Origin of the sequence: Chryseobacterium scophthalmum (assembly GCF_900143185.1) — a bacterium.
Taxonomy (GTDB): Bacteria; Bacteroidota; Bacteroidia; order Flavobacteriales; family Weeksellaceae; genus Chryseobacterium; species Chryseobacterium scophthalmum.
Genome location: NZ_FSRQ01000001.1, coordinates 346,029 through 403,699, shown reverse-complemented (window position 1 = coordinate 403,699; position 57,671 = coordinate 346,029). Strand labels below are relative to the sequence as shown.

General features: G+C 34.2%; 64 protein-coding genes and 1 tRNA gene (2 of these 65 cut by a window edge). 23 read left to right on the top strand and 42 right to left on the bottom strand.

What is annotated here, in order from left to right; translation table 11 throughout:
- The 9 genes from BUR17_RS01775 to BUR17_RS01735 all read right to left on the bottom strand — a co-directional run.
- Positions 1 to 1,498, bottom strand: partial view of a response regulator gene (locus tag BUR17_RS01775; RefSeq protein WP_074230191.1) — the beginning only. The gene continues 2,411 nt to the left of window position 1, outside the view; the window shows 1,498 of its 3,909 coding nt (coding positions 1-1,498); the start codon lies at positions 1,496 to 1,498; its stop codon lies off the left edge, out of view.
- A 425-nt stretch (positions 1,499 to 1,923) separates the two neighbouring features.
- Positions 1,924 to 2,670, bottom strand: coding sequence for a M17 family peptidase N-terminal domain-containing protein (locus BUR17_RS01770; protein WP_074228284.1), 747 nt, complete (start codon positions 2,668 to 2,670; stop codon positions 1,924 to 1,926).
- 217 nt (positions 2,671 to 2,887) lie between these two features.
- Positions 2,888 to 4,258, bottom strand: coding sequence for an alginate export family protein (locus BUR17_RS01765; protein WP_074228283.1), 1,371 nt, complete (start codon positions 4,256 to 4,258; stop codon positions 2,888 to 2,890).
- Positions 4,259 to 4,397: 139 nt separating this feature from the next.
- Entirely contained in the window at positions 4,398 to 6,170 is a 1,773-nt protein-coding gene (locus BUR17_RS01760; protein WP_074228282.1) for an amidohydrolase, read from the bottom strand.
- Between the two features lie 67 nt (positions 6,171 to 6,237).
- Positions 6,238 to 6,927 carry a hydrolase gene (locus tag BUR17_RS01755; RefSeq protein WP_074228281.1) on the bottom strand — a complete coding sequence of 230 codons (690 nt, stop codon included), beginning with the start codon at positions 6,925 to 6,927 and terminating at the stop codon, positions 6,238 to 6,240.
- Positions 6,928 to 7,281: 354 nt separating this feature from the next.
- Positions 7,282 to 8,157, bottom strand: coding sequence for a pirin family protein (locus BUR17_RS01750; protein WP_074228280.1), 876 nt, complete (start codon positions 8,155 to 8,157; stop codon positions 7,282 to 7,284).
- 194 nt (positions 8,158 to 8,351) lie between these two features.
- Positions 8,352 to 8,936, bottom strand: a complete 585-nt coding sequence (locus BUR17_RS01745) for a Crp/Fnr family transcriptional regulator (RefSeq protein WP_074228279.1) — start codon at positions 8,934 to 8,936, stop codon at positions 8,352 to 8,354.
- Between the two features lie 9 nt (positions 8,937 to 8,945).
- Positions 8,946 to 9,257 (bottom strand): hypothetical protein, encoded by a 312-nt coding sequence (locus tag BUR17_RS01740; RefSeq protein ID WP_074230190.1) that lies wholly within the window; start codon positions 9,255 to 9,257, stop codon positions 8,946 to 8,948.
- Positions 9,258 to 9,389: 132 nt separating this feature from the next.
- A complete protein-coding gene (locus BUR17_RS01735) occupies positions 9,390 to 11,060 on the bottom strand; it encodes a Na+/H+ antiporter (protein ID WP_228418577.1) in 1,671 nt (556 codons plus the stop codon).
- A 291-nt stretch (positions 11,061 to 11,351) separates the two neighbouring features.
- Between BUR17_RS01735 and BUR17_RS01730 the strand changes: the two genes are divergently transcribed.
- The 12 genes from BUR17_RS01730 to BUR17_RS01675 all read left to right on the top strand — a co-directional run bounded on the left by BUR17_RS01730 (position 11,352) and on the right by BUR17_RS01675 (position 22,500).
- A complete protein-coding gene (locus BUR17_RS01730) occupies positions 11,352 to 11,825 on the top strand; it encodes a Dps family protein (RefSeq protein ID WP_074228278.1) in 474 nt (157 codons plus the stop codon).
- Positions 11,826 to 11,992: 167 nt separating this feature from the next.
- Positions 11,993 to 12,688, top strand: coding sequence for a LytR/AlgR family response regulator transcription factor (locus BUR17_RS01725; protein ID WP_074228277.1), 696 nt, complete (start codon positions 11,993 to 11,995; stop codon positions 12,686 to 12,688).
- 330 nt (positions 12,689 to 13,018) lie between these two features.
- Positions 13,019 to 15,241 (top strand): hybrid sensor histidine kinase/response regulator, encoded by a 2,223-nt coding sequence (locus tag BUR17_RS01720; protein WP_084550352.1) that lies wholly within the window; start codon positions 13,019 to 13,021, stop codon positions 15,239 to 15,241.
- A gap of 23 nt (positions 15,242 to 15,264) precedes the next feature.
- Positions 15,265 to 15,816 (top strand): antibiotic biosynthesis monooxygenase, encoded by a 552-nt coding sequence (locus tag BUR17_RS01715; protein WP_074228276.1) that lies wholly within the window; start codon positions 15,265 to 15,267, stop codon positions 15,814 to 15,816.
- 293 nt (positions 15,817 to 16,109) lie between these two features.
- Complete coding sequence (locus BUR17_RS01710) at positions 16,110 to 16,667, top strand: hypothetical protein (RefSeq protein ID WP_074228275.1); 558 nt, start codon at positions 16,110 to 16,112, stop codon at positions 16,665 to 16,667.
- 51 nt (positions 16,668 to 16,718) lie between these two features.
- Positions 16,719 to 17,162 (top strand): lipocalin-like domain-containing protein, encoded by a 444-nt coding sequence (locus BUR17_RS01705; protein ID WP_074228274.1) that lies wholly within the window; start codon positions 16,719 to 16,721, stop codon positions 17,160 to 17,162.
- Positions 17,163 to 17,189: 27 nt separating this feature from the next.
- Positions 17,190 to 18,158 (top strand): NAD(P)H-quinone oxidoreductase, encoded by a 969-nt coding sequence (locus BUR17_RS01700; protein ID WP_074228273.1) that lies wholly within the window; start codon positions 17,190 to 17,192, stop codon positions 18,156 to 18,158.
- 401 nt (positions 18,159 to 18,559) lie between these two features.
- The gene (locus BUR17_RS01695; protein WP_074228272.1) at positions 18,560 to 19,606 is read left to right on the top strand and encodes a cupin domain-containing protein; all 1,047 of its coding nucleotides are present in this window, start codon (positions 18,560 to 18,562) and stop codon (positions 19,604 to 19,606) included.
- A gap of 25 nt (positions 19,607 to 19,631) precedes the next feature.
- Positions 19,632 to 20,333: a YoaK family protein gene (locus BUR17_RS01690; protein WP_074228271.1), complete on the top strand. Its 702-nt coding sequence runs from the start codon at positions 19,632 to 19,634 to the stop codon at positions 20,331 to 20,333.
- A 4-nt stretch (positions 20,334 to 20,337) separates the two neighbouring features.
- Positions 20,338 to 20,799, top strand: a complete 462-nt coding sequence (locus BUR17_RS01685) for a redoxin domain-containing protein (protein WP_074230187.1) — start codon at positions 20,338 to 20,340, stop codon at positions 20,797 to 20,799.
- Positions 20,800 to 20,802: 3 nt separating this feature from the next.
- Positions 20,803 to 21,321 carry a DsbA family protein gene (locus BUR17_RS01680; RefSeq protein WP_074228270.1) on the top strand — a complete coding sequence of 173 codons (519 nt, stop codon included), beginning with the start codon at positions 20,803 to 20,805 and terminating at the stop codon, positions 21,319 to 21,321.
- A gap of 357 nt (positions 21,322 to 21,678) precedes the next feature.
- Positions 21,679 to 22,500 carry an alpha/beta fold hydrolase gene (locus tag BUR17_RS01675; RefSeq protein ID WP_074228269.1) on the top strand — a complete coding sequence of 274 codons (822 nt, stop codon included), beginning with the start codon at positions 21,679 to 21,681 and terminating at the stop codon, positions 22,498 to 22,500.
- Positions 22,501 to 22,752: 252 nt separating this feature from the next.
- On the opposite strand, the gene BUR17_RS20935 is transcribed toward BUR17_RS01675, so the two are convergent.
- A complete protein-coding gene (locus tag BUR17_RS20935) occupies positions 22,753 to 22,926 on the bottom strand; it encodes a hypothetical protein (protein ID WP_228418575.1) in 174 nt (57 codons plus the stop codon).
- Positions 22,927 to 23,290: 364 nt separating this feature from the next.
- Positions 23,291 to 23,851 (bottom strand): helix-turn-helix domain-containing protein, encoded by a 561-nt coding sequence (locus BUR17_RS01670; RefSeq protein ID WP_228418573.1) that lies wholly within the window; start codon positions 23,849 to 23,851, stop codon positions 23,291 to 23,293.
- Between the two features lie 168 nt (positions 23,852 to 24,019).
- Between BUR17_RS01670 and BUR17_RS21120 the strand changes: the two genes are divergently transcribed.
- Entirely contained in the window at positions 24,020 to 24,151 is a 132-nt protein-coding gene (locus BUR17_RS21120) for a hypothetical protein (RefSeq protein WP_262484501.1), read from the top strand.
- Positions 24,152 to 24,418: a hypothetical protein gene (locus BUR17_RS01665; RefSeq protein ID WP_074228267.1), complete on the top strand. Its 267-nt coding sequence runs from the start codon at positions 24,152 to 24,154 to the stop codon at positions 24,416 to 24,418.
- 88 nt (positions 24,419 to 24,506) lie between these two features.
- Here the strand turns inward: BUR17_RS01665 and BUR17_RS01660 are convergent, their stop codons facing one another.
- Positions 24,507 to 25,106 carry a DNA alkylation repair protein gene (locus BUR17_RS01660; protein WP_143747509.1) on the bottom strand — a complete coding sequence of 200 codons (600 nt, stop codon included), beginning with the start codon at positions 25,104 to 25,106 and terminating at the stop codon, positions 24,507 to 24,509.
- A gap of 353 nt (positions 25,107 to 25,459) precedes the next feature.
- On the opposite strand from BUR17_RS01660, the gene BUR17_RS01655 reads away from it, so the two are divergent.
- Both BUR17_RS01655 and BUR17_RS01650 read left to right on the top strand, forming a co-directional pair.
- Positions 25,460 to 27,454 (top strand): PAS domain-containing sensor histidine kinase, encoded by a 1,995-nt coding sequence (locus BUR17_RS01655; RefSeq protein WP_074228265.1) that lies wholly within the window; start codon positions 25,460 to 25,462, stop codon positions 27,452 to 27,454.
- Between the two features lie 286 nt (positions 27,455 to 27,740).
- A complete protein-coding gene (locus BUR17_RS01650) occupies positions 27,741 to 28,451 on the top strand; it encodes a hypothetical protein (protein ID WP_143747508.1) in 711 nt (236 codons plus the stop codon).
- Positions 28,452 to 28,505: 54 nt separating this feature from the next.
- On the opposite strand, the gene BUR17_RS01645 is transcribed toward BUR17_RS01650, so the two are convergent.
- On the bottom strand, positions 28,506 to 29,594 hold the full coding sequence (locus BUR17_RS01645) for a fatty acid desaturase family protein (RefSeq protein WP_074230186.1): 1,089 nt from the start codon (positions 29,592 to 29,594) through the stop codon (positions 28,506 to 28,508).
- A 395-nt stretch (positions 29,595 to 29,989) separates the two neighbouring features.
- Here BUR17_RS01645 and BUR17_RS01640 point away from each other — a divergent pair, with 395 nt between their 5' ends.
- The 3 genes from BUR17_RS01640 (at position 29,990) to BUR17_RS01630 (ending at position 32,325) form a co-directional block, all read left to right on the top strand.
- On the top strand, positions 29,990 to 31,528 hold the full coding sequence (locus BUR17_RS01640; protein ID WP_228418571.1) for a PAS domain-containing sensor histidine kinase: 1,539 nt from the start codon (positions 29,990 to 29,992) through the stop codon (positions 31,526 to 31,528).
- A gap of 2 nt (positions 31,529 to 31,530) precedes the next feature.
- Positions 31,531 to 31,896 (top strand): response regulator, encoded by a 366-nt coding sequence (locus BUR17_RS01635; RefSeq protein ID WP_074228263.1) that lies wholly within the window; start codon positions 31,531 to 31,533, stop codon positions 31,894 to 31,896.
- 126 nt (positions 31,897 to 32,022) lie between these two features.
- Positions 32,023 to 32,325, top strand: coding sequence for a hypothetical protein (locus BUR17_RS01630; RefSeq protein ID WP_074228262.1), 303 nt, complete (start codon positions 32,023 to 32,025; stop codon positions 32,323 to 32,325).
- Positions 32,326 to 32,503: 178 nt separating this feature from the next.
- On the opposite strand, the gene BUR17_RS20830 is transcribed toward BUR17_RS01630, so the two are convergent.
- The 21 genes from BUR17_RS20830 to holA all read right to left on the bottom strand — a co-directional run bounded on the left by BUR17_RS20830 (position 32,504) and on the right by holA (position 48,527).
- Positions 32,504 to 32,665: a hypothetical protein gene (locus BUR17_RS20830; RefSeq protein WP_167594289.1), complete on the bottom strand. Its 162-nt coding sequence runs from the start codon at positions 32,663 to 32,665 to the stop codon at positions 32,504 to 32,506.
- Between the two features lie 261 nt (positions 32,666 to 32,926).
- On the bottom strand, positions 32,927 to 33,607 hold the full coding sequence (locus BUR17_RS01625) for a hypothetical protein (RefSeq protein ID WP_074228261.1): 681 nt from the start codon (positions 33,605 to 33,607) through the stop codon (positions 32,927 to 32,929).
- 67 nt (positions 33,608 to 33,674) lie between these two features.
- Entirely contained in the window at positions 33,675 to 34,805 is a 1,131-nt protein-coding gene (locus BUR17_RS01620; protein ID WP_074228260.1) for a hypothetical protein, read from the bottom strand.
- 201 nt (positions 34,806 to 35,006) lie between these two features.
- On the bottom strand, positions 35,007 to 35,816 hold the full coding sequence (locus BUR17_RS01615) for a hypothetical protein (protein ID WP_074228259.1): 810 nt from the start codon (positions 35,814 to 35,816) through the stop codon (positions 35,007 to 35,009).
- Positions 35,817 to 35,874: 58 nt separating this feature from the next.
- The gene (locus BUR17_RS01610; protein ID WP_074228258.1) at positions 35,875 to 36,120 is read right to left on the bottom strand and encodes a hypothetical protein; all 246 of its coding nucleotides are present in this window, start codon (positions 36,118 to 36,120) and stop codon (positions 35,875 to 35,877) included.
- 16 nt (positions 36,121 to 36,136) lie between these two features.
- Complete coding sequence (locus tag BUR17_RS01605) at positions 36,137 to 36,736, bottom strand: hypothetical protein (RefSeq protein WP_074228257.1); 600 nt, start codon at positions 36,734 to 36,736, stop codon at positions 36,137 to 36,139.
- A 36-nt stretch (positions 36,737 to 36,772) separates the two neighbouring features.
- On the bottom strand, positions 36,773 to 37,261 hold the full coding sequence (locus BUR17_RS01600) for an ankyrin repeat domain-containing protein (RefSeq protein ID WP_074228256.1): 489 nt from the start codon (positions 37,259 to 37,261) through the stop codon (positions 36,773 to 36,775).
- Between the two features lie 33 nt (positions 37,262 to 37,294).
- Positions 37,295 to 37,507: a hypothetical protein gene (locus BUR17_RS01595; RefSeq protein WP_074228255.1), complete on the bottom strand. Its 213-nt coding sequence runs from the start codon at positions 37,505 to 37,507 to the stop codon at positions 37,295 to 37,297.
- Between the two features lie 10 nt (positions 37,508 to 37,517).
- On the bottom strand, positions 37,518 to 37,856 hold the full coding sequence (locus tag BUR17_RS01590) for a hypothetical protein (RefSeq protein WP_074228254.1): 339 nt from the start codon (positions 37,854 to 37,856) through the stop codon (positions 37,518 to 37,520).
- The gene (locus BUR17_RS01585; protein ID WP_074228253.1) at positions 37,856 to 38,290 is read right to left on the bottom strand and encodes a hypothetical protein; all 435 of its coding nucleotides are present in this window, start codon (positions 38,288 to 38,290) and stop codon (positions 37,856 to 37,858) included. Before BUR17_RS01585 ends, BUR17_RS01590 begins: the two co-directional genes overlap by 1 nt.
- A 289-nt stretch (positions 38,291 to 38,579) precedes the next feature.
- On the bottom strand, positions 38,580 to 39,362 hold the full coding sequence (locus BUR17_RS01580) for a DUF4261 domain-containing protein (RefSeq protein ID WP_074228252.1): 783 nt from the start codon (positions 39,360 to 39,362) through the stop codon (positions 38,580 to 38,582).
- 40 nt (positions 39,363 to 39,402) lie between these two features.
- Complete coding sequence (locus BUR17_RS01575; protein WP_074228251.1) at positions 39,403 to 39,951, bottom strand: hypothetical protein; 549 nt, start codon at positions 39,949 to 39,951, stop codon at positions 39,403 to 39,405.
- Positions 39,952 to 39,954: 3 nt separating this feature from the next.
- Positions 39,955 to 40,464, bottom strand: coding sequence for an imm11 family protein (locus BUR17_RS01570; protein WP_143747507.1), 510 nt, complete (start codon positions 40,462 to 40,464; stop codon positions 39,955 to 39,957).
- An 18-nt stretch (positions 40,465 to 40,482) separates the two neighbouring features.
- Positions 40,483 to 41,067: a hypothetical protein gene (locus BUR17_RS01565; protein ID WP_143747506.1), complete on the bottom strand. Its 585-nt coding sequence runs from the start codon at positions 41,065 to 41,067 to the stop codon at positions 40,483 to 40,485.
- Positions 41,068 to 41,150: 83 nt separating this feature from the next.
- Positions 41,151 to 42,647, bottom strand: a complete 1,497-nt coding sequence (locus tag BUR17_RS01560; RefSeq protein ID WP_074228248.1) for a hypothetical protein — start codon at positions 42,645 to 42,647, stop codon at positions 41,151 to 41,153.
- 7 nt (positions 42,648 to 42,654) lie between these two features.
- The gene (locus BUR17_RS01555; protein WP_074228247.1) at positions 42,655 to 43,158 is read right to left on the bottom strand and encodes a hypothetical protein; all 504 of its coding nucleotides are present in this window, start codon (positions 43,156 to 43,158) and stop codon (positions 42,655 to 42,657) included.
- A 13-nt stretch (positions 43,159 to 43,171) separates the two neighbouring features.
- The gene (locus tag BUR17_RS01550; RefSeq protein WP_074228246.1) at positions 43,172 to 43,480 is read right to left on the bottom strand and encodes a hypothetical protein; all 309 of its coding nucleotides are present in this window, start codon (positions 43,478 to 43,480) and stop codon (positions 43,172 to 43,174) included.
- Between the two features lie 30 nt (positions 43,481 to 43,510).
- Positions 43,511 to 44,764, bottom strand: coding sequence for a hypothetical protein (locus BUR17_RS01545; RefSeq protein WP_074228245.1), 1,254 nt, complete (start codon positions 44,762 to 44,764; stop codon positions 43,511 to 43,513).
- A 1,299-nt stretch (positions 44,765 to 46,063) separates the two neighbouring features.
- Positions 46,064 to 46,148: transfer RNA gene (locus BUR17_RS01540), tRNA-Ser, on the bottom strand.
- A 225-nt stretch (positions 46,149 to 46,373) separates the two neighbouring features.
- On the bottom strand, positions 46,374 to 47,315 hold the full coding sequence (gene trxB, locus BUR17_RS01535; RefSeq protein WP_074228244.1) for a thioredoxin-disulfide reductase: 942 nt from the start codon (positions 47,313 to 47,315) through the stop codon (positions 46,374 to 46,376).
- A 174-nt stretch (positions 47,316 to 47,489) separates the two neighbouring features.
- The gene (gene holA, locus BUR17_RS01530) at positions 47,490 to 48,527 is read right to left on the bottom strand and encodes a DNA polymerase III subunit delta (protein ID WP_074228243.1); all 1,038 of its coding nucleotides are present in this window, start codon (positions 48,525 to 48,527) and stop codon (positions 47,490 to 47,492) included.
- 7 nt (positions 48,528 to 48,534) lie between these two features.
- On the opposite strand from holA, the gene BUR17_RS01525 reads away from it, so the two are divergent.
- From BUR17_RS01525 to BUR17_RS01515, 3 genes are all read left to right on the top strand, one after another.
- Positions 48,535 to 48,966, top strand: a complete 432-nt coding sequence (locus tag BUR17_RS01525) for a type I restriction enzyme HsdR N-terminal domain-containing protein (protein WP_066682126.1) — start codon at positions 48,535 to 48,537, stop codon at positions 48,964 to 48,966.
- A 114-nt stretch (positions 48,967 to 49,080) separates the two neighbouring features.
- On the top strand, positions 49,081 to 49,695 hold the full coding sequence (locus BUR17_RS01520; RefSeq protein ID WP_074228242.1) for an HAD family hydrolase: 615 nt from the start codon (positions 49,081 to 49,083) through the stop codon (positions 49,693 to 49,695).
- A gap of 108 nt (positions 49,696 to 49,803) precedes the next feature.
- A complete protein-coding gene (locus BUR17_RS01515) occupies positions 49,804 to 50,547 on the top strand; it encodes a dienelactone hydrolase family protein (protein ID WP_074228241.1) in 744 nt (247 codons plus the stop codon).
- A 51-nt stretch (positions 50,548 to 50,598) separates the two neighbouring features.
- On the opposite strand, the gene BUR17_RS01510 is transcribed toward BUR17_RS01515, so the two are convergent.
- The 8 genes from BUR17_RS01510 to BUR17_RS01475 all read right to left on the bottom strand — a co-directional run bounded on the left by BUR17_RS01510 (position 50,599) and on the right by BUR17_RS01475 (position 56,922).
- Positions 50,599 to 50,829, bottom strand: coding sequence for a hypothetical protein (locus tag BUR17_RS01510; protein ID WP_074228240.1), 231 nt, complete (start codon positions 50,827 to 50,829; stop codon positions 50,599 to 50,601).
- Positions 50,830 to 50,831: 2 nt separating this feature from the next.
- Entirely contained in the window at positions 50,832 to 51,200 is a 369-nt protein-coding gene (locus BUR17_RS01505) for a cupin domain-containing protein (RefSeq protein ID WP_074228239.1), read from the bottom strand.
- Between the two features lie 111 nt (positions 51,201 to 51,311).
- The gene (locus BUR17_RS01500) at positions 51,312 to 51,848 is read right to left on the bottom strand and encodes a GNAT family N-acetyltransferase (RefSeq protein WP_074228238.1); all 537 of its coding nucleotides are present in this window, start codon (positions 51,846 to 51,848) and stop codon (positions 51,312 to 51,314) included.
- 18 nt (positions 51,849 to 51,866) lie between these two features.
- The gene (locus tag BUR17_RS01495) at positions 51,867 to 52,472 is read right to left on the bottom strand and encodes a DUF2911 domain-containing protein (protein WP_074230184.1); all 606 of its coding nucleotides are present in this window, start codon (positions 52,470 to 52,472) and stop codon (positions 51,867 to 51,869) included.
- A 216-nt stretch (positions 52,473 to 52,688) separates the two neighbouring features.
- Positions 52,689 to 53,228: a DinB family protein gene (locus tag BUR17_RS01490; RefSeq protein ID WP_074228237.1), complete on the bottom strand. Its 540-nt coding sequence runs from the start codon at positions 53,226 to 53,228 to the stop codon at positions 52,689 to 52,691.
- Positions 53,229 to 53,282: 54 nt separating this feature from the next.
- Positions 53,283 to 53,807, bottom strand: coding sequence for a Crp/Fnr family transcriptional regulator (locus BUR17_RS01485; RefSeq protein ID WP_074228236.1), 525 nt, complete (start codon positions 53,805 to 53,807; stop codon positions 53,283 to 53,285).
- 64 nt (positions 53,808 to 53,871) lie between these two features.
- On the bottom strand, positions 53,872 to 55,749 hold the full coding sequence (locus BUR17_RS01480) for a hypothetical protein (RefSeq protein WP_074228235.1): 1,878 nt from the start codon (positions 55,747 to 55,749) through the stop codon (positions 53,872 to 53,874).
- Positions 55,750 to 55,770: 21 nt separating this feature from the next.
- Positions 55,771 to 56,922, bottom strand: coding sequence for an ABC transporter ATP-binding protein (locus BUR17_RS01475; protein ID WP_074228234.1), 1,152 nt, complete (start codon positions 56,920 to 56,922; stop codon positions 55,771 to 55,773).
- Positions 56,923 to 57,026: 104 nt separating this feature from the next.
- Here BUR17_RS01475 and BUR17_RS01470 point away from each other — a divergent pair, with 104 nt between their 5' ends.
- Positions 57,027 to 57,671, top strand: the 5' portion of a protein-coding gene (locus BUR17_RS01470) for a hypothetical protein (protein ID WP_074228233.1). 204 nt of this gene lie beyond the right edge of the window; the window shows 645 of its 849 coding nt (coding positions 1-645); it begins with the start codon at positions 57,027 to 57,029; its stop codon lies beyond the right edge, outside the window.

The window sequence follows — 57,671 nt, the reverse complement described above, 5'->3', positions numbered from 1 at the left end:
TTACCCAAATCGTAACCCCATCATTACGCACGAGCTGAAATTCATCATCATACGGAACTCCCTCTGTTACCGCTCTGTTGAATAAAAATTTAACTCTTTCTCTGCTATCTTCTTTATAAAAACCAATGGCATTTTCTAAATTAGGCTGAAAATCGTTGCTTATCTTATGAATTTCTTTGGTACTTTGAGACCAGAATACCGTATCTTTTTTCAAATTTACCTCCCAACCACCTACTTGAGCTACAGAACTTGTCTGCTCCAGCATTTTTTTTGTCTGAATTAGATCTTTCTCTAAAGTCATCCTTTCGGTGACGTTCAATGCCGTGCTTATTACATAAGGCTTCCCTTCTTCATCTATCTCAACAACATTGTGGTACATCCAGATCTGCTCTACCCCATTCTTTGCTTTAAGAATCATTGTTCCGAAATCCTCCTTGTTTTTATTAATCCTATCAAGATACTGGTTTAAAGATGGCCAATTATGCTCAGGAACAAGATCTCTAAGATTTAAATTTTTCACCTCATCTATAGAATAATGAAGCGTTTCTCTACCTTTTTCGTTAACAGAGATAATGTTACCCTCCATATCATGCATACTCATCAAACCGATGGCGTTTTCAAAGAAACTCCTGAAACGTCTCTCTGAGCTTTCCAACTGACGTTTTTCTTCCGTCTGTGCTGTAATGTTGATTCCGAAGCAGAAAATTTCCGAAAGTTCCTGATTGGATTTTAACAGCCACTCTACAATCACAGAACTTCCATCTTCAGTTACAGTAGAAGTAGTAAAAGATACTTCCTGGTTATTCTCCGAAAGATCTTTAAACTTTGAAAGGTTGTTATTACCTTCTCCGAAAACCTGGTTAAAACCAAGCCCAATCGCTTCTTCTTTCTTTAACGAAAATATTTTTTCGACCACCGGATTGAAATCTTTAAACTTCAATTCGTCATCCAAAACACAGATCAGATTATTGGATATATTGAAAAGTTGCTGAAAATATTCTGCATAAACGGTCTTTCTCTTTGCCGTTAGAAGTTTAGAAATTACATCTGCAAGCTTTTTGAGTGCTGTAATCTGACTCTCTATAATAGTTCTGGGCTTATAATCAATCACACAGATTGTTCCTAATGCAAAACCTTCGTCATCAATAAATGGTATGCCTACATAAAATCGTATCCCTCCTTCCAAAATGAGTGGATTATCCTTGGATCTGTCATCCAAAAGCGTATCATTAATAATCACAACCTCTCCGCTTGCTATCGAATACTGGCAAACCGTATTCTCGCGCGCTACAGAATCGATTTCAAGGCCTATACAGCTTTGGATGGTCTGCGTCTCGCTTTCCATGATTGCAATTAAAGAAGCAGGACAATCGGCTATAAGGCATGCCGTTTCTGCAAAAACATCAAATTGAGGATCTTTGCCTAAGTTCAGAAGATCAAAAAATTCTAATTTTTTCAATCTTTCTATCTCATTATCAGGAAGGATATTCTTCATCATATTAGCGGCAAAATTATTTAAAAATAAATAAATATCATTATAATATTTATACAAATAACTTTTTATTAAAGTTTATTTAAAAATACAATTATAAGCTTACAAACATAATAATCCCTACTTATTTAAAAGCATTAATAAAATGATACAAATCTTGCTCTGAAGTTTATAGATTATAAAATAACATCTGCTTTCATCGACTCATTTTGCCTCTTCAATGAAAAAACTGATAAATCATACATTTTAGAAAAACTTTACATTAAAAAAGCCAATTGATTAATATGTTTTAAGATTATCATCATCTTAAGTCACACAAAGCCAAATGACTTAATTTTATTCAAATAGAGCCATTTTTTTAATTTTTAATGTCAGAATAGTCCAGCTTAAAATTTCTGAAAGGAGCGCCATAAATTTATTTAATAAAACTATCACTTCTTAACTTCCGCAATCGCAGCCTGAATTCCGCCACCTGCAACTTCAAAGAAAGACGGACCAGCCAGCAGATATACTTTTTCCAGTTTTTTTGTTTTAGAAAGGTTATGTTCTCTCAAATAAATTTCTGAACGATTAGCCAAGACAACACCTTTTACCACATTTCCTGCAACCAGAGCAGTTGGAGAATCAATTCCTGCATCTTTCAGGTCGCTTGCAAAGGCAAAGTTTGTCACCCCTAATCTCAAAGCTTCTCTGGTAGCCACTTCTGCTACGGAAGTCATCAGTTCTGGGGTGAAATTGTTACGGTCACCCAAACCAATTAGCAACAGTTTTTTCGCTGACATAGAACCAGCGGGAGGCATAATCAATAAGGTTTCCAAAGAATGTCCTTTGAACTGTCCCGACTGTCTGATTTTGGTAAACTCACCCTTTAAAGCTTCATCCAAATGAACTAATCCGTTTAAGTTGGCGGGCAATGCCTGCGCGCTGTGGGTGTCGTTATCTGTATATTCAAAAACACAGACAACCTGCAGTTGAGCGTCGGCGGAAGATGGTCCCTGAACCAAACCAATCATAGAAATTCCGTCCACTGAACCCCAGTTTTTGGATGTTCCGATTGCTGTGGTTTTTGAAGATGCATTGGCTTTAGTTGTAGTGGTTTGCGCAAATATCAGGGTTGAAAATGCTAATCCTGCGATTAATAATGATTTGCTTACTATATTTTTAACGATGTTTTTCATAATCTTTTTTGTTTTTTAGCTTTAGCAGTTTGCTGTGGGCTGATGATAATTTTGTTAATTTATTTTTGTTTTAATGTTATTCAAAGGTAGTTTCAGAAATAGATTCTGGCATTGATGTGGGATATTAAAAATACAAATTGCTCAAATATTTTTCACTAATTTCACTAATAATATATTCGTGATTTTTGTGTAAAAGTTAGTGTCATTCATGTTTGACTTAAAACTTGAAAACAACTCTTGAATTAATAAAAAGTCCGTTTTTGTCATTTTCAATAATATCATCTACAAACTCACCGGTTTTAAAATATTGAATTCCTGTATTAAAAATGAAAAATTTATTGATCTTATAATTAAAGCTTCCTAAAAAAGCTGTCCCGATGTATCTCTTTTTAGAATTCATTGAAGTCAGATTCAAAGATCCGCTCGGTCTGTAAACGCCATCCTGTAAAGAATATCTCCAGTTGAAAACCACATCTGCCTGAACCGTCATTTTGCTGTTTAAATCCACGGTTGCATAAGGATGAATGTCAATTAAATTCACAGGTCCAATTTGCGGATTGAATCCAAAATACCCCCCTTTCGGATAAAGCGGATTGAAAGTTCCCAATTTCCCATCACCTTTATTTTTATCTCCTGAAATATAATCATTGCGAAGATTGATGGTCGGTTTTCCTTTCACATTTTCGAATAGATAACCGATGTCTGCAGAAGCTGTCCAAGCACTTATTGTACTATTATTGAAGTTTCCAAACTGATAAGCTCCTTCAAAATTGTAAATAAAACCGCTGCCATATCTGTAAAATCTTCCGCCCAAAGTATGTCTTCTCTCGTCTCCTGTTCCGTCTTCAAAACGGGTTTCTTTTCTGTGAATTCCCAGATAATAGAATTCTAAATTTCCACTTTTCGGAAGGATCAAAGTGTTATAACTTCCCCAAAGATTAATCGATTTTGAGAACTTATTGTCAAACACTCCAGTATTGATTTCACTAGTCATCATCATAAATGCATCCGATTTGAAATTCCCTCTTTGATACATCAATTTCAATCCATCAAAATAAAGTCTCAAGTTTGGACCTTCACGAACTGAAATCAATCTTCCGCTTCCGTAATCCAACTCTTGTCTTCCTGCACGAACGGTCAGCTTTTCTTTTTCATTTTTGATAGCATCCACATCTACAAAAAGATTCTGAACATTCAGATGATCTTCGTCGATCGGTCTTGGCCCATTCTTTCTTCCGTTTTCCCACGCACTTCTCAATTGTCCGAAAACTCTCACTCGTGAACCTAAATGCAAATCTGCGTGAACCGTATATCTCTGGATAAAAAACGGATTGCTTCCGATTCCCAATCTTCCCCAGTCTTCATTATTAAATTCTACAAACTCTGCTCTCGCTTCTCCGCCTAACGATAAATATTTATTGTTATCATTTTCAGAAAGCGGAATATATTTCAATGAATTATACAATGTTTTTGTTGAATCCTGATAAGATGTATAATTTTCATCAAACCTCATCAGTTTAAATTGTGCGGAGATATTTACCGAAAGAAAAATCTGTGCGATAAATAATATTAGAGTTAACTTTTTCATTGTTTAGGTTTGAGTTTTCGGTAGTGTATTGAGTTATTTTGATTGTCAGTTATAAACCACCCCGTCAAAAATTCTTTGAATTTCGCCACCCCTCCAATGGAGGGGAATTTTTTGCGAAATTATTGGGTTTAAATCTTAGTTACTTTGTCTGATATCCGCCGTAATGTTTTACAGGAGACCATTCAGGAAGTACAGGAAGTGAAGCCGGAGCAACATTTTTGTAAGTTTCGTCTCCGTAGACTACTTTTCCGTCAACGATGGTTAATTTGGAAGTAATATCTTTGATTTGTTCTTCATCAACACTGAAATAATCTTTATCCAAAATCGTAAGGTCTGCGAAATATCCTTTTTTGATTTTTCCTTTTTCATAATCCTTTATCAATTCATATCCTCCAAAAGTAGAAAGTGATAAAGCTGTTTTTCTGTCCAAAGCATTTTCTTTTGCCATTACCTGAGTTCCGCCCAAAGTTTTCCCTGAAGTGATCCAGTACAAAGCAACCCACGGATTATAACTTGCCACTCTGGTTCCGTCTGTTCCCAATCCGACAGGAATTCCCATTTCAAGCATTTTTTTAACAGGCGGAGAAGCCAAAGCTGCTTTTTTTCCGTAACGATGGATGAAACTTTCACCTTGATACGCCATTCTGTGTTGAACTGCAATACCGCCGTTTAAAGCTTTGATACGTTTCATATTGTCTTCAGAAACCGTTTCTGCGTGGTCGAAAAACCAAACCAATCCGTTCAAAGGTGTCTCTTTATTCACTTCTTCAATCACATTTAAGAATCTTGTAATGCTTTCATTATATGTTGCATGAATTCTGAAAGGCCATCTTTTTTTCACCAAAAGACTTACCACTTCTTTCATACTTTTCTCCATCGTTGCAGGCAATTCAGGTCTTGGGAAAAGGAAATTTTCAAAATCAGCACCGTCTGAAACCAGATTTTCGCCACCTCCTTCTATGTGATAATCAATTCCGTTGTGATTGTTGTGTCCGTGGTCATCGATGTCTACCATTCCTGTCCATTTTGTATAATCTGATAATTCAGAACCTTTCTTTTGAGCAAACAAATAATAAGGTAATCGAACTGTGATTTTTCCCTGCTTATTTAATTCATCAGTTGTTCCGTAATCATCAGGGAAATTCTGAAAACCACCGCCTGCATCCATGACAGCTGTTACGCCAAGACGATTCAGTTCTGTCATATATTGCAGTGTAGAATTTTCTTTTTCAGCTTCTGACAATTCAGGTAATTTTGCTAAAGTCGAATACAGTATAAACGCGTTAGGTTCTGCAACCAAAAGACCAGTCGGGTCTCCATTATTGTCTTTTTCAATTAAACCTTGAGCCGGATTTGGTGTTTCACCGTTGATATTTAATTCTTTTAAACCCGCTTTATTCAACCAGGCTTTTCCGTAGAGATACATCACGAAAGCCGGAACTTCGCCTGTCGCCTCATTGATCTCGGCCAAAGTCGGCAGTCTTTTTTCTTCAAACTGATATTCGTTCCAGCCACCAATCACTCTTACCAATTGCCCTTTTGGCGTTCTCTGAGCCTGCTCTTTCAACATTTCCAAAGCTCTTTTCAAAGTTTTCACACCATCCCAACGAAGTTCTGTATTGTAAAATCTTCCTCCTCGGATGACGTGCAAATGGCTGTCAAATAATCCAGGAATCACTCGATTTCCTTTAGCATCAATGATTTTTGTAGAGCTTCCTTTTAGTTTTAAAATCTGGGCATTTGTTCCGGTTTGGAAAATTTTATTGTCCTTAATGGCAACTGCCTGAACTTCCGGATTTTTATCATCCATTGTGGTGATTTTTCCGTTGGTTACAATTAAATCTGCTTTCTGAGCATTGAACAATCCGGCACCTAAGACGAATGAGAATAAAAATTTATGGAGTGGTTTCATAATGTACTTTTTAATGGTTTGAAGAAAAAAGGCAGGTCGGTTTCAACCTGCCATAGTTGAAATTTGATTAGTGTTTAAGCATATCCTGAGCGTACTGAATTCCTAATCCGTAAGCACCGCCATATTTTTTCATTAAATCATTCACTGGTTTATAAGTTTCTTTTCTTGACCAATCTCTCTGTAATTCAAGAACATACTGAACTGAGGTAATCGGATGTACACCCCCCTGAACCATTCTTGTAACCGCCTGGTCGTGAGCTTCTTTTGAAATATCACCTGAAGCATCCGTAATCACATACACTTCATAACCTTCGTCAATTGCAGATAAAGCCGGACCTACGATACAAACGCTCGTCCAAAGACCAGCCAAAACTAGCTTCTTTTTGTTTTTTCCTGTAATTGCTTTGTGAGCGTTCAAGTCTTCCCAAGTGTTCATCGTCGTTCTGTCTACATATCCACTTGTCGCTTCAGGATAAGCTTCTGAAATTTCCGGGAAAACGGGTCCAGCAAAAGATTTTTCTGCTACTGTTGTTACCACGGTCGGAATGTTGAAGATTTTTGAGCCGCCTGCAATCAATGCCACATTGTTTCTCAATTCTTCCATACTGATGCTTTTTGTTGCGAATGCCATTTGCCCTTCGTGGTCAATTAAAACCAAAGCGTGGTTGGTTGGGTTCAACATTGATTTTCCAGGTTTCTGAGCGAATGCTGTTACTGATAATACTACTGTTGCGAATGTTAAGATTAACTTTTTCATAATGTTTAATTTTTAAATGTTGTTGTTTATTTTTATTGATAATTAAATTCTGTCTGAAGTATTTCTTTGATTTTGATATGACAAATTTAGGGCGATGAGAAACCCTACACATTTAACTAGTTTAATAAATCACATTTCTGAAAAAATATTTTATTTTTTTATCCTTTATTGTATACAGATAATTTCAACTCGATAAAAAACTGTCCACAACAACAACCAAAACACTAATAATCAATTACTTAAATTTAAAACAAGATTTAGTTTAAAGCAAAAAAATAGACTCAGATAATAAAATCCAAGCCTATTTTTGTATAAATATTTCACACTTCTAAAAGTGACTGTTTAATTTTTTTCTTACATCGTCATCGGAACTTCCATCAACAAAATTTCTGTATTTTCTGAAGTCGATTTGATGTTCAAATCGGAAATATCCCAAACTCCAAAACCATCTCTTGTTTCTACTTTTTGTCCTTCGATTACTGCGCTTCCTTTTAAAATAAAAGCATACACGCCATTTCCTTTTTTCTTGATTTGATAGTTGGTTTCAACATTATTTTCGAAATTCCCTAAGTGAAACCAAGCATCCTGATGAATCCAAACACCTTCATCTTCAGCACTTGGAGAAAGAATTTGTTGGAATTGATTCTGACCTTTTGATTTGTCTAAAGTAATCTGGTCATATCGTGGCGTTACATTTCTTTTGTTTGGATACACCCAGATTTGAAGAAATTTTACCAAACTGTCATTATTTTTATTGAATTCGCTGTGCATAATTCCAGTTCCCGCACTCATCACCTGAATGTCTCCACTCTTGATAATCGCCGAATTTCCCATACTGTCTTTGTGCTCCAGATCACCTTCCAACGGAATGCTGATGATTTCCATATTATCGTGCGGATGCGTTCCGAAGCCTCTTCCCGCCTCTACTTTATCATCATTCAAAACTCTGAGAACACCAAAATGCATTCTTTCCGGATTATGATAATTTGCAAAACTGAAAGTATGATTGCTCACCAACCAGCCGTGGTCTGCTTTTCCTCTGGAATCCGCTTTATGAATCACAGAATTGTCTTTGATTTTTGAATCAGTGTTTGGTAAATGATTGTATCCGATGGGTTCCAAAGGTTCGATTTCGTCAATCTCATTTTTCATTGTATTTCCCAATGAAGCGGTTGCTACAAACATTCCTGTTCCAAGTAATCCTTTCTTTAAAAAATCTTTTCTGTCCATATCTGTTGGTTGTTTATTCGTTATTGATGGGACAAATTTATGGTGATGGAAATTACTGCGCATTTAACTAGTTTAATAAATTTACTTTATTTGAAACAAAAAGACGGGGTAGTTTACAAGCTATGTATAAACCACCCCGTCAAAAATTTTTCAAATTTTCGACACCCCTCCATTGGAGGGGAATTCTGTACGTTCTATTTCTCCTTAGTCGCCAAACGCTTTCTGATCGTGCTCACAAATTCTTTGGAAACGCCCAGATATGAAGCGATATAATACTGCGCAACACGCTGTGGAATTGTAGGATATACTTTTATAAATTCCAGATATCGGTCAGATGCGCTTTTTGAAATAGTATTCACCAAACGGTTTTGAAGCGTAAACAGATTTCTCTGAACCAACATTCTGAAAACTCTTTCAAATTTTGGAATTTTCTGTAAAAGCTCTTCTTTAGTTTTAGGATTCAGCATAAAGATCTCTGAATCTTCAATCGTTTCAATATACAAATTGGACGGTTTCTGGTCCTGAAACGACGCAATATCACTGATCCACCAATCTTCGATAGCAAACAGAATTGTGACCTCAAAACCATTATCATCAAGGTAATAAGCCCTCAAACAGCCTTTGTGAATGAAGCCTTCAAACTGGCAGATCTCACCTTCCCGCAATAAAATTGTTTTCTTGGGAATGGTCTCACAAACCAATAAATCGGTGAATATTTTCTCTTCTTCTCTGTTTAGACTGATAAAACGCGTGACGTTCTTGATGATATTTTCAAACATAAATTAAGTTTACGGCTGCAAATTAGGAAAAAGTGTGTAAACTTCGTTCTTCAAAAGCCCGCTTCCGCCGCCGTAATGGTCGATTACTTTCACCTCTTTATCCAAATCCCGGCAAAAAGTTTTCACTTTATTTTCAAATTTCTCATCTAAACCGGAACTCAAAAGCACAATATCTACTTGATTATCTTTGATATAATGATAGCAGACGTTTTCATCGCTCTCGATTTCTGCTTTCCACCCTTCATTATTTTCGATAATTCTTTTTAAGGTATCAAGAATTTCCTGATTTTTCCCAATGACTAAAAATTGTAAGCTTTCCATTTGATATTTGTTTGTATTGAAGTTAATTTTCAGGAGCTTAATCCCGCTATCCACTATATCTTTTTTCCCACCGCCAATGCCAACCTCAAAAAAAGGATGCCGTTCCTATCGGGGCTAGAGATTTGGTATGTATTATAAATGTTTGGTACCCGTAATTTTCAGTTCGTTAAGATCCAGTTGTGATTCCGCTTTTCTCACTTCATCCTCACTGAACAGGTTTTCACGTTTTATTTTGAACAATTCTTTTCTCTGTAATGCGAAAATATCCAGCATAATTTCGTGGTATTCATTTAAATCATTTCTTCTGTTGGTGCACATTTCCAAAGACTCCAGATGATCTTGCTGTTGCAAAATATAGTTTTCGATGGTATGTTTAAAGTTTTCCACCAGACTGTTCGTTTCCAGATTAGACTGGTATTTTTCATTCAGTCGGTTCACCGCAAGATTATCCAGTCTGATTTGAATACTCGCCTGCTGCTCGTGAGAAGGCAAAATGTTGTCAATCTCACCGATCTTGGTCAATTTAATGATCAAAGGAAGCGTCAAACCCTGAAAAACCAGCGTCACAAAAATCACTACGAATGTTATAAAGATGATCAAATTCCTGTGTGGAAATTCTGACTGCTCATTCATCATTACCGGAATTGATAAAGCCGTTGCCAGAGAAACCACGCCACGCATTCCTGCCCAACCGATTATCAAAGGATTTTTCCAACCCGGACTTGGGTCTTTACGCACTTTTTTGCTCAGCCATCTCGGAATGTGTGCCACAGGATAGATCCACAACATACGAACGACAATCACAATCAGGCTGATAATTAGACCATATTTAATTCCATCCATTACAGATGTTTCGCCCAATCCATCGACAGTATCGGGAAGTTCCAATCCAATTAAGACAAAAACCAAGGCATTCATCACAAAGATCAGGGTATTCCACACGCCCGTCATATTGATTCTAGTAGTTCCCGTTTTGAAGATCTCGTGCGAACGGAACGACATAAACAATCCGCCACTCACCACCGCCATTACTCCCGAAAAATGAAAATGCTCTGCCGAAAGAAATAAAACATATGGGGTCATCACCGTCAAAGCTGCATCAATTGCTGGTGTCGTCGGCAAAAATCTGTGTATTGCATAGAAAATATGAGCAACCGCGATCCCAACCACAACACCCATTCCTGTAACCAGGAAAAACTGTCCCGTTGCTTCCTGCATAGAAAATACGCTGGTCATCACGGCTGCCAAAGCAAATCTGAAAACAATAAGTGACGAGGCATCATTGATGAGACTTTCGCCTTCCAGCATTGCAATCGTTCGCTTTGGAACTTTCAAGCCTTTCAAAACGGTAGTCGCTGCGATCGCATCTGGTGGCGAAACAATTCCACCCAGCAAAAATCCCATTGCCAAGGTGAATCCCGGAATCAAAGCCTGCGAAGCAAATGCTACAACAATAGATGTCAGGAAGACCAATCCAAAAGCCAATAATCCAATGGTGCGTTTCCATTTCCAGAAATCGTTCCACGAGGTGTACCAAGCGGCTTCATATAACAATGGAGGTAAAAAAATGAGGAAAATAATTTCCGGGTCCAGTTTCAAAACAGGAACTCCGGGAATTAAACTGATTCCCAATCCTGCCAACACCAAAAATATAGGATACGCAATTTTGATGCGCTGCGCCAGCATAACCAGTAGCATTACGACCAATAGAAGTCCGAGTATGAGTAGTAAATCTTCGTGCATAGCTTTTTGTTTAGAAGTTAAATATGAAATATTAGATGATAGACCTATAACTTTTTTCATCCAATTGTTCTTTTATATTTTATAGATGAATAAAATAACATTCTGATATCTATTTTCGGTCTTTCATTTTAATATGACAAATGTATGGCGACAAGAGATACTGAGCATTTAACTAGATTAATAAATTACATCGCATCACATTTTTTTTCATTACAAATGTTTAAAAATTTAAAAATATGATTCAACGACTCATTTTGCCTATTCATCGAAAACTTTCGTCATTACGTAGGATTTACTATGAACTTTACATCAGAAAAAAGCAATAACGCTCAAACTTAAAATCTCAATCTTATGAAAACAAACATCGGGCTTACAGAGCAAAACACAGAAGCTGTAGCAGAACAATTGGCAAAATTATTAGCAGATGAAACTGTACTTTACATCAAAACCAGAAATGCCCACTGGAACGTGACCGGCGACAATTTTCACGCAAACCATATTTTCTTTGAAGAACAGTATAAACAGATTGACGAGTTGATTGACAGCGTTGCAGAACGTTTACGAAAAATCGGTCATTACGCACCTGCTACAATGAAAGCTTATTTAGAATTAACACATCTTACGGAATACAGCGAGAGAACCAATGATGGATTGGGCTTTATGAAGGATCTACTAAAAGACCATGAAAGCATTATCGATTTTCTAAGAGGAAACGTTACACCTTTTGCTGAAAAGTATAAAGATTACGGTTCAAGCGACTTCATCACAAGCCTTATAGAAACGCACGAAGAAATGGCCTGGATGATTCGTTCTTACTTCAGGTAATACGTGACCACGAATGCATTAATTTCTTTATAATAAAATATATTTATTCGTGCATTCGTGGCATTCAAAACTTTCACATTAGAATCAAAAAAATTTAAGCAAAAAATTCTTACTAATTTTGAGAAAAGGAATAATTATATTTGTGTCAACCATAATAAACTATCCCTATGAAAGCCCTGATTGTTGATGACAACGATATCGCAAGAACCACGCTCGCCCATTTGGCAAAACAAGTCCCGAATTTGACGATTGTCAATGAATATTCCAACGCGATCGAAGCTTACAATCATTTGCAGAACAATCAGGTAGATTTGATATTTTTGGATATCGAAATGCCGGAAATGACCGGAATTGAACTCACCAAAAACCTTTCTGGAAAAGACACCATTATCATTTTCACCACGTCGAATAAAGAATATGCACTCGAAGCTTTCGAATTAAATATTGCAGATTACATCCTGAAACCCGTGATGCCTGCAAGATTTTTACAGGCTGTAAGCAAAGCAAGATCTATTTTGGAAAGCAGAAGAGAAGATGTGGAAGTCACCAAAGATGAGTTCCTTTTCGTCAGAGATTCCAATATCACAAGGCGTTTGAGACTCGACGATATTTTTTATGCAGAGGCAATGGGCGACTATGTGAAGTTTTACACAAGAGAAAAAATGTTTGCCATCCACGGTAAGATGAAAACGGCGGAAGAACGTTTGCCAAAAGATGATTTTATCCGTGTTCATAGATCTTACATCGTTTCTGTCGGCAAGATAGACACACTTCAGGACGGCGGAATTATGATAAACGGAAAATTCATTCCCGTTGCTGATGCTTATCGAAAGGCACTCAATACAAGAATGAATGTTTTCTAATTGACTATTAATGATTTGGGCAGCTATTTCCACCTTCCGCTCCCAATCTTTTTTGCGGACGATTTCAGTTTAAATAGAACTTGAGAACAAGCAAAAAAGGATTTCCGCTCAAGTCGGGCTGCGAGAGATTCAACGCAAAAGATACGTTAACATAAAAACACAGTTTCGTCATTTCGTAGGAATCTAACCAAAGCTATCGAGATTCCTACGGAATGACAAACTTAATATTTTAGTCTTTGCTAAGTTTACGCCTTTGCGAGCTTAAAAATATTTTCAATAAGATTAAAAAAATCTTTGCAGACTTTGCGTTAAAAACAAAGAAAAACATTTATGAAAAAAATATCCTCAGTAATGGGAAACAGACGGTTCAGCTATTTTATTATTCTCACATTTATTGCGGGTTCTCTCCTATTGATAGCAGTTCAAATCAACTCAGCTAAAAATACCAAAGAACTCATTCAAAATAACAACAGACTTCTGAACGAGCTGCGTTCGAGTAATCATTTACGTGAGATCGACCGTGATATTTTGGGCGTTGAAAGCAGAATCAGAGCTTCCATAGCAACCAACGACACAACTCATCTCGAAGGAATCGACCAAAAAATCAGTCAGATAGAAAACTTCCTCGATTCCCTTTCCAAAGACAATTCAGACGACGTTGAAGAAAAGTTGATTCACAGACTGAGCGTTCTTGCAATGGAAAAGAAGACAACGAAGGATAAATTATTGCTCCGTTATCACACGCTTGGAAATATGGACGACAACACTTCCATTGCCAATCCAAGAGCCCGAAAAATTTCGAACGAAATCACTTCCATCACTGCAAAAATCTACGAAAGCCGAAAACTTCATATGGTTGACCTCAGCAAAGAAACCGAAGCGATGGGACGAAAAGCGAGATTGTATGATATTTCCTTATTGATTCTTTTGATCTTAAGCGGTTCAATTGTTGGTTATCACATTCTTCGCCAATTCAAACGTCAGAGAATGTTAATTCAGGAATTGGATGTTGCAGAGAAAAAAGCTTCGGTCGCAGCACAAACCAAAGAAAATTTCCTCGCCAATATGAGCCACGAAATCAGAACGCCTTTGAGCGGAATTTTGGGCTTTACCAACCTTTTACAGAAAAGATCTTTGGATGAAACTTCGAAAGAATTTGTTTCGTCAATTCAGCGTTCTGGAGAAAATCTGATGGCAATTATTAATGACATTCTGGATCTATCAAAAATCGAGGCAGGAATGATGCGCATTACCAAAGGAATATTCAGCATCAACGGATTGGTAAATTCTGTCGAAACTTTCTTTATTGAAAGAGCCAAAGAAAAAGGATTGACGATTTCCAGCAAAATAGACCCGTCCATTCCAGATACTTTGAATGGCGATGCAACGAGATTAACTCAGATTTTGGTTAACCTCATCGGAAATGCCATCAAATTTACACATCAAGGAACTATCAATATCGAAATTTATAATAAACAACAAACCGAAAACAAAGCTGTTATCGGTTTCAAAGTTTCTGATACAGGCATCGGAATTGATAAAGAAAAACTGAGCGAAGTGTTTGAAAGATTTAATCAGGGAGAAGATTCCACAACACGAAATTACGGAGGAACGGGACTTGGTTTATCAATTGTAAAAAGCCTGATCCAGTTACAAAACGGCGACATCGAAGTCATCAGCGAACAGGGAAAAGGCACGACTTTCCATTTTTTCATTCCTTATACGATTGCGAAAGAACAGCTTAATATAATTCCGAAAGTTGACACTAATTATTTTAAAGACAAATCGAATGCACCTTTAAAAATTTTAATTGTTGATGATAACGCCCTCAATCAAAGCCTGATGAAACATCTTCTATCACAATGGAACGTCGATTTTGAAACTGCAAATAACGGCTTGGAAGCGGTAGAATTTCTCAGAAATAACGATTGTGATTTAGTTTTAATGGATATCCAAATGCCACAAATGGATGGTTATGTCGCCACACAAACAATCCGTGAAGAACTGAAACTGAACACGCCAATCATCGCAATGACCGCACACGCTTTGGCAGGCGAACGCGAAAAATGTATGAGCCGTGGAATGAACGAATACATTTCAAAACCTATCGTAGAGGAAGAATTATTCAAACTAATTTCCAATTTCGGATTGAAAGAAAACGAAGAAAACGAAAAAACCGAAACAAAAGCTGAAGGAACATCTTCTAATTACGAGTTCATAGACCTTACTTATTTGAAGTCTATAAGTAATGATGATAAAGATTTTGAAAGAACAGTGACGCAACAGTTTTTAGATAAAGTCCCGACTCATTTGCAGGAAATGAAACTGGCTTATGAAAACAAAGATTTCAAATTACTCAAATTGAGAGCCCACGATTTGAAATCGAGTGTGGCGATAATGGGTTTGCTTCCATTATTAGAGGAAAAATTAGATATTTTAGAATTAACAATTGAAGAAAATTCGGTGTCAGCAAAGGCTTTGGAAGAACTAGAAGATATTTTACTGAAATCTTTTTCCGAAACTAAATTATTTATACAAGCTATCAATCATTAATTCATTAAAAAACCAATTTCATTATGGAAACCCAAGGTGCATCAGTGATTATTACCCATCACGTTCTCGACGGCAAACAAACCGAATATGAAAATTGGTTGGATGAAATTCTCCCTGTTTCCAAAAATGCTAAGGGTTTTATCTATTGGCAAATCGTTCGCCCGATTCCGAATCTGACTTTTGTTTACACCGTGATTATCCGATTTGATACCATTGAAAATCTCCGAAATTGGATGGAATCTGATACCAGAAAAAAATTGATTGACAAGGCTCATCCATTATTCACCAAAGCAGATAATTACGAAATCAAATCTGGGTTAGATTTTCTGTTTTATGGTGAAAAAACAGACAACAAAGTTCCGGTTCGCTGGAAACAATATTTGGCGACCTGGTCTGCCATTTATCCTTTATCATTAATAATGCAATTATTGTTATTGCCCTCTTTAAGATTAATAAATATTCCTGCCAATCGTTATTTTGATACATTGGTGAGTACGGGCTGTCTGGTCTTTCTGGTGATTTATGTGGTAATGCCGAATTATACGAAGCTGATTAGGAAATGGCTCTATAAATAATATCAACATCAATTTATTACCGAAGAATCACTGTAAAAACGCAGTGATTTTTTTAAACTAATGGGGTTTCCGATTTTGTCATTCCTTAGGAATCTAAATTATTATTTTAAATGCTTTGAGATTCCTACGGAATGACAAACTTGATGTTTATAATACATTCTATTTATTAAATAAATGATAATACTTATTTAACGACAGTTTCCGCCTATTCATCGAAGACCAATTGATTTTGCGCTAGGTTGCTTGTAGCTTTACATCATCAAATTAATACAAACAATTAAAACCAAAAAATTATGGAAATCCTACAAACACCAGAAAACGCATTGTCTCACTCTACAGTTACAGCGATTATCAATGCCCCAATCGAAAAAGTTAATATTGCAGATTGGTTACTTAATCTTCCCGATGCTGAATATCAAAGATGCTCAACGCAGCACATCGGAGCAGCTATTTCTACCACGTACGATGGTGAACCAGTTTCTTTAAACGTCGAAACAATCGGAGATGCTTTGATGGTTCAGCATTATGTTGCCGTTGAACACCGCGCAGATTACTGCAGAATGTTATCCATCTCAGATTCCATCACTAAAGGTGGACGTACCAAAGTTCAGGTTTTATGGGAACTGAAAGCCACAAAAATCGATGATAACACAACATTGTACACCAACGAAATCCACGCAACAGCCACTCCTGAAATGTTCGAATACCTAAAAGAACACAATGTGAATCTTGCTGATGCCGCAGCTTCCAGACAAGCTGCTTCCGACGATCACAACCACGAAGAAACCCCAAACTTTGCAAAAAGCATTGAAAACAAAGCGCTGACCGGAAAATACAATCAACCTTTCTAATTGAAAAAACTTAATGAACGTATTTCGGTACGCTCATTTCATTTTAAAGTTATGGAAACACTTTTTGAAAAACTTATAGGAAGCTGGACTTTGGTAGAACTTATCGAAGTCCCTGTCAACGGTGGAGAAATCACGCACCCGATGGGCGAAAATCCAAAAGGACTGATTATTTACAATCCTGACGGTTTTATGTCGGCACAAATTATGGATATGCATCGGAAAAACTCTCATCAGGAATATTGGACCAATGCCACGTCGGAAGAATATACACAGGAAGGTTCAACCTATCTTGCGTATTCAGGGCCGTTCAAAACGGACGATGAAAAACAGTTGGTGAGCCACATGATGTACATCTCGCTTTTCCCCAACTGGACGGGACAAACGCAGAATAGAATCGTTATCTTTAAAGATGGTTTTCTGCATCTTGAAAGTGAGAAACCGTTCACCAGCAATTCGAGGTTGGTGACTCACAAACTGACCTGGAAGAGAGTTTGAGATTAATCTGATATTAAAATTAAAAAAATGAAAGCAATCGTTATTACAAAATCTGGAGGTCCTGAAGTATTGAAATTACAGGATTACCTTACTCCCGAAATATCCGGAGACGAAGTTTTAATCGAAGTGAAAGCTGCCGGACTCAACCGTTCCGATGTCTTTCAGCGTGAAGGAAATTATCCTGCACCGGAAGGAGCTTCTGACGAAATTCTGGGATTGGAAGTTGCCGGAACCATTGTAAAATGCGGATCCGATGTCGTAAATTACACCATTGGCGACAGAGTTTGTGCACTTCTCGCAGGTGGCGGTTACGCAGAATATGTTGCTGTGAGAGAAGGCCAATGTTTACCAATTCCAGCAGATTTAAGTTTTGCTGAGGCGGCGAGTTTACCGGAAACTGTTTTTACAGTTTGGTCTAATGTTTTCCAAAGAGGAAATCTTCACCTGGGAGAAACCCTTTTACTTCACGGTGGAAACAGCGGAATTGGAATCACAGGAATTCAGATTGCTCACGCTTTGGGTTCAAAAGTCATTGTCACGGTCGGTTCCGATGAAAAAGGCCAAAAATGTCTTGAACTCGGTGCAGATTCCTACATTAATTATAAAACCCAAAATTTTGAAACTGAACTTCAAAATGAAGGCGTCGACGTCATTCTCGATATGATTGGCGGTGATTATTTGGCCAAAAACATCAATATTTTAAAGCCTGAAGGCAGATTGGTTCACATCAATGCGGTAAGTGGCAGTCGTGTCGATTTGGACATTTGGAAAGTAATGACCAAACGCCTGACTGTCACAGGAAGTACTTTGAGAAGCCGAGAATATGAATTTAAAAAACAATTGGCCAAAGAAATTCAGAAAAATGTCTGGCCTTTGATTGAATCTAAACAGTTCAAACCTGTCATTTACAAAACATTTCCTTTCTCGGAAGCTGCAGAAGCACACCGATTGCTTGAAGATGGTTCGCATACAGGAAAGATTATTCTTGTGAGATAAAGCAAGACATAGATTTAATAATAATCTGACCCAAATTTTAATCCTTCTCAATTCAAATTGTGAAGGATTTTCTATTACTAAAATCAACTTGACTAAGATTCTTGTAACTTAAAAAATTTGAATTAAAAATCTTTTATCACTTAATTATTTTCTTTACTCTAAAGATAAATGACAACAGCCACGAATGCAAGAATTAATTTGATGAAATTATTTAAAATTTGTTTTTAATTTAAAAAAATTCGTGCATTCGTGGCATCCATTAAACTCATCAACTACTCCTTTCAAATTCCCACCGACCCATTTTGCCCGTTCACCGAAAACCACTTCAAAACCTCATCATTCCGAAGTAGCTTTACAGTAGAAATAAAGACAAATTATCATTAATTATAAAAATCACTATTATGAATACTGCATCATTAAGTTTCAAATACGAATTAGAAAAAAAAGAACCTAGAACCAACGACGGCGGAACGACAAGAGGCGCTTCTGTAAAAGATTTTCCTGCTTCTATCGGCATTGCAGGCGTTTCTATGAGATTGCAACCTGGAAGTATGAGAGAATTACACTGGCACGCCAACGCTGCAGAATGGGCTTACATGATTTCGGGAACGGTTCGTACAACGATTATTCATCCTGACGGACACAGTTACACAGACAATTTTGAACCGGGTGATGTTTGGTATTTTCCAAAAGGTTATGGCCACTCGATTCAGGCGACTGGGACGGAAGAATGTCATTTTATTTTGATTTTTGATAACGGTAATTTTTCCGAAGACCATACGTTCAGCGTGACGGATTTTGTTTCGTCTGTACCACCTGAGATTGTCGCTCAGAATTTAGGATTGACTTTAGAAGAAGTAGCCACTTTACCTCAGAAAGAAGCGTATTTCGCAACAGGAATTGTTCCGGATGAAATGTCTTTCGTTGCTGAAGCTCGTCCAAATGAATCTGATATCGAATTAACTAGTTTTCACCGTTATCCTTTGCATTCTCAACAGCCTAGAATCGTTCCGGGCGGAGGTTTGCAGAGATTGGTAACGAGTAAAGAATTTCCTATCAGCAGCACGATGTCTGGTTCTATTTTGGAATTGCAACCTGGCGCTTTGAGAGAAATGCACTGGCATCCGAATGCTGACGAATGGCAATATTTTATTTCAGGACAAGCAGAAATGTCAGTTTTCTTAGCAGAATCTACTTGTGTTACAGAACAGTTCAGAGCAGGAGATGTTGGTTACGTTCCTATGGGAGCCGGACATTACATCAAAAATACAGGCGACACGGTTTGCAGAATTCTCATTGGTTTCAACAGCGGAAAATATGAGTCGATTGATTTGAGCGAATGGCTTTCCGGAAATCCAAAGGATGTTGTTATTACTAATTTTGGTTTAAAAGAAGGCGAAATTGAAAAATTGCCGACTGAGAAAGTCTTCATTCAGCCTAAGAAATAAGATTTGAATTAAATCTCTCTAAATAATGGATAATTCTGTCATCAAAACAAGCACTTCCGTTTCATCTGATTCTATTAAGATGCAAGAGAGATTGGCGATATTTTTAGCTTTGATTGCAGGATACATAGATGCAACAGGACTGATTCAATGGAAAACCTACATCTCTTTTATGAGTGGAAATACAACTTCACTGGGAGCGGCACTTTCAACGGATAAATTTGGAATCGTTATTACATCGGTTACAGTCATAAGTTGTTTTTTATTAGGAATTTACACCGGAAGCTGCCTTTCATTATGGAAGAGGATTAAGAACCAAATATTAACATTTTATATAGTTTCCGGAATTCTCATTTTCTACTCAATTATTGCTTATTTTTATGATATCGATAATTTATCATCCATTGCAATTGTCGGATTTTCAATGGGAATGATGAACACGATTGTGACATCTGTAGGAAAGCAAAAAGTAAATACAGATTTCGTGACAGGAACTTTGAACAGTCTGGCAAGAAATACTGCAATGCTGACGATGACAGATGATAAAATGGAAAAAAAAGAATCTACATCCAATGCCATTCATCTTTTACTCTTGTGGATCGGCTTTTTATCAGGTGCATTTATCGCTCCTTTCCTACTCGGTTATTTTGGAAAATGGACTTTGATGATTCCTGCATTATTACTAATGATTTGCGGAATATTGATTTCAAAAATTAATGCTAAAAACTAATATTATGTTACAGAAAAACGATTTTGCGCCAGATTTCACTTTGTATGCAACGCCAGACCAGAAAATTACGCTCTCAGAATTCAAAGGAAAGAATGTCATCCTCGCTTTTTATCCCGCAGACTGGAGTCCGGTTTGCAGCGACCAAATGGCTTTGTACAATGAAACTTTGAAGTTTTTCAAGAAATACGATGCAGAGATTTTCGGAATTTCTGTCGACAGCAAATGGTGTCATTTGGCATTTTCGCAATCCAGAAATTTACATTTTCCTTTGCTGGCAGACTTTGAAGCTAAAGGAGAAATTGCAAAACAATATGGTGTTTACGACGATGAAGAAGGTGAATGCAAACGCGCACTTTTCGTCATCAATAAAGATGGCATCATCAAATGGAGTTATCTGTCACCCACGGCCATCAATCCTGGAGCAGACGGAATTTTAGACGCTTTAGAAAACCTTAACACAAAATAAATTATGTCACTAAAACCAAACGTCAGCCAAGCTGACCACGCACAAGGCAACTTAGAAGCCGACCTTGTGATTGTAGAATATGGAGATTATCAATGTCCATACTGTGGCGCTGCTTATCCGGTTCTGAAGGAATTGATGAAAGAATTTGGAAGTCAAATTAAATTTGTTTTCAGAAACTTTCCTTTGTCTGAGATGCATCAATATGCAAGACCAGCAGCAATTGCAGCAGAAGCAGCTAATCTTCAGGGGAAATTCTGGGAAATGCACGATGCGATTTATGAAAATCAAAGAGAACTGAATGAGAACTTGCTGATGAAGTTAGCGGAACAATTAAAACTGAACATTCCTCAATTTGAAAAGGATTTGGAAAGTACTGAGTTGGCAGAAAAAGTAGATTCAGATTTTGAAAGCGGAATTATGAGCGGCGTGAACGGAACACCTTCTTTCTTTGTGAACGGGAAGAAATTCGATGGTGGCGCAGAGGATTTATTTGAGCTTTTGAGGGAGAATACTGGTGATTAAACCACATAAGGCACAAAAGATTTTTGACACGTAAGTAAATGTAAGTTCCTTTCATAACTTAAATAAGAACACTTAAGCTAATTTCTGAAATCGAAACGTGTTTTACACCGAATCTACAGCCCGACTTGAGTGGAAATCCTTTTTTGCTTGCAATCAATTTCTATTTAACTGAAATCGTCGAGCAAAAAAGATTGGGAACGGAAGGCGGATAAAGCTGCCCAAATAAAAAATATTCAACAAAATGTACGAAATTAAACTAGATTAATTTCTAAGGAATTTAACCGCCATACATTTGCTAAAGAATTAAGACAACAAAATATTAATATAAATTAATCAGAACACTTAAAAAATTAAATTATGAGCACACTAAAATTAAAAGACGGAACAGAGATTTTTTACAAAGATCAAGGCGAAGGACCTGTTTTGATGTTTCACCACGGATGGCCATTATCATCAGACGATTGGGATGCACAGGTGATTTTCTTCCTACAAAAAGGTTACAGAGTGGTGACACACGACAGAAGAGGTCACGGCCGTTCTAGTCAGGATATTTACAATCACACGATTGAGCAATATGCTTCTGACGCAGCGGAATTGGTTGAATTTTTAGATTTGAAAGATGTAGTTCACATCGGTCACTCAACTGGTGGTGGCGAAGTAATCCGTTATGTGAATAAATATGCGAACGGAAGAGCGAAAAAGGCAGTTTTAATCAGCGCAGTTCCTCCGATTATGGTAGCGAGCGACAGCAATCCTGATGGAGTTCCAATGTCTGTTTTTGATGGCATCAGAGACCAGACTTTGAATAACAGACAACAGTTTTACATTGATTTGACTTTCCCTTTCTACGGCTACAACAGAGAAGGTGCAGACGTGAAAGAGGGCGTACAGAGAAACTGGTGGAGACAAGGAATGATGGGCGGAATCGTAGCTCATTACGACGGAATTAAAGCGTTTTCTGAAACTGATTTCAGAGACGATTTGAAAAATGTTGATATTCCGGTTTTGGTGCTTCACGGTGAAGATGACCAGATTGTACCTTACCAAAATGCAGCTTTGAAATCAATTAAACTATTGAAAAACGGAACGATAAAAACGTATCCAGGTTTCCCTCACGGAATGCCAACTACAGAAGCTGCAACGATTAATAAAGACCTTTTGGAGTTTATTGAAGGTTAATCAGAATATATATAAATGAAAAGGGAGTCAAATTGATTCCCTTTTTTTATTTAATCGTCACGTAAGTGGCTTAAGACCTAATCGAATGATAAACAGCCTATAAGAAAGAATGCAAGGATTATGTCCCATTAACGAATAATGCAGTAAGTAGTCTACCCAAACCAATATGGGAACAATTATCCTCCATCCTAAAAATATATCTTATTCATATATTTTAATTATCTGATGCTTGAAAAACTGTGACTGGTAAAATCATATAACATCATAGTCGTTCAAAGTTGTTACAAAATGATGTTCAATAACACTTTGTGAAGTCTCACATAATTTCAACAATTCTTCATTACTGTAGCATTCAAAATTAAAATCATCAGCAACATCAATTGTATATTCTGTTATGATTTCTGTATTAATAAAGTCAATTGTCATCAGTCATTAAGCGAACTGAGAAGGCTTTTCTCTCTTACAAGAGGCATTTTCTGTGAAATGGAATCTTTAAATTTATATAGGTTAATTGTTTTCATAATCTCAATTAATGGTAAGGATGATCATTGTCGAATAAAAAAGAAAGACAGAAACTTAAAAGCTTCTGTCCCTTTTTCTATCAAAACTCTTAAAACATATGTACTATTTCTCGAGTTTTGATAAGATCATTATGAAAACTGAGTATTATTAAGAATTTAATAACTTTCTCACGGTTTTTACCATCGTTTATTTCTATTCAAAGATGCAGCTTTAATCAGTTAAAAATGCTACACGTTTGTACAATAGATTTACATAAATCACACTTTTTTTATAAATCTTCTAAATTTTTCAACCGTTTTTTCTTAAGCTGTTTATAGAATGAAGGAGAAAGTCCAGTTATCTTTTTAAACTGATTGGAAAGGTGTGCAACACTGCTATAGTTGAGTATATAGGAGATTTCGGTAAGATTAAGCTCATCATATAAAAGTAGTTCTTTTACTTTTTCTACTTTATTAATAATTATAAATTGCTGCAAAGTCATTCCTTTTACTTCAGAAAAGGTATTGGCAAGGTAAGTGTAGTCATAACCGAGCTTTTCACTGATATAATCTGAGAAATTTACTTCCGGAAGAGATTCTGAATAATGAATCATTTCTGTGACTGCATTTTTTATTTTTTCAATCAGAATGCTTTTTTTGTCATTCAGTAATTCAAGTCCTGTTTTGAGGAGATTTTCCTTTAGCAATTGTCGCTGTTCATTAGTGATATCATCCAATATTTCTACCAATCCGAGATCTACTACAGCGTTTCTGATATTCAGTTTTTCAAGTTCCTGATGAACCACCATTTTGCAGCGCAGGCTAACCATATATTTTATATACAACTTCATAATCCTTTACTGTATTTAAGCCCGCCAATCGATATGTTGACGGCCACTCTTTCAAAGTTAGTCCTTTAAATTCTAATATCTATGATTTATGTAACAAATTGAAAGACTATTACAAAGCTTTCCTTTTTTTATAAGTGACCTTTACTTACAATAAAAAAAATATTTGAAATGTCAAAAGAAAAGAATACGAAGAAAAAAACAGATAAAACGCCAGCGGCAAAATCATTAAAAGAAAAGCGGGAAGACAAACAAAACAAGAGGAAGGACAAAGAAAATGAAAGTCGCAATGCAACAACCTAAATGTTAGAAATAACAAAACACGGAATTATACTCAGAAAAACCGACTTAAGTTTTGAGAGCGAAGGAGTTTTGAATCCTGCAATCATTAAAGTAGATGGCAAAATACATTTATTTTACCGAGCTGTAGCCAAAGGTAATTTTTCTACTTTAGGGCATTGTGTATTAGAAAAACGGTCAGATTCACCAATCATTGTTACTGAATCCGAGTTTTTATTTTTAGCAAATTTACAAAGAACAAGAATTCTCCTAAATATAAAAACTAATTAAAAGAATTCAAATGATGGAAACCATTTTATATATAAACTCAAGCCTTATTTTCTAAAGCTTTATCAATCCAACATAGTAATTATTATGATCACTTATTAATCAGCTTTAATATAAACTGTATTTTATGATGATTGACATCCCATTTCGATGTTTCTTTTCCGATTGCTTCAGGATGTTTTTTTCTGATATCACGTAAGGAATTTCCAATTGACTTACTTAGATACTCACTATCTGTCAATTTATTTCTACTGATGAGCTCTATGGCAATTTCCGGATGTTGTTTAAAGAAATCCCGGCTGGTCCATATGCGCAAACCTTCTGTTACCGCACGTTTAATATTTGTATTTTCATTGTTGATCCAGGATTCAATTTCGGGTAATGCATATTCGTAGCCTATGTGTTTACAATATGAATCGAAGGCTTTAGCAAGCATCTCCTGTACTCGCCAATTTTTATCTTTTGGAATACTATTTTTCAGAATATGCAATGCGACTGGATTTGTATGGGAAATTTCGCCCAACATATAAACGCCTAACATTCTGATTTGATAAACCTGATTGGTTTCTATGAATCTTTTTGCCATAGGCAAATGATCGGTACCATCATTTTTAAGTAGAAGGCTTCCAGCTTCGATGATATGTTTGAAGCCGTGCTCTATTTTTACAATATTTTCAAGAAGTTCGTTCATAAGAATAGATCAGTTTTTAGTGTAACTGAATGATAGCGCTCTGTTCAAATTTAATGAATTTAACCTTGCATCACAATAAATCATCTTCTTTATTACGTCAATAATAATTGTCCGGATACATTCTTTGACCTGATTTACAGATGACCAATAAAATGATTTATATGTATAGTGTCTTTAACTTATCTTATTTTTTTTGAGTTCCTTCTTAGTGATAATTAATTGTTAAAACATTAAATACCTGAATTACGAAATATTATACTCCTCAAAAACACTTCTCATCATTAACTTTTCCGGCATTTCATATACCATAATTTGATCACAATAAACGGACTTTCCATATCTTTGCCATATTTATGATAACTCAGGAAAACTTAACCGATAACAGTTTCAATCTTGATCTAATTCTTCAAGCATTGGCTTCCTCTCCAGCACCGACCTCCATCTACTCAGGGGAAAATATGGTCATCCGTTTTGCAAATGCGGGCATGCTGGAGCTGTGGGGTAAAGATTCCTCTGTAATAGGTAAACCCTTAATGGAAGCACTTCCTGAACTGAAAGGTCAGCCTTTTTTAGAGCTGTTACAGGAGGTTTGGCGTTCAGGTAAAACCTATTCAGTATCTGAAGCTCCAGCTAAACTTATCATAAATGGAGAAGAGGTGCTTGATTATTTTGATTATGAATATAAAGCACTTACCGATCAACATCATAAAACATGGTGCATACTCAATACAGCACTTAATGTAACATCACGTCGTGAATTTTTACAGCAAATACGAGAGAAAGAAGAAAGGGAACATGCGCTCAATGAGGAAATGACTGCAACATTGGAAGAGCTTACCTCAACCAACGAAGAGCTCAGTAGTTCTATAAAGCAGCTCGCTCATAACAGGGAATATATCCGAACTATTATTGAGCAGGCTCCGGTTGGAATTGCGATGCTGAAAGGTCATGAGCATATTATTGAAATCGCAAATCCAGCCATTCTCAATATTTGGGGTCGCAAAGAATCTGAAGTCATTGGTTTTCCGCATGAAAAAGCCCGTCCTGAATTGCAGGGACAACCCGTTAATATCTGGCTTAAAGAAGTCTATAATAGCGGTAAACCCAAAATTAATACGGAATTTACAGTTAAGTTGCTCGATGGTGATGGACTGAGAGAGGCTATTGTCAATTCTATATACCAACCCATACTCTCAGAAGATGGAACTGTTTCGGGTGTTCTTGTTATTCTTGAGGAGATTACTCAGCAGGTTTTAGAGCGTCGGAAGAATGAGAACGATCAACAAATGCTCGCTTTGGCTATCGATGCAGGAGAACTTGCTACTTTTTATTACCAGCCTGCAACCAACCTTTTTTCAGGAAATACCCTTCTTAAAAATTGGTTTGGACTGTCGTCAGAAGAAAATTTAGATCTTTCCGTTGCATTGGCAGTTATCCTTCCTGAAGATCGAGATGGGGTAATTGATGCTATTACACATTCTTTAAGCAAGAACTCTGATGGTCATTATTTTATAGAGTATCGAATTCAAAACAATACCGATAAAAAGGTAAGACTGCTGCAAGCGAACGGAAGAGTTTTTTATGATAAAGAAGGCAATGCGTTAAGTCTAAACGGTACTCTTAGAGATATCACTGAACAAAAAAAAGAGGAACAGCGAAAAGACGATTTTATGGTAATGGTAAGCCACGAACTTAAAACACCGCTTACTTCACTAAAGGCATATCTTCAACTGCTACAACGGACAGAGGTAAATATAGAAAACTCTAAACAAAAGAATATGTTAGAGAAATCTGTAAAGCAGGTGGATTATATGAACAGTATGATTAATGGTTTTCTAAATGTTTCACGACTTGATTCCGGGCAGATGCATATAGAAAAAACCGAATTTGATCTCCAAATATTATTCACTGAAATTGAGCATGAGGTTCTTTCAACCAATCATACGCGTAATTTTATTTTTAAAACATCTGGCTCCTTAACCTTATTTGCAGATCGCGATAAAATATCGCAGGTACTCCATAACCTTATTGGAAATGCGATTAAGTACTCTCCTATTAACACCTCAATTACCGTAGAATATCTTACAACAGATAACAACAGCTTAAAAATAAATGTCCAAGATCAGGGAATCGGTATATCCAGAGAAGATCAGGAACGGATATTCGAACGTTATTATCGGGTGAAAGATATTAACAGCAGAAGTACATCGGGATTTGGTATCGGACTTTATCTTTGTAAAGAAATTATCGAACTGCATAACGGTACAATAGAAGTTCAGAGCTCTAAGAATGAAAATACTGTATTCTCTTTTGTACTGCCTATCAACGGAGAAAAGCTTACCGATTAACAGTAAAAATTATAACAATAGTCTGTTAAAAGCTGGAAGTAAATAATACTTTTTTACTCAATATTTCAGCCTCCAATTAGTTGTTTCAAATCGCTGTTTAAAAAATCATCAACTCATTTGTAGAGTTGATAAAAATACGTGCAACTATTTACAAATAAAAGATTATTTATGTTTTATTTGTATAAGATAATCTGAATTTACCAATTTGGTTCATTAATTGTATATCAAAAATTAATCTGAATTTTTATCACTTAATATTACCTATCTTATGAAATGTAAATTTTTCATGACTGGCATTTACTCTATTTTCCATGCAGGTTTATTACATGGTCAAGATAACAACGTATTCGGATTTGTTGAATCATTCTCTTTAGCGCAAAAATATGCTTTACATCAGTTTCAAATCAATGGATTCCTTGCACTTACTGCAGGAATATTTATTGTTAATAAGAGAAGAAATTTTATTCTTAGAAAAAGATACCGAAAACTTGTAAATAATCTATCAAACGATTACAAGAAAAAGGTGCAGAAAGAAAGTAGAGATTCTTCCGTTTCAAAGCCAGTTGATAACCTTCTCATTCAAAATGATTTTCAGAAAATGTATGCAACAAGTATGGAGAAAAGAATTCTCGAAGGATTAAACCACTTTAAACAATCCGAGAAATTTCTTGACAAAGAAACTTCATTAGAAACTCTGTTAAACGACCTGAATATTGAATTCAAATATCTACAGGAAGTGATTATGAAACATGAATCAGTCAGCGCCGAATTATATTTACACCGATTAAGAATTGATTTTATCATAAAAAAATTATTCAACCACCCGAAATACAGAGACTACAAGTCTGCTGATCTTGGATCGATGTGCGGATACCATTCCGCAGGTGAATTCGAATCCTATTTTCAAAAATCATGTAAAATTTCGCTGATCTACTTTCTGGAGCAATTGAAAAAAGACCATCACAAAAAATACACGAACAAATCTAAAGCTGCTTAAATAAAGGTATTTAATATTTATTCCCTCAGTAATTTTTGGATAATTAATCTTAAGTTATTTCATGATCGACTCTTTACCGAATTTTTTAAGTGTTAAAAAATGTGAGCGAAGGGCAGAAAGAAAACTTTTATTTTCAATATAAGGCAAATTGAACTCCATTGCAGTCTCTTTTACAATAACGGATATCTCACCGTAATGGATGTGACAGACTTTAGGAAACAAGTGATGTTCTATCTGCCTGTTGAGTCCACCAAGAAAAAATGCGGCAAGTTTATTATGGGTTGCAAAGTTTGCAGTTGTACGCATCTGATGTTCCGCCCAAGCCTCTTCCATTTGTCCGGTTCCATTAGGCACTGGAAAATCGGTACCTTCCACAACGTGAGCCAACTGAAAAACCAGACCCATTGTTAATCCTTCGGCGATATGCAACAAGAGAAAACCAATTAAAAACTGCCACCAACTCACATCCAGCACTAATAACGGAAGTATAATAAACAGGAAATAATAAAGCGCTTTATAAAAAAATAAATTGAAATACTCCAATTTAGGATGCTTGCTCTGATGCGCACCAATTTTTTTCTGGAAAAACTTCAGATAATCCTTACGGAATACCCATGACAATGATGCCAAGCTATAGAGCGGAAATGCGTACCAATGTTGATATCGCTGGATAGAATTCACTTCGTCTTCGGCAGCAATACGTATCAATCCTGGCGCTACTTCAATATCTTCATCGTGTCCGGGAATATTGGTATAGGTGTGGTGAACAACATTATGGGTGATACTCCAAACATAAGGATTAGCACCAATAAGATTAAAAATAAAGCCAAACAGTTTATTTACTTTTTTATTTCCTGAAAGTGCACCATGTATAGCATCATGGCAAACATTGAAACCTACAAAGGCGCTGAACATGCCCAATAAAATAGCTAGTGGAATGAGCGTCCAAATAGGTAAAATTCCAGAGATGATTAAAAGATATATCCCTGTGAAGCCTGAAAGGAAAAATATTGTCTTACCCCACATGAGCTTATTTGCATGTTGGCTTACCTGACGTTGATTGAAAAAATCATCAACCCTACTCCTGACTGTTGCATAAAAACGAGAACCTGAAGCGGATGAGAATTTTATTTTTTGTGACATAGATATCATATTTGATCTACTTAAAGCGAACAAACTGATATGCTAAATCTGGTGTTGAGATAAGAAGAAAGTTGAAATTTCCGGTGCATTACCGGATTGTATATTACTATAACGTATTAATTGCAAATTTATTATATTTTCTTTTAACCCAGACCAGAAAAGTTCTTTTCATTAACAGAATAATTTATAATTAAGGTTTTTATTAATTAAATTATAATTCTTTATAGAGGTTGAGGAACAATATAAATAGGTAATAAAATTGAAAAATGATGAATTTCTTTACTTTTAGTTTTTATATATGGCTTAAATTTTGGTTAAGTTTGGAATAAACTTTAAATAAAATGAAATCAGACATGCAGCTGTGCTTTTCAATTATTTAATTAAAATAGGAAGATTTGGAAACAATATACGACCACCTAAACTCTATCAATGACAATCTCGATAATAACATTTATCTTCAGGCATTAAACTCCGCAAAATCAGGAATAATAATTACTGATAACAAACAGCCTGACAACCCTATTATCTATTGCAATAAAGCTTTTGAGGACATTACAGGATATGCTCATAACGAAATTATCGGACACAATTGTCGTTTTCTACAGGCAAAAGATCGCACACAGCCTGAAAGAGAACAAATAAAGGACGCTGTAAAGAACGGTAAAGAATGTCATTTGGAAATCAGAAACTACAGGAAAGATGGTAAATTATTTTGGAATGAACTTATTATATCTCCCGTAAAGAATAATGAAGGAAATGTTACTCATTTCATTGGGGTTCAAAATGATATCAGTGACCGGAAAAAAGCAGAAAACGAATTAAGAGATGAAAAGGCATCGGCTGAAAAAAAAATCCTCGAACGAACCAAGGAACTTCATGATAATGAAGCATTTCTTTCAAGTATTATTCAAACCGTGAGAGAATCTCTTTTAGTTCTTGATGCCGATTACCGGGTTTTAAGTGCCAATACTCACTTCCTGAATTCATTTAAAGTAACACAAGAAGATACTGTAGGGAAAATATTGTTTGAATTGGGAAATCACCAATGGAATATTGAGGCCTTAAAAGAACTGTTAATGAAAATTCTTCCTACCAATAATCCCGTTATCGATTTTGAAGTAGAACACGATTTCCCATATATCGGAAGAAAAATTATGCTTGTTAACGCCTACCGAATAGAGTTTGAAGGGCAGTATAAAGACAGAATATTAATCGCTATTGAAGATATTACAGAAAAAAAAGAAATTGACCGTAGAAAAGATGATTTTCTCTCTATTGCAAGTCATGAATTAAAAACACCTTTAACTACAATTAAAGGATTTGTACAGCTTCTTACTCGAATGGCTCCGGAAGAAGCCTCTGAAAAATTCTTGACAACTCTAGAAAAAGTCTCCCTTAATGTTAACAGACTTAATAACCTGATTTCTGAACTGTTGGATACTTCCAAAATACAGTCCGGGAATATAGAAATCCATAATGAACAGTTTCAGATTGATACGCTTATTTATGATACAGTAGAGAATATTTCTCTTGCAACAGACTACACGATCAATATCAGCAGCAATACGAAGGCTACCATTTTTGGTGACGAACTTCAGATCTCCCAAGTCATCAATAATTTGATTTCGAATGCCATCAAATATTCACCGGGCTCCGATAAAATTGATATCTACTGTAACAGGGTCGGAAATTTTGTAAAAGTTTCAGTAACAGATTATGGAATGGGAATCAGTCAACAGGATCATTCTAAAATATTTGAAAGATTTTTCAGGGCAAGAGATATTCAGAAAAAATTCCCCGGAATGGGAATAGGCCTTTATATATGTCGCGAGATTATCGCCAAACACAATGGGACACTTTGGGTTGAAAGTGAAATTGGTGCAGGATCAACTTTTAACTTTACGTTACCAATTATTAAGAAGAAAAAAGAATAGAAATGCAAGGTAAAAAAATAATGATCTGTGATGATGATGACAGCATCTTGGAGGTTCTTCAAATGATGCTTGAGATTGACGGCCATACTGTTTTTTTAGAAAACAACAGTACCAATCTTATTAAACAAATAAGCAACATTAACCCTGATATTTTACTCATGGATCTTTGGATGCCGGTTCTTTCAGGTGATCAATTGCTTAGAACGATAAGAACAACTGATGAGTTGAAAGACCTGCCTGTTATTATTCTATCTGCAAGCGTTGATGGTAAGGAAATAGCAAACAGTGCCGGTGCAGATATGTTCATCGCAAAACCTTTTGATATGGATGATGTTTCTTCAGGAGTAGAAAAACTACTTTCAGTCTAGTGTTGAGACAATAGCAATATATTTTCTATTAAATATATGTAAATTATTCATTACTATTAAAGTTCTAAGTTTCTGCTTAAAACTGTTCTCAATCGTTTTTTCTACTTTTGTCTGATCTAAATTATTATGAAAAAGATTGTACATTTTACCGCATTGATTAATTATTATACAACAGAAAAAGGAGGATTGGTTACTCCTGTCTCATCGGGTTTCCGTGCCTCTTTCAAGTTTCCTTTTGAATTAGTAGCGTATATAGGAGTTCAGGAATTTACCCATACGGAACTCATTTTTCCAGGCGATTCTGAAAAGATTGATGTTACATTGATTAACGCGGATTTATTCTTGAGAAAATTATATACAGGAATGGATTTTGTAATTTCAGATAATTCGGGAATAATAGGCGACGGAACCATTACTACCCTTTTCTAAAAAGATGAATTCCGATCAGATATAGTTATGTTTGAGCATTTATTTAGGAATTCAGTCCTTATTAAAATAACTTCTGATTAAATTAAAAACCCTGCAATACAGGGCTTTTAATTTATATTAAGACAAAAATTTTCTTCATAAATAATTCTTATCCTTAAAAAGATTAAAGTGGAATATCTTAAAAGAGATTATTAGGATTTAAATTACCTGATGCTCCTTTCGCAAGAAACACCACCTTCCTATTTAAAGACTTGGCTTTTTCTAATGCCTTCAGAGCTTTCTGACGCTCTATTTCTTTATTAATACCTGGAATACTTTCGGGGTTATTAGAGTTTTTCATGATAAATATTATTAGTGTAATTGTTTTCTATTAATTTCTTGATAGAGATACAATAGCATAAAACAGACCATTCAATAAAAGTTTGATTATTAATTCTATTTCATTTGAAAATTATCGGTAAGGATATCAACTGATAATTTCAACTATTGCCTTTATTAATTATTCAACTAATAAATTTAATTTTTCACAAAGCAAATGTCTTGTATAAAGAATTATTCTCATTTCGTGTTGTCTGGATACGAAACAAGATATAGATTCGTATTACCTTTCTTCTAAAAGTTTAAAATAACGGCTGTAGTCTTTATCCGGAAAAGCTTTTTGCAATGCTTCCAATGACTCTTTTAAATTCTTATAGATGCCATCCGCCTTTAAATCTTCTAATGAAACTTCCGTAAAAAGATATTGCCAATCTGCTATACCCAGCATATCTGCAACGGCTTCAAAATATCCATTAAAAGTAAGGTTGGTTTTATAAGCTAATGCTTTGTTAATATAATAAATAGCGGGTTCATTAGGCGGAGCGATTCCATTTTGAATACTGTAAACGGCTAATTTGCCATCACCAATCTCCGGTCGGGTATCTAAAATACGAAAGGTCTTCCACAGCGCTATTTCTTCAGGCGTTTGACCTTTAAACCAAAGTTTTGCATCATAATCTAATAGTGACAATCCTGGATAAAGATTTTCTATATAAAATTCTACCTGAGAAGCAAAATCATCTATTTCAAACCAAGAGTGAAAATGAAATTTGTCTATATTTAAAATATCCAAATATCTATTGGCTACTTGCTCATAATCTAATTTAGTAAACTTATTAATCACAAAGTTAGCTTCTTCTTCATTAGTTTCTAAAATATTAGAATTAATATCTACCTCTTCAAAATAATCTGATTGGGTTGCTATTTCTAAATTTTTAAATAATTCTGTGATTTTAAATTCCATGGGTTTATTTTATTATGTTGTTTTGTAATAGTTTTCAAATGTTCTTTAAATATATTTCTAAGCTCCGTTAAACCTTATCTTTATAATGATTATAAAATTCTAACTGATCGGTTAAAACCTCATGAATCTCTTTCCAGTCATGCTTCTCAGATAAATCTATAGCTGCTTTCCAGGCGTCCATATTAGGAATTCCAAAATTTACACCGCTCCAATATCCTGCACTTACTAAAGCATCCCATGCCATAAGAGGATCGTTTAATTCTTCATCTATTGTTTTTGCGGCTTCTATATGGGCGTCTCCATTGTATGACTTTGAGGATTTTATTATTCTCTCTAATGGCAGAAATAATGGATGACTTTGTATTTTCTCAGGCAATAGATAAATATTATCAGAATGGCTTAACATAAGATCAAATTCTAAATTAGTTCTAGCATTTGTATTGGGCAATATCTCAAACGAATAGCCTGAAGCATCAAAGCCATGAGATTGAATAAAGCTTTGCCAATAAAATTGAATCTTGTTTTGTTCGCTCAAATCTATTAAATCATATGAATAAGCTTTTTGCCCAATAGCATTGTAAACTCTTGCATTCCAAACACCATAATCTTTTATTTCAAAACCAGGAAGATAAGACTTATCTTTTACCATTGAATTCATTAATTCGACATATTCTTTCTGTTGAGGAGTATTATAATAATGATTCCAAAAATCTATATATACTTTGGTGTAAAATTCCGAAGGGTTTTCCAGATACTTCAATTTATCCTCGTTATGTAAATATTCCTTTAAAAATTCTAAAGAATCTAAACTATCTGTATATTCTCTGAACGGTAATGAAAGTTCTTCAAGCAATTGCCAATCATCCAAAATATATTGGACAAAATCTGAAGTATCCAACATTCTTAACTGTCTCATCGGCAAAAAATTTGCTAAATTATTAGAAAAAATAGAGTGATCCCATCTGCTTCTTGAATAAACAGGAGAGTCTAACAATCTTTTATTTGGCGTTAATTTAACAGCATAGCTATCATAGGTTTCAAAAGAAAATGGAGCTACATACCATTGTCCAACCTGTAATATTCTGGTATAAAGTTTAGCTTCTTCCTGATGACTAAATTCAACACCTAAAATTGTATTTAATCTTTCTTTGCCTTTATACAATTCTTTTAAATCCTGATGTATTTTATTTAGTCTCATAAATCTGTTTTTAAATAATGTGATTTTTCCATATTTGTTTTGCTAATGATTTTAATTTAATCCTAGTATCTTTAAAATTATTTACAATAAAAAACCAGATAACTTTCGCCTCTAGATTTAATGCAATTTAGTTTTTGCACAACTTTTATTTTCTTTAACCCCATTATCCGTAATAGAATATTTGTTAAAAACAACATATTATTATTCGTATTGAGATAAGATTGTCGTAAACCTGCTGTCGTTTTTGTATTTTACTTTCATAGCATCATCTATAAGGTTTGCTTCCATTCCAAATTTAAGGGCAAGCTCCAGGCTTTGAAAAAAGAGATCTTCATTACCCATGTCGAAAAGTATTTCCGCTTTTGTGCCATTATACAAACCGTTTTCGGGCTCAAGGACTAAAGCTTTATCGATATATTCAAGGCTTTTATCCAGAATGCCTGCTGTACGTAATTCATATGCCCGATTATTATAAGCTAATGCTTTTTGAGTATGAGATTCTAAAATTGCATCATATAATAAAAAAGCTTCCTCTAGCTCACCTTTCTCCTGATAGGAAAGAGCCAATTTTTCAATATCAAAACAATAGTAGTTAATAACCTCATCCATACCTTCAGCGGCTTTTTCCAGCATAAAAGGTAATAATCCTTTTGTACCAACTATTTGACTGGCTTCGTCGGTTTGTAAATAGTTTTTTATATAAATTGCATCAGCTCTATATTCACCATTTTCATCAAAAATAATGGAAATGTCAAGGTTTTCAGGATTTACATATTCGTTTGTTTCATCATCAAAGTAAAAATCAAAAACTTCACTGTAAATATTTGAAATCCATTCGGGGGTAATATATCCTTCATGATCAAAGATTCGTATTTTGTTTCCGGGCTCATTAACATCAAATGCAAAATCATTCCCGGATCCATCTGTTGCAAAATATACATAATTGTTTTTTACCTGTAGACCATAGTATTCATTGGCAATATTCTTCAGAACATCCGATACAGAAGACAATGTTATACCTAATCCTATACTGTATTGCCCGTATTTTTCGCACCACTCAATATACTCTTCAAGGGTAATTGTGCTTTCTGAGATTATCTATTTCTGCAGAGGTAACGGTAGTTTCATTGTCAATCCAGAAAGGATTTCTATAATCTGCATCTGCTATAAAAGCACGCAGGAAATTAAAAAAACCTTCAAAATCCGTAATTTCAGATAGCGTGTGTTTTCGTTTTTGTATTACCTTCACCAGATTTTCAAGGTTGGTGTTGAATTCTTCTTTTGTTTTTGCTGTAAGTCCGTAATATATTCCCATTAAACAATTATATAAATTATCCTTGATTGTAATCTGCTATCCAAGTTGGATGTTCCGGTTCGACAATTCTTAGTGTTTCTATTAATGTACCGTCTTTTTTTATTGTGATGCCTTCTGTATAAACATTGGATCTTTTATTATAAATCCATTCGATAACTTCTTCTTTTCTTCTCTTTTCAGAATTTAGATCTCTTTCGGTTATTATTTTTAATTCCCCATTAACAATCCCAACACTCAAATTACTCTGATATATTTCCGACCTAATATTATTTGATTCTGCACCTAATAAAGCAGAAAAAACTAAACCAGAATCCGCATTATATATACCTTTTCCAAATTTAGGATTTTCATATTTTCTAATTAAAAACAATCTTCTTTTTTTAAGATTCTTCTTATTATTATTATATAATTCTTTGGTCATTAAAGATTCATCTCTATATGCAGTTATAATTGCGTAATAGCCAAATTCTTCACTGTAACAATTTTCCAATTTTGCAACTAAGACATACCATTCTTCGTCTGTTATTGAGTTATCAAATTGACCTAATCTAAACTGATATTCCAATTCCGTAAACTCTAAAATAAAATTCTTAACGTCTTCTAAGGTATAATTCATGATTTTAATTTTAATTAATATCTAAGGAGTTAAGAACTATTTTAAACTGTCAAAATAATTAATAATTTCACCTGTTACGGGCATAAGGTCTTTTGCACCATCATAATTACTGTAATTTTCATGACTATCTGCTTTGAAAGGATCTGCTCCCGCTTCAACCAGTAATTTTACAATCTCAAAGTTATAGTTAAATACTGCTTTCCATAAAGCATCATTACCATATTTATCTTTTAGATTAACATCAGCTCCATTCTCTAATAATAATTTAACCATTTCTATGTTTTTTCCATTTACTGCAGACATTAAGGGAGAATAATTTTTGTCATATAAATCATTAACATTCGCCCCTCTTTCTACTATATATTTTACAATTTCATACCTGCCACGATTTATTGCATGGTTTAATGGCGTGCCACCAACCAAATTTATTTCTGTTGGGTATTCATCAAGCGTTTTAATGACATTACTAATATCTTTAACGGCACGAATCATCGCTCCTAATTTTCTTTGTAATTCAATTTCCATAATCATTGATAGATTTTTTTTAATTAGAACTTCTTATTTATCTTTCAAATACTCATTCAATGAAAAATCATCTCGGTTATCCGGCTCAGAATAGCGCTCTGTAGAAACAAATTTGCCTCGCTTCTTAATATCTAAACCTGAATGATTATAAATATTTCCTTTCCAGCCTGTCACATTCATTGTTAAATTATTCAATTTCACACCCATTATTCCGATAATTTTAAATTCATTATCAATTTCACTCATAATGAAGCCATTAGAAAAACACTTTTATTTGGCTCACCAATAGGATTTTTAGTAGAAACATACCTACCCAGATCTCAACATACATTTTATTTTTGTAAGCACTGAGCTTGTATAAATGACGGGATTTATTGATTAAAGGATTTTCCGCGATTTCTTTTTCAGTTCTCTTAAAAATTCCAAAATCAATCCTTTCGGAAATTCCCATTCCTTTTTCAACTCCCTCTATTACCATACTTCGAAATTCTCTTACCGCCTGATTGAAAGCATCAAGCTCATTTGAATTTAATCTTGTCCAACATTCAGCTTCTTTATCTAAAAATTCTAAAATAAATTCTTTTGCTTTTTCCATTATTTTAGTTTAAAAAAGATGATATAGATTAGCAATAATATAGATAATAACATGGGTACTACAATCAAATATTTTCCCTTCTTTGCGACTTCGTCTTTTTGTATCATGGACATTTCTTCGTATTCCTGCAGTGTTTGTTCAAAAAAACTTTTTCTGCCCATCATTACAAAAATAAAAAGGTAAAATAATCCGATCGATAAAAGTCCTAGTAGTTTACCTAAGAAGCTTGCTCCAAAAAAATTCATTGTTTCGAACGCGTCATCAGAAAGGCTTTTGCTTATGAACTTTAAATTCCATAAAATATAATCTATAATAAATATTAGAACCGTTGCTGCAAGTACCATAGAAGTTCCTTTTTTGGCAAGCTGTACATCCTTTCCTCTTATTTCAAGGTCAAACATATTGTACCATATTATTTTTTTCAGGATTGTCATTTTATTTTTTTTAGTTTCTTGATTAGTAGTTATTTCAATGCATTACACTTTTCTTTAAATTGAACTTGTTTAATTTTTTTAACCACAAAAGTGACAAAAGATTAACAGATTAGAATTTTAAGTTTATTAACAATCTGCTAATAAGAACACCTAAGTTTTTTTAAAATCTTTGATTTTTATTCTTTTGCTAAACCTTGTTCTCTAAATCGCATGAATTTCTGAATCAATAATTGCTTTTGAATCTTTTGCGGTTAAATTTTAATTAGTTTAAAAAAATATTATTAAAAACTTACAATTCTAATTTAAATGATTCTCCTTCTACAAATATCCCTTTTGATTGCACAATTTTAATTTTCTGATCAGCAGTAAAACCTAAGGTCTCGCCATTTTTAAAGGTTACATTACTTTTGACGACATAACCGCAAATCTGACTTAAAAAAGTGTGCAACTCTCTCAAATCAAGCGGAGCGTTTACAAACTCCATTTCAAGTTTATCAAAAGCCTTTAATCCGTACGAATAAGCACTATTGCTCCCTTCTCCTCTTCGTATACCAATGTAAACCCACAAATCCAGCGGAACCAAATCTGATTTTAATGCTTCTGCACTGTCGAGGTATTGGTCTTTTGGAATTAGCAAAGATTGAGTGCCTTGGTATATCCCAATACAATTGCTTGTCGCAAGAATGGCTGTTAAAACTTTCGTTAAAATTGCAAAACGTTCTTTGGTACTGGTGTTACTAGACATTATTGTTACAATAGCGTGTGAATTATGATTTTCCAAATCTGCTATTGCGGTTGACCAATTGTATGCGTATTTTGCCGTTCCCTCAATATCACCCCATGGAATATGTGCAGACACAGTTGCCAGTATAACCATTTCTCCTTCAACAGTGAAACTAACTGTTCCTGAAGAGCCATCGATATCTGTAGCTTCAATTCCCCAATCAGCTAAAAGATATTCTATAACTTTATCTGTGTCAAATGTTTCTCCGTTATTAAACATCGGCATTGCCAACAGCAAATTGCTTTTAGGTGCTTCTTCCTTTTTTGCTTTCTTTTTAAATAATCCCATTGCTTTAAATAGTTTTTATGATTGTTATTTGTTTAGTTTTTTAGTGTGAATAATATCGAATATTCGACTGATTCTTGTTGATTTCTACAATTTCGAAAATCTGGAGCTCCAAACCTAAATCCACTTCATCAGACCAATAAGTAGGAGTAACGTTTTGCGTCAGATTTTGTGCTTCTTTCCAGCAGTTGATGAACCAATCGTCATAAATACTTGATTGTTCCTCACGGTATTCTTCCATCATATCTTCCCATTCTTCTGTATCGCCTTCAAAATCTTCTTCCATCTCATCCACCTCATCCATAACATTTTGCAATTTTGCAGTGTATTCGTTTATTTCGTGGAACAAAAGGCTAATGTCTTCCGTAATTGTTACACCACGAGAGTTAGAGCCGAAAAATACAATTGACAACCATTCATTACGATATTCAAAATTGAAAGTCGCAATATCATTTTTATCATAACCAGATAGCATTTTAATTGCTGTTCCGTTGAGAATCTGCACAAGTTCTCCGGTAATTTTGGTACTTAATGACTCTAATGTTGTCTTCAAGAATACATTCAACTCTTGAAGCTCTTTTATTTGTTCCATATTTTAAAATCTGTATTTTTCAACGGGAATAAATTCAAATCCTTTTAATCCCTGTTCTGTTATTTTGTTTTTAATAGTTTCGCTAACTGTTATACTGTGATGAAGGTTTTTCAATTTAAAAACAGACTCGTTAATATCTTTTACAAATACCAACTTATCTATTCCACGAATATGTTTGTCACTTAATTGAAATAAGTCTGATTGTTCATAATCTACTGCATCAATTTCTTTATTTATTTTCATCAGATAAATTTCCATCGATTCTTCCCATTTGATGTGGTGCACCGTTACAGCTACAAATTCTAAATGCGGAATATGTAAAGACAGGAAAAAATCTTTGGCTTTGCCTGAAAATCCGTAATAACCTGAAATAAAATCTGTCTCAAATTCACCATGATAAAAAATTTTTCTAAAAGGTTTTCCTTCTAATGCTAATTCTAAATTACCATCAGCTTCAAAGCTTACATATTTATCTCCGGGATTGATAGAGTGTTTTATAAAATAGTATTGCATTATTTTATTATTTAACATTTATTCCCATTCATCTTCGTCCAAGACTTTTTCAACCCATTTTATTGTTTCCTGTGCTTTAAGATCATCTTTTCCTATAATGATGAGGGCACGCAAAACATCATCGGCAACAAATGCATCAAAACGTCCATCCGATTCGTATTCGTCTTCAATAATTTCAATAAGATTTTTGATAATAGCAGCTTTATTTTCTGCATTCCAATCAGATTTTAAATCTTCCCATGCTTGGCTGAAAAAGTACAAGGCAGATGTAAAATCTTCGTACTCCACAATATCATCATTCAGATAATTAGTGATCTCTTCCTGAATGGAAGCAATTTCTTTTGCATGTAAAGGAGCTAATTCTCTAATCAAAATATAGATTGCTCGATAAGGCTTAAATATTTTATAATCTCGGTTTAGACCATACTTTATAGCTTCAATAATTTGATTGATGGTTTTTGTAGACAATTTTGTCTCGTATTTTACATCACCAAGAAAGTCTAAGCTATCATAAAATTTCCGTTCTTCTTGTTCTTCTAACGAGATTAAAACCTCATCAATTTTTCTTTCTAGCTCTTGGTTAATTTGATTTTCTATGTTCACGATTTTTTGTTTTGAATTTGAATTTGAATTCATAATGAAGTCCATTCCAAAAAATCAGAATAGGCTTGAATGATTAATTGTTTTTAAAAAGGAAATATAGGAACAAGCTTCATTCCTCCTGATCCTGGTGAAGTTTCAATATATTCTTTTTGATAAGTCAATGGAACCAAATTCATTTCTCCACTTTCTTTCCATTCCTGTATGATTTCTTCTCTTGCTACTTTTGCAATTGCTTCGTTTTTACTTCTAACTTTTGTTGTTTTTAACCACTTATTTTCAATAGGTTTAATTGAAATCAACAAAATTTCTTCTAAGTTCAGTTTCAGCTTTTGAGGAACAGTCTTTGATTCCGAACCCAACAAAACTCCGAAACTATCATTTTTCATAAAATCTTTTGCGTTCAAAAAGCTTGATACATTGTGATTGGCTTTATTTTCTCTGTTGATCCAAAGTTCTATATTTTCTTCAGTAAATTCTACAGTGGTTTCTCCGTGGTTTTCCATTAATACCTTAAAATCACCATGTCCGATTGCAATCTGAGAAACACTATTGACAAGTGCAACAGCAAAATGTTTATGAATAATGTCATACGGAATATTGCCATGAAATTCCATATAAAATTCTGCCCCGATTCCATTATATTCAGAATTTTTACCATAATAAAAATCTTTGTAAGTATCTGAAAGCCCATCTGTAATGAGAATAGTAGATTCAGGAGCATGAATAACTCTCATTTTACATGAATTATGTCCTGATCTACCTTGCGGCCATGAATGGTTTCTAAATCCGCCCACTCTTAGATAAATAATACCTTCATCCAATTTCCCTAAAGAGCTGAAAAAATCATGTCTCAGCTTTTTGCATTCTGCCGAAGTTTCTTTTTGTCTTTTATATTGCGGATCTAATTCAATTTTAGATACCGTTAAAGGCTCAAATCCATATTCCTCGAATGCAGGATGCGACTGTACTTTTATCGTACTATTTTCATAGATAAGGTATAAACTTTCTATTTTTTCGTTTAGCTGATGATATATTGAAAGCATCTCATCACGACCTGCAAAATGCCCAAAAGATCTCATTTTGTCGTTGTAATGATATGTTGAATCTATAAACATTCCGATTTCATCTGCCTCTTTTTTAAAATAAATCAAAGCTTCCGATTTCACAAAAACATTATCATTCTCTCTATACTTCGGGTATGTGTCTTCAATTTCCTTTTTAATGTCTTCAAGCAACATAGGAACGCTGTATCTTTCAGCATTAATAGGTTCACCTTTTTTAAACGTAAATTTTATTTTAGAATGTACCGGAAAAAAGTCTAACAGATCCGAAAATTCGTAGTCCTGAAATTTATCAAGATGTTCGCTAATTTCTTCCTTATCGTATTTGCCTACATGAAAGTCATTATGATATACTCCATTTTCGTAAAAATAAATGCCGCTGGTGGAAGAGCTTCCATATTCATTTTTGAAAGACTCGTAATGATAGTTACGTCCTTCAACCGGTAATTCGGCCATTTGTTCAGAAAGTTCAGCAATCATTTCCTGAGCTTCTTTTGAGCTTAAATAGTTGTTTTTCATAGTTTTATTAAAATCTTGGAATAGATGATATTTCCGGATATGGGAAACGTTCTTTCGTATAAATAAGTTGAATAATTGTTCGCAAATACATACTGTCACTACGCATTTTGCAATGTATGAAAGCAGTTGCCCAACCTGCTCTCAGATTATCGACCACGATTTTTTTATCCCAAAAATTAAACGCATCAATTTCTCCATGATGATTACTGCATATTTGTGTAAACTCGGAGTGCGACAGTATGTAAATTTCATCTTCCTCTTCAATGAAGAAATTTTGTTCTCCGTATAATTTGTATCCTTTATAATCATTCATGGAAAGATTAATCAGTTCTCCCTTTATATCTTCGCTGCTTTCCGTTGTTAATGCGATGACCGAACCATTATTGATGAGAGGAAGAATCCCGTCCGGATAGTTGTAATTAAATGTATTCTTTGAAAAGTACTTTTTTAGACCTTTTTTAGAACAAATAAGCAAAACGCCATTTGTATCTTTTTCGAATTTTTTCTGCATTTTTTAATTTATTTTATAGCCAGTCCCCATGAAATTGCTTCATCTGCTGAGTCATACCTTGAAACTGTTCTTCTGTAAATGTATCTTGTAAACGCATGAGACTTCCACGCTGTGCTGCAAAAAATGCGGTCTTCCTATCTGTTACTATTTTGAATAGTGATTCATAATGATCTTCTCTCAGATAAATATATCCAAATTCTACTTTAGTGTAGGCCAAATCAACAAAATCTTCTCCATCTTCCAGTTCCGATACTGCTGTATTGGCGAGGATTTCTTTTACTTCCTTAAGCTGATCGCCTGATAGTTTTTCTGCTTTTTCCATGTTTATTTTTTTGCTAAGTTTTAGTTATTATTAATCATATTCACTAAAGATATAAGAAAATGGCTCTTTTGGATATTGTTCAAGCCATTTTGCATCTGTTATCTTAACCGATATTTCATAAGCTGGCCACTTTTCAAAAGAATACAGATCCATAATTTCTTCATTCTTCAATTGGTAAAATTCCGGATAAGGTACATCCCTGATTTTGTCTATTCTTGAGCTCACAATGAACTGTTCGGCAATCTCTTTGTGTCTGAGATAAAGCGTATGAGTATCTTTAATGTTTTTTTCTTTCATAATAGTGTTCATTTTTTCACACAAAGGGCTCACTATATTGTATTCATTACCAGAAAAGGATTCGAATCGCTTTAGCATAAACTTCAACACACTCATTTTTGTTTCCAGAAATATGCGGTCATTATCTTCGCTCATGATCATTAATTTAAAAGAAATAGTATCACCATTGATTAGTATTTCATAAACAACAGGCCGGCCCCAGATCAGAATAGATTTGGGAGAGCTTGTATAACCATTCTTTTTCTTTGGATTCAAAACCATTTGAGTCATTTCGCCGTCTATATATGAAGATGCCATACTTCCTCGGCTACAACTTATGATTCCCCAATCCGTTTCACGTTTGAATAAAATACCACACGATTTTGCTGTTCTCACAAGAGTTCCCTCCCACTTTTGCAGATTTTCATCAGACAGATCGGAAATCACCCTATCAGACTCTTTGTAATATTTTTCTCCCAATGTGGGAAACCACAAAATATCTTTCTGGGTTTTAAGCAGGGAATCTGGTATCATATATTTCCAGATGGGCATAAAACCTTTTTTTGAAGTCAGATCTAAATTGTCAATGGAAATAACTTCTTCTTCAATGGGAAGTATGGGCTCGCAAATAATATAGTCATCTGTCGGATCAAATGCTGCCGAATCCCAATGATCAATATCTTTCAGATGTTCTAACCAAGCTGGATGCGTTACCGTAATATCTAGAACTCCTTTTTTCCATCCTTTTTTATTTGGATTATTCATTTTCAAATCCACTGACTTAATAAAAGCGTATGCATTTTTTTTCATCCATACTTCATCAAGCGTATCATCAAAATCAACTTCCTTTTTTATAGGAGAATCGTTATTAACATTATGGTAAAGCAACATTAATGCGAATCCCGGCGAATCAGTAATGTAATTGCTATCGGGATGAATAACCTGAACACTGATTTTAATTTTTGATTCTTGGCGTTTTATAACACCGACTTCGTAGAGTGATGACATGAAATTGTAATTGTTTTTAAATATTAAATAAATTTCTTTTCTATCTTGGTTTTATTGGATTATACCTTTACTGAATTATTTTATAGCAGCATTTTGATTATTTCTAATTTCTCAGAAGTCGCTATTTGCTAACTTTTCTAAATCAATTTCTCAGTGACGTATAATTTCTTTTGAAAATTTTTTTTTGAATTTAAAATTCAAATATTGTAATAAACGCTATTTATTTCTTCTAGTATGTATTGAAATAGCTTAAGACATTATCATTGGTGGCTAATTTTTGTGCAGAAGTGTAATGAAACTTACATTAGCATCAACAGGTACAGTTTAATTTTCATGGTTGTGTTAGATTAATCCTCAACTTTAGAGATATTACAAAGAATATTTCCTTTAATAAAGAATTGACAGTGTTTTTTTATTAATATGTTTTATTTCTTCTTCATTATAAAAAATCGTATTTATCATGAAAACGGGAATTATATATATAAATTAAAATTAAACATAAATTTTGATTTAACCACACATTTTATCATATAAATGAGAAATACATGGTTAAATAAGACGAATATTGAGAGGAACATAAAAATTCAGATTTAAACTACAGGAGCGTACGAAGACGAACATTCGGAAGCTCTTATAACGACATCTTTTATGATTAAAAAATAAACTTCAGTCTATAAAATGATAAAATAAAATTTACAAAAAGAAATAGCAGGAATAGATTGTCTGTAAAAATTCAGATTTCGCGTAATGGCAAATGGGTTACGGGAACTTCTTTTAATCAGAAGCTGAGGCTTTATAAAAACCGTACTTTTCCCCACTTCTTTCGCTCTGAAGTTTACTAATGATAGCAAGCTTTGTCCTTCGTACAAAGCTCATCAGTTTTTGATCTTTCGACTTCGGGAAAAGATAAGCTTCCACTTATGAAAAAGCTGGTAAAACTTTTAAAATTCAAGCAGAATCCTAAAAACTGTGATACTTCTTTGAATTTAAAGAAATCTTGACCCAATAAATGGTTGGGAAATAACACGAAATTTATATAGCAAACTAGGATAGGATGGGAATAATGTGTGGTCATGGCGAGATGTTAAAATAATTAACCATCTAATATACAGTTAATTAAATTAAATGTGGCACTCATTTTTTGTAAAAAATACTTTGCCATGTTTATCACTACTTAAATACATGCATTTATGTAAATTTTGCGATGATCACAAAAAAACAAAAAAGCTGTAATTAATTAAATTACAGCTTCTTAATAGATTTTTGAGCGTTTTTGAAAAATTTGGTTTTCCTACTCTGCGGAGAGAGAGGGATTCGAACCCCCGGACCTGTTACAGTCAATAGTTTTCAAGACTATCGCAATCGACCACTCTGCCATCTCTCCTTAAACTCCGATTGTATCGTTGTTTTCAGTGGTGCAAATATAGAACGTTTTTCAATTATGTCAAAATATTTTTACTACAAATTTTAACAAAAATTAATAATCAACTAAAAATCAGAGCAATTATTTTCTCAAACATTGATTAACACAAAGAAAAACACAGATTGAAAACAAAAAAACGCACCTCATAGAAGTACGTTTTTTTGTTTTATAAATTAATTTTAATAATTAATGTAATTCAGCAAGATACTTTTCTGCATCCATTGCCGCCATACAACCGCTTCCTGCAGCTGTGATCGCTTGTCTGTAGATGTGATCCTGAACATCTCCTGCGGCAAAAACTCCCGGAAGATTTGTTCTTGTAGAGCCTTTTTCAGTAGCAATATATCCATTCTCATCCAAATCGATTTGACCAGCAAAAATATCTGTATTTGGCTTGTGTCCGATTGCAATGAAAATTCCGTGAACATCTACAGTAGATTTTTCCTGAGTCTGATTGTTGATGACAACTGCTCTTTCTACAAGATTATTTTCGCCTTCAATACCAATTAATTCATGGTAAAATTTCACTTCAATATTCGGTGTGTTTTCTACTCTGTGGATCATTGCTTTTGAAGCTCTGAACTCACCTTTTCTTACCAACATCGTAACTTTATTCACCAATTTTGCAAGATAAGTAGCTTCTTCAGCTGCGGTATCACCTGCTCCAACAACCACAACATCTTTTCCTCTGTAGAAGAATCCATCGCACGTTGCACATGCAGAAACTCCTCCTCCATTGTATTTTTTCTCATCATCAAGACCCAAATATTTTGCAGTAGCTCCGGTAGAAATAATTACAGATTTAGCTAAAATTTCTTTATTTCCTGCATACAATTTGTGAATACCGCCAACTTCTTTTGAAAATTCAGCTTTGGTAATCATTTCGTAATGTACTTTGGTATCGAATCTTTCAGCTTGTTTCTGCAAATCCATCATCATTTCTGGACCGGTAATTCCTGCAGGATATCCCGGGAAATTATCAACTTCTGTTGTTGTAGTTAATTGTCCACCTGGTTCCAAACCTGTATATAATTCAGGTTTTAAGTCTGCTCTTGCTGCATAAATTGCTGCTGTAAAACCAGAAGGCCCAGACCCAACGATCACACAATCTAAAATATTTTCTTCCATAATTTATTTATCAATTTCAAGGATGCTAATTTCGGAATTTTTAATGTTTTATTAAAGTAAATTTAATGATACTTGTCAATGTTTAATATGTGAATATTCAATTGTTAATCGTTGCTATTCTTTGGTTGACAGATTTTACACCAGCAACTAAGAACTTTCAACCAACAACAAAAACTACACTTTCATCTTAATTTTATCTACATTGATAATTTTGTAAACCAATTCTTTGATCAATTCTGCATCATCCATATTTACGGCTCCCAAACCTTTTCCTTTCATATCAAATTCTCTTAAAATAGAAATAACACGGGTAGAATGTTTTAGCGGATACAATCTCGCCGCTTCTGCATAATCTTTAATAAAATAAGGATTGATACCCATTTGCGTAGCAATTACTTGTTGCGGTTGCCCAATCATTGTATTGTAAATAATTACATTAGAAAAATAATTATACAAACTGGAAAGAAGCATTACAAAAGGATTGTTTTTAGGATTTTTTCCCATAAAATAGGCAATTCTGAACGCAGCATTGGCGTTTTTCGATCCTAAAGCTTTCTGAAGCTCAAAAACATTGAATTCTTTGCTTATTCCGATGTGGTTTTCAACGATGGTACCGTCTAAAAGTTGACCTTCTTTTAAAATAATTTTAAGTTTTCCTAACTCATTTGAGATTCTGGAAAGGTCATTTCCAAGATATTCTGCCAAAAGGTTAGAAATATTCGGGGCTGTTTTTATCTTTAATCTGAGACATTCATCAGCAATCCATTTGGGAAGCGTATGGTCTTTTAAAGATTCGCTCAGAAAAAGCGCATTTAGCTTTGTTAAAGTTTTGGTAACCTTTTTTCGGCTGTCCAGCTTCTTATGCTTATGGGCAAAAACCAAAACTGTTGACGCAACCGGATTTTCTGCATACGCATCTAAAGCTTTGCTTTCTTCATCATTAAATTTCAAATCCTGCGCCTCTTTTACAATAATCACCTGCTTATCACCCATCATCGGAAACTGTCGCGCCAAAGAAAGAATTTCCTGATACGTTGTATCTTTTCCGTAAGTGACTGTTTGGTTAAAAGCTTTTTCGTCTTCCTCCAGAAAGTCGTGTTCAAGGGCTTTTACAGCAACATCAATAAAGTAAGGTTCTTCTCCGTGGAAAAAATAAATCGGTAAAACTTCTTTATTTTTAATATTTTTGAGGATTAAATCTAATTCTTTCATCATATAAATGGAACTTCCAAAACTGAACTTTCAGGAAACTTTTGATTTTAAATTCAAGAAAGACAAAGATAAGTTTTTTATTTATGACTTGGTTCGTAAAACTTACCTTTTGCTCACTCCCGAAGAGTGGGTTCGTCAGCATTGGGTTCACTATTATCTCACCGTGAAATCCTACTCTACTTCTGCGTTAATTACCGAAAAAAAAATTGTTCTGAATGGTTTAACGAAGCGTATTGACCTTTTAATCACAGAAAAAGCGCAACCAAAAATTTTAATTGAATGTAAAGCGCCACAAATCAAATTGACCGAAAAAACATTTGAGCAGACTGCAAGATACAATTCTGTTATCGGCGCTTCTGAAATTATTTTAACGAACGGTTTGCAACACATTAATGCCTATTACGAAAACGAACAATACCAGTTTTATAAGCCTGAATAATTTCAATTTAATAATCAATTATTTTTGAATGTTAAACTTTTATAAACTTATCTGTTTTAGGGTGTTTAAGTAAAAAAGTTTTGTGATTTTTGTATGATAAATTTAAATATCAGTATGGAAATTAAAAATATAGTATTCGATTTTGGAGGTGTTTTGATGGATTGGAATCCAAGATATTTTTTCAAAACTTATTTTAATGATGATGAAAAAATGGAATATTTCCTTGAAAATATTGCTCAGGATGAATGGAATATCGAGCAAGACAGAGGAAGAACTTTAGCAGAAGGAACCGAAGTTCAGATCAAAAAATTTCCGGAATGGGAAAAAGAACTCAGAGCCTATTATGATAACTGGACGGTTATGCTGAAAAGCGACATTCCTCAAAATGTAGAAATTCTGAGAAAACTGGGAAATACTTCCTATCAATTATTTGGATTAACCAATTGGTCTGAAGAAACCTTTCCTTATGCCTTGGAAAACTATGATTTCTTTCAAATATTTGATGGGAAAATTGTGGTTTCAGGAACAGAAAAATTGATTAAACCTGACCCTAAAATCTGGAATGTTTTATTGGAAAGATACCAGTTGGAAGCCAATGAATCGGTTTTCATTGATGATAATTTCAAAAATATTGAGATGGCGAAAACTTTGGGCTTTAAAACGATTCATATTCAACCTGAAACAGATTTGAAAACTGAGCTGAATAATTTAGGCGTAAAATTTGATTAAATTTTCAAACACTAATATCACAAATATTTTCACTAATTACACAGACATTATTCGTGATATTTATGAAAAAACATTAGGATAATTTGGGTTTCAATTAAATTACAAAATATGATACGTTCAATATTATTATCAACATTTCTTATGACTTCAGGAACTATTTTCAGTCAGAATTTAAAACCTGTGTCTTATCAGGATGGTTCGCAAAAACTGAATGGTTTGGTAACCTCCAATGCCGGAAAAAAACTTCCCGGAGTTTTGATTCTTCCAGCCTGGAAAGGAATTGATGACGAAGCAAAAACTGCAGCAGCAGATTTAGAAAAACAAGGCTACATCGCATTTATAGCAGATATTTATGGAGAAGGAAATATTCCGACTGACAATGCTTCTGCTGCAAAAACTGCCGGATTTTACAAGAAAGATTATGTAGCTTATCAGAAAAGAATTTCTTTAGCTTTAGAACAATTGAAGAAAAACGGAGCGATTTCAGATAAAATTGCGGTAATCGGTTATTGTTTTGGCGGAACCGGTGCTTTGGAATCTGCGAGAGAAAAATTGCCTGTTGTAGGCGTTGTTTCCATTCATGGAAGTATTGGAAAAGACCAATCGAGGCCGAATGAAGCTATTTCAACTAAAATCTTAGTAGAAAATCCTGCAGAAGATAAAAGTGTGACGCCGGAAGATTACAATAATCTAGTTAAAGAAATGAATGACGGCAAAGCAGATTGGCAAATCATTACGTATGCTAATTCAAAACATACTTTTACTGACCCAAAATCAGCCGATTATAATCCTGTGATGGCAAAAAGAGCCTGGAATCATACGCTTTTATTTTTGAAAGAAATTTTGAAATAATTGAACTCCAATAAATTAAAAAACAACCTCATTTACTGAGGTTGTTTCTGTTTATAAATCACTGATCGTATTACAATTAGAACACCACCAGTATTCTGATTCTTTATCTTTCAATTTCTTTTTTGTTTTCTCTTCACAATTTTCACAGACACATTCATCACTTTCGTCTTCTTTTGCTTCGTAATCGCAATTAAAACAACTCCAACTTATTAAATTAGTCTTTCCGTTGATAAACCATGTAAAAGAGTTTTCTTTACACTTTGGGCAAATTTGTAACGCCATATTTAAATTATTTCTTCTTCTCTATTCACCAAATCCATCGAAAATGCCGGAAGACAAATTGCAATATATTCGCAAGGTTCTGAAAACGGATTGCTGTAACGGATCCTTGCTCCTTTTTCAATCAAAATACTTTGTCCTTTTTCTAAAATCACCTCTTCTCCGTCAATTTCAAATTGTTTTTTACCTGAAATAATGATAGTAAATTCATCAAATTCCGGAGTTTGATGAGGTTCACTCCAATCTGGCGGAGCAACCATGTGTGCAATAGAAATGTTTGAATTCTGGGTTGAATTTCCCCAATGTTCTTCAATTAATTTTCCATCGGTTGTAGGAACTACAAATGGTGATTTCTGAATTTTATATTTTTTCACGATTATATTTTTATTTAATTATTCTCTCGCAGATTTAGCTGATTGAGCAGATTTTAATTCCTAAAATTAATCAGCGTAATCGACTAAATCTACGAGAAAATTTATTTAAGTTTAATCAACTTTAAAATGATTTTCTTTTGCTATTTCGTACACAAAATTGGTTCTGGTCGGTTCTCCAAAATAAGCGACTTCTTCTTCGGCAATTTTCTGTCCACCCAATCTTTCTAATGCAATCTGAGAACGGAAATTTTCTTTTCCAATATGGAAATAAACCTTATCTACAAATTGAAAAACGTAATCCAGCATCACTTTTTTAATCTGTGGATTGATCCCTTTTCCCCAGGAATTTGTTCCGTAAAAAGTATAGCCAATGAAAATGCTGTTTTTGGATTCATCAAAATCATAAAACCGGGTACTTCCTAAAATATCTCCGGTAGATTTTTCTACGATTTTAAAAGCGCCCTGACTTTCCATGGCTCCTTTAAAAAAGTTTTCAAAAACTTCTCTTTTGTAGCGGTCTTTATTAGGATGCTGCTCCCAAACTTTAGGATCTGAAGCCACTTCGTACAACAACTCAAAATCCCCTTGTTGTAAGGGGATTAATTGATATTCTTCGTTTTCTAAAACAGGTTGAATAGAAAAATTCATCTTTTATAAATTTGAATCTTAGCCTTTTGCTTTTGCAGCGTCAGATTCTATTTTTTTGATTTCTCTTAATTTCTCAGCAATTTTAGTTACTGCTTCAGGTTTTGCAGGTTTTAAAGCTACTTCAGCTTGAGCCATATCCCATTTGATCACAAGATTTCCTGAATTTTCATCAGTCGGGTTTAAGGTAATCTCAAACCATTCTTGTTTATCTGCTAATTTATTAACCGGAACCGTTACGTCTACAACATCCTGTTTTGGATCATATGTGTAAGCTCCCCATTGTTGAAAATCTTTATTTAAAATAACTTTCCATTCTTTTTCTGTTGGTACGATGAACAAACCGTAAGTTCCTGCTGGAACAGTTTTTCCACCAAAATTAACAGACTGTCCGAATGTAATTTTTGTAGAAGAGTTTGCACCCGCTCTCCAAACCTGTCCGTAAGGAACCAGTTCTCCGAAGATTTTTCTTCCTTTTACTCCCGGTCTTCCGTAATCTACAGAGATTTTTGACATTGAAAACTGCTGTTCTACTTTCTGACGCGGACTTGCTGCAGGTACCGAATAATCTTGTGCGAAGTTTAAAGCTGAAGCTGATATGCAAACTGCAAATAATAATTTTTTCACTTTTAAAATTTTGTCTAAAATTACAAAATCGAGTTCATAAATCACTTTTTGAGATTGATAAATTTTGTTAAATTAAATTGATGAAAAAAAATGATTCTGTTTTTATTTTAGCGCAAAGAGCGCAAGGATTTTTTTAACTACTAATTGTTTTTAAGTTCGCAAAGGCGTTTGACTACGTCGAATCTTCGATTTCACTCAGCAAAGGTCACAGATTAGTTAAAGATTTCTTTTTGCTTGTTTGATATGTCTTAGATTATGATAGATTACAAAACGGAAAGTATCACCCAGTTTTAATTTAATTAAATTTGAAATACTGATGCTGGTTTTTACTTTATTTAAATCTATATTTTTAGCTTCCTTTAAAAGATGAAGCATTTGTTTTTGCTGAACAATAAATTCATTTAAAACATTTTTATCAAGTTTGCTGTGAATAGGATTCATCGATTTGAAAGTCTTCATTGTATTCAGTTTTTCCTTTGGAAGCATGCTGTTTGCGAAATAATTTCCTAAAATTCCCGAACTGAAAATCTCTGTTGATTTTGTATCTGAATTTTCAATTCTTTTCCTGATTTCAGGAATATAAAAATTTCCGTATCGATTCAAATGTTCGAGACATTCCAGAATGCTCCAACTATTTTCTGAAAGTCTGAAATTGAGTTTTTCATCTGGTTGATTAAAAAGATTTTCAGCAAACTGTATATTTTCTTCAGTAATTTTTTGCAATTCATCAATCAGTTGAAGCGTTGGAATTTTCATGTCAATTTTTATTGCAAATTTCCAGTTTTCTCAAATGATAAATCTTGATTACAGTCAAGATTTTTTGAGTCTTGATAAAGTTTCGGGGCTCATTCTTAAATAATTGGCAATATGTTTATTGGGAATTTCCTGAAAAAGTTTCGGACTTCTTTTTAAAACCCTTTCATAACGCTCTCTTGGAGAATTTATTAGCAAATCCTTTTCTCTTTCAATTTGTTGTAAAACTAAATCTTCCAAAATCACAGTCCATAATTTCAGATTATCGTCAGAAGACTTTATAAATTCATTAAAATCTTTTTTGGAAGCCACTTTAATTTCGGTTTTCTTAATTGCCTGAATATAAAAATCGGTCGGCTTTTCAGATAAAAAAGAGTCGAGACAGACAATTATATTTTCTTTATATCCAAAACGAATAGTCCTTTCCTGATCTTCGTCTCTGATAAAAATGCGTAAACTTCCTTTTTCAACATAATAAATATTGCTGTCGATATCGCCTTCCAAAGTCAGAAAAGAATGCCTGTCGATTACTTTCTTTTTTTGAAACAAATCTGCATCGAGTAACGTCTGAATAATATTCACATTCTTAAGTTTTAATGAAACAAAAACCCCATAAAAATATGAGGCTTTAAAATATTAGAAAAAATTATTCCGGCATTGCCTTCCATTTTTGCAAAATAGCAGTATAAAAATACATAAATACAAAACCTATTACCAAGATGATATAACTTAGCATAAAGCCTAAATCTTCAAAAATATTTGGGCAGCCATAATAAGGGTAACCGCCTTCAATACTCATTACGACACCCTCACAAGCTGCTTTTTGATGAATATTGATAATTGCAAAAATTAAAAGTACAAAGAGTACAAATCCATTAATTGAAAAATTTACCAAAATAGATGATACCATTTTGTTAACCATATTCATTTTCAGTAACGGAATCAACAGAATAATAAGACCGATAAACAAAACAAAATAGGCAACAAAAAACTGTTCCTGACCTCTGAAAGTAAGTCCGTAAAATACCGTAATCAAAGTAACGGTTAAAGTTAAAACTCCTGCGCTAATCACACTGAAAAGCAACGACCGAAGCCCGGTAATTCTGAAACTGAAAATAAAAGTAGAAAGGAAAAATGCAACCCAGATGTAAATATGAATGTTTTCTGAAAAGAAATCATCTTTCTTCACAGAATCTACACTTGTCAATAAATCGGTCATGTTTTCAGACAGATAATAATATTCCGTCATGTTGTTTTTCACATATTTATCCGGAGCAAGCTGTTGATTGATTTCAGGATTAAATTCTCTTATTTTTATACTGTCTCTGATATCATTTTCATTAGGATAATCAGTAGTTGCAACAACAGAATCTACGGCAACTGTTTCTTCGTAATACGCATCTTCATCAGTTCTCATTTTCCCTTCGTAATCTTTGATAAAATAACGGATTTCAAAATTGGGGTTGTCTTTTGAGTAAATCATAGAAACCCATTTTTTAGCATTTAGATTATTTTTAATTCTATAGGTTTTAGAAATCGAAAGAAAATCTTCAAAAAGTTTCTCAAGCTCTGCCGGGTTTTTAGAATTTAAAAGCGTTGTGGTTTTCTGATTAATGATTGCTTTTTTATTTTTAAGAATATTATTAGGCGAGTTTTTATTATAGTAATTAGTTTCTGCAACTTTTACTCTGTCATTAAAACCTTTTAAATCATAATCATAAAAAACTTGGGAAAAATTATAAAAACTTGGTTGAGTCGTTTGAATCTGTGATGAAAGATCTACAACATCTTTTTTGTAATAAAATGTTTCAAATTTTTCTTCCTCGTCTGAATAAGCGGGCTGTATCTTGTTCGAATATTCAGGATTTGGAGGAATGAAATTTCCTCGCTTATCTTTTTGATAAGATTTTTTAGAATAAAGAGTATAATACTGATAAACTCTGTTGTAATACACAAAAAACTTTTTGTTTCGGTCTATTTTTTCAATATCATTTTCACAATACAGATCATAAAAAGGTTTTGGAAACAATCTGTTTTCTAAAGTATAAGATTCTATATTTTGAGAAAGAAAAGGCACAGTTCGGTTGATGATATCAACATTTTTAGCCATTTCCTGATCAGGATATTTATTATTGATAAACATTCTAAAACCCGTCATGTACGAGAAATAAAACGTGGTACACGAAAAAATAATAATAAAATATTGTACAAACTGACCAAACAGTTTTCCTTTAGAAGTAGGGTAAAAATTCTTGAATGCATTGTTTTTAAGCATCATCAAAAGCCATCCTACAATCAGTAAAATAGAAATAATAAGATGAACGAAAATAACACCATTTCTGAAATAATCATCTTTTACAGAATATTTCTGAAGCGAAACAGGATCGATATGCGAAACATAACCGATGATAAAAAAGACGATATGAAAAACAAGAGCTGCCAAAAGCATCCATACAATTTTAGTATTCCAGACTGTAGGATATCTTTCGAGCAAATATTGGTTGAATTTATTGAGTTTTTGCATTTTGATTTGAATTAAAAAAGATTAATTAACGAAAAACCTTCTCGTAGAAGACGAGATATTTCTGATGTAAATAATTTCTGCTTTTGCATTTCCTAAAGCAGAAATCACTTCATAAAACTGGGTTTCTGATGAGAAATAAGCAACATAAACTCCACCATTGAAGTTCAGCTTTTCCATATTGAAATCCTTAAAAACTTCGAGAAGTTTATCGCGACTTTCATTAGTATCAATTTCTATAATCAATTGGTTTTCGTCATCATCATTTACCTCAGAATTATCTTTGTATTTTCCGTTTTTCAGAAAGATTACCTTGTCTGAAATCTTTTCTACTTCGTACAATTGCTGCGAGCTTAAAATCAAAGCAATCGGATGATTTACCGAATTGGCAATCGATTTTAAATCTTCCAAAATGACCTGTTGCGCCAAAACATCAAGGTTTGCTAAAGGCTCATCCAATAAAAGAATTTCAGGTTTTCTTAAAAGAATTCTCGCCAGTTCAAAACGCATTTTGTAACCGGATGAAAGTTCGCTCCATTTCAGGTGTTTATAATTCCATAATCCGAGACGGGCAATCATCATCAAGGTTCTGGTTTCATTTTCTTCAGGAGAAACGCCATGATTTGAAAGCACAAATTTCAGATTATCTTTCAGACTTCCATACCATTTTTCGGTTCGTTGCGGAATATAAACCAACTTCGTTCTCAAATCATATTCATTTTTTGATTTTTCGTTGAAAGAATAGTTTAAACTTCCATCATTAAATGAAATTTCATTCGCCAAAATTCTCAGCAAAGTTGTTTTCCCGTTTCCGTTCTCTCCAACCAAGCCATAAACCTGTCCTTTATTGATTTCCACAGAAACCGGACCGAGCGAAAAACGGTTGCTTCCGTAAGATTTTACAATATCTTTTGCTTTCAAAACAGACTGTTCAGAAATATGTTCTTTTACCTGAACTTTTTCAATTTTGCCGAGAAGAGTTTTTGATTTTTCGATTAATTCGTCAATGGCGTGATTGTGAGTTTCTTTCCAGTCGGTTAATTCAATCGCTTCTTTATAAATCGACATATCCTGAGTGTCAATAGCGCAATCTAACAGCTTTCTGAACCCTAAAACGGTGTCTTTATTATCAAAAAAATGGTAGACTTCGGCGACTCTTTGCTGATGTTTCGTCATTTGGTTTATTTAATTTAACCGAAGATAATTATTTTTAAGACAAGTTATATCTAAATGGTGAGAAAAAATTATTCTATATTTGGGGATATTTTAAGAATCGAAAAATGTTTAAGAAGTTTAGCTGTTTAGCCATTGTATTATTGAGTTTAACCTCTTTCAAAGCTCAGGAAAAGATTCCATTCAGATTAACGAAACACAATAATATCATTGTAAAAACTTTGGTTAATGATAAAGATTCGCTTCATCTGATGTTTCAGATTGCGATGGAAGATGCATCAATTTCGCCAGATAGAATCAGAAAAGCAGACCATATCACGTTTAAAGATGAAATAAGTGACGGAAATACGGTAAAAATCGGCAATAAAAAATATGGGAACATCAGATTTTTCGATAATGAATTGACCGGTCACGAAGCCGATGGAAAAATAGGAACCGGGATTTTTAAAGACCAATATTTTAAAATCGATTACGACAACAGTCAGTTTGTTTCTTATGATAAAGAGCCGGATTTAAAGGATTATCAACCGATGAATCTTTATGTAAAAAATGGGCAATTTTTTATCGTTGCAGACAACGTGATTGAAGATAAACAACAGGAAGCTTATTTCCTTCTTCAGTCTGGTTATTCGGGAGGTTTGCTTTACAGTAACGAGTTTGCAGAAGCTAATAATCTGAATGAAAAGCTGAAAATTACAGGCGAAAAATCAATGAAAAATTCTGCCGGACAAATCATTACAACAAAACAGGGA

Excerpts from the sequence above, each read along its gene's own strand:
- BUR17_RS01770 (WP_074228284.1), bottom strand. The coding sequence starts at position 2,670 with ATGAAAAACATCGTTAAAAATATAGTAAGCAAATCATTATTAATCGCA.
- BUR17_RS01765 (WP_074228283.1), bottom strand. The coding sequence starts at position 4,258 with ATGAAAAAGTTAACTCTAATATTATTTATCGCACAGATTTTTCTTTCG.
- BUR17_RS01760 (WP_074228282.1), bottom strand. The coding sequence starts at position 6,170 with ATGAAACCACTCCATAAATTTTTATTCTCATTCGTCTTAGGTGCCGGA.
- BUR17_RS01755 (WP_074228281.1), bottom strand. The coding sequence starts at position 6,927 with ATGAAAAAGTTAATCTTAACATTCGCAACAGTAGTATTATCAGTAACA.
- BUR17_RS01750 (WP_074228280.1), bottom strand. The coding sequence starts at position 8,157 with ATGGACAGAAAAGATTTTTTAAAGAAAGGATTACTTGGAACAGGAATG.
- BUR17_RS01745 (WP_074228279.1), bottom strand. The coding sequence starts at position 8,936 with ATGTTTGAAAATATCATCAAGAACGTCACGCGTTTTATCAGTCTAAAC.
- BUR17_RS01740 (WP_074230190.1), bottom strand. The coding sequence starts at position 9,257 with ATGGAAAGCTTACAATTTTTAGTCATTGGGAAAAATCAGGAAATTCTT.
- BUR17_RS01735 (WP_228418577.1), bottom strand. The coding sequence starts at position 11,060 with ATGAAAAAAGTTATAGGTCTATCATCTAATATTTCATATTTAACTTCT.
- BUR17_RS01730 (WP_074228278.1), top strand. The coding sequence starts at position 11,352 with ATGAAAACAAACATCGGGCTTACAGAGCAAAACACAGAAGCTGTAGCA.
- BUR17_RS01725 (WP_074228277.1), top strand. The coding sequence starts at position 11,993 with ATGAAAGCCCTGATTGTTGATGACAACGATATCGCAAGAACCACGCTC.
- BUR17_RS01720 (WP_084550352.1), top strand. The coding sequence starts at position 13,019 with ATGAAAAAAATATCCTCAGTAATGGGAAACAGACGGTTCAGCTATTTT.
- BUR17_RS01715 (WP_074228276.1), top strand. The coding sequence starts at position 15,265 with ATGGAAACCCAAGGTGCATCAGTGATTATTACCCATCACGTTCTCGAC.
- BUR17_RS01710 (WP_074228275.1), top strand. The coding sequence starts at position 16,110 with ATGGAAATCCTACAAACACCAGAAAACGCATTGTCTCACTCTACAGTT.
- BUR17_RS01705 (WP_074228274.1), top strand. The coding sequence starts at position 16,719 with ATGGAAACACTTTTTGAAAAACTTATAGGAAGCTGGACTTTGGTAGAA.
- BUR17_RS01700 (WP_074228273.1), top strand. The coding sequence starts at position 17,190 with ATGAAAGCAATCGTTATTACAAAATCTGGAGGTCCTGAAGTATTGAAA.
- BUR17_RS01695 (WP_074228272.1), top strand. The coding sequence starts at position 18,560 with ATGAATACTGCATCATTAAGTTTCAAATACGAATTAGAAAAAAAAGAA.
- BUR17_RS01690 (WP_074228271.1), top strand. The coding sequence starts at position 19,632 with ATGGATAATTCTGTCATCAAAACAAGCACTTCCGTTTCATCTGATTCT.
- BUR17_RS01685 (WP_074230187.1), top strand. The coding sequence starts at position 20,338 with ATGTTACAGAAAAACGATTTTGCGCCAGATTTCACTTTGTATGCAACG.
- BUR17_RS01680 (WP_074228270.1), top strand. The coding sequence starts at position 20,803 with ATGTCACTAAAACCAAACGTCAGCCAAGCTGACCACGCACAAGGCAAC.
- BUR17_RS01675 (WP_074228269.1), top strand. The coding sequence starts at position 21,679 with ATGAGCACACTAAAATTAAAAGACGGAACAGAGATTTTTTACAAAGAT.
- BUR17_RS20935 (WP_228418575.1), bottom strand. The coding sequence starts at position 22,926 with ATGACAATTGACTTTATTAATACAGAAATCATAACAGAATATACAATT.
- BUR17_RS01670 (WP_228418573.1), bottom strand. The coding sequence starts at position 23,851 with ATGAAGTTGTATATAAAATATATGGTTAGCCTGCGCTGCAAAATGGTG.
- BUR17_RS21120 (WP_262484501.1), top strand. The coding sequence starts at position 24,020 with ATGTCAAAAGAAAAGAATACGAAGAAAAAAACAGATAAAACGCCAGCG.
- BUR17_RS01665 (WP_074228267.1), top strand. The coding sequence starts at position 24,152 with ATGTTAGAAATAACAAAACACGGAATTATACTCAGAAAAACCGACTTA.
- BUR17_RS01660 (WP_143747509.1), bottom strand. The coding sequence starts at position 25,106 with ATGAACGAACTTCTTGAAAATATTGTAAAAATAGAGCACGGCTTCAAA.
- BUR17_RS01655 (WP_074228265.1), top strand. The coding sequence starts at position 25,460 with ATGATAACTCAGGAAAACTTAACCGATAACAGTTTCAATCTTGATCTA.
- BUR17_RS01650 (WP_143747508.1), top strand. The coding sequence starts at position 27,741 with ATGACTGGCATTTACTCTATTTTCCATGCAGGTTTATTACATGGTCAA.
- BUR17_RS01645 (WP_074230186.1), bottom strand. The coding sequence starts at position 29,594 with ATGTCACAAAAAATAAAATTCTCATCCGCTTCAGGTTCTCGTTTTTAT.
- BUR17_RS01635 (WP_074228263.1), top strand. The coding sequence starts at position 31,531 with ATGCAAGGTAAAAAAATAATGATCTGTGATGATGATGACAGCATCTTG.
- BUR17_RS01630 (WP_074228262.1), top strand. The coding sequence starts at position 32,023 with ATGAAAAAGATTGTACATTTTACCGCATTGATTAATTATTATACAACA.
- BUR17_RS20830 (WP_167594289.1), bottom strand. The coding sequence starts at position 32,665 with ATGAAAAACTCTAATAACCCCGAAAGTATTCCAGGTATTAATAAAGAA.
- BUR17_RS01625 (WP_074228261.1), bottom strand. The coding sequence starts at position 33,607 with ATGGAATTTAAAATCACAGAATTATTTAAAAATTTAGAAATAGCAACC.
- BUR17_RS01620 (WP_074228260.1), bottom strand. The coding sequence starts at position 34,805 with ATGAGACTAAATAAAATACATCAGGATTTAAAAGAATTGTATAAAGGC.
- BUR17_RS01610 (WP_074228258.1), bottom strand. The coding sequence starts at position 36,120 with ATGGGAATATATTACGGACTTACAGCAAAAACAAAAGAAGAATTCAAC.
- BUR17_RS01605 (WP_074228257.1), bottom strand. The coding sequence starts at position 36,736 with ATGAATTATACCTTAGAAGACGTTAAGAATTTTATTTTAGAGTTTACG.
- BUR17_RS01600 (WP_074228256.1), bottom strand. The coding sequence starts at position 37,261 with ATGGAAATTGAATTACAAAGAAAATTAGGAGCGATGATTCGTGCCGTT.
- BUR17_RS01595 (WP_074228255.1), bottom strand. The coding sequence starts at position 37,507 with ATGAGTGAAATTGATAATGAATTTAAAATTATCGGAATAATGGGTGTG.
- BUR17_RS01590 (WP_074228254.1), bottom strand. The coding sequence starts at position 37,856 with ATGGAAAAAGCAAAAGAATTTATTTTAGAATTTTTAGATAAAGAAGCT.
- BUR17_RS01585 (WP_074228253.1), bottom strand. The coding sequence starts at position 38,290 with ATGACAATCCTGAAAAAAATAATATGGTACAATATGTTTGACCTTGAA.
- BUR17_RS01580 (WP_074228252.1), bottom strand. The coding sequence starts at position 39,362 with ATGGGATTATTTAAAAAGAAAGCAAAAAAGGAAGAAGCACCTAAAAGC.
- BUR17_RS01575 (WP_074228251.1), bottom strand. The coding sequence starts at position 39,951 with ATGGAACAAATAAAAGAGCTTCAAGAGTTGAATGTATTCTTGAAGACA.
- BUR17_RS01570 (WP_143747507.1), bottom strand. The coding sequence starts at position 40,464 with ATGCAATACTATTTTATAAAACACTCTATCAATCCCGGAGATAAATAT.
- BUR17_RS01560 (WP_074228248.1), bottom strand. The coding sequence starts at position 42,647 with ATGAAAAACAACTATTTAAGCTCAAAAGAAGCTCAGGAAATGATTGCT.
- BUR17_RS01555 (WP_074228247.1), bottom strand. The coding sequence starts at position 43,158 with ATGCAGAAAAAATTCGAAAAAGATACAAATGGCGTTTTGCTTATTTGT.
- BUR17_RS01550 (WP_074228246.1), bottom strand. The coding sequence starts at position 43,480 with ATGGAAAAAGCAGAAAAACTATCAGGCGATCAGCTTAAGGAAGTAAAA.
- BUR17_RS01545 (WP_074228245.1), bottom strand. The coding sequence starts at position 44,764 with ATGTCATCACTCTACGAAGTCGGTGTTATAAAACGCCAAGAATCAAAA.
- trxB (WP_074228244.1), bottom strand. The coding sequence starts at position 47,315 with ATGGAAGAAAATATTTTAGATTGTGTGATCGTTGGGTCTGGGCCTTCT.
- holA (WP_074228243.1), bottom strand. The coding sequence starts at position 48,527 with ATGAAAGAATTAGATTTAATCCTCAAAAATATTAAAAATAAAGAAGTT.
- BUR17_RS01525 (WP_066682126.1), top strand. The coding sequence starts at position 48,535 with ATGGAACTTCCAAAACTGAACTTTCAGGAAACTTTTGATTTTAAATTC.
- BUR17_RS01520 (WP_074228242.1), top strand. The coding sequence starts at position 49,081 with ATGGAAATTAAAAATATAGTATTCGATTTTGGAGGTGTTTTGATGGAT.
- BUR17_RS01515 (WP_074228241.1), top strand. The coding sequence starts at position 49,804 with ATGATACGTTCAATATTATTATCAACATTTCTTATGACTTCAGGAACT.
- BUR17_RS01510 (WP_074228240.1), bottom strand. The coding sequence starts at position 50,829 with ATGGCGTTACAAATTTGCCCAAAGTGTAAAGAAAACTCTTTTACATGG.
- BUR17_RS01500 (WP_074228238.1), bottom strand. The coding sequence starts at position 51,848 with ATGAATTTTTCTATTCAACCTGTTTTAGAAAACGAAGAATATCAATTA.
- BUR17_RS01490 (WP_074228237.1), bottom strand. The coding sequence starts at position 53,228 with ATGAAAATTCCAACGCTTCAACTGATTGATGAATTGCAAAAAATTACT.
- BUR17_RS01480 (WP_074228235.1), bottom strand. The coding sequence starts at position 55,749 with ATGCAAAAACTCAATAAATTCAACCAATATTTGCTCGAAAGATATCCT.
- BUR17_RS01475 (WP_074228234.1), bottom strand. The coding sequence starts at position 56,922 with ATGACGAAACATCAGCAAAGAGTCGCCGAAGTCTACCATTTTTTTGAT.